Raw genomic sequence first — 55,178 nt, forward strand, 5'->3', positions numbered from 1 at the left:
TGGCTGCTGCCACCGGCCAGCCAGGACGGCGGGGTGAGCAGATGGTCGCGGAACTGTTCCAGCGGGTCATGCGGGGTGATGATGCCGGCGAACAGTGCACAGAACACCACCACCGACATGAAGATCAGGCCGGCAACGGCACCCTTGTTCTGCTTGAAGCTCAGCCAGAACTCCTTCAGCGGCGACGGGTAGCTCAGTGCCGGGTCTTCGTGGGCCGCAACGGTTTGCGGCGAAGTATTCACATTAGCCATGTTTGTGTTCCTGCAGCTTACTTGGCGTGACGGATGCGCGGGTTGGCGATGCCGTACAGGATGTCGACGACGAAGTTGGTCATGATCACCAGCGTCGCCACGATCAGAATGCCGTTCTGTACCACCGGGTAGTCACGGCGGCCGATGGCCTCGATCAGCCACTTGCCAATGCCCGGCCAGGAGAAGATGGTTTCGGTCAGCACTGCACCGCCCATCAGCGTGCCCACCTGCAGGCCGATCACGGTCAGCACCGGAATCAGCGCGTTGCGCAGGGTGTGGATGAAGATCACGCGCGCCGGCGACAGGCCTTTGGCCCGCGCGGTGCGCACGTAGTCCTCGCGCAGCACTTCCAGCATCGAGGAGCGGGTCATCCGCGCGATCACCGCCATCGGGATGGTGCCCAGCACGATGGCCGGCAGGATCAGGTGCATCACCGCATCCTTGAACGCACCGGCGTTCAGCGAGGGGTCGGCAGCCTGGGCGCGCCAGGCATCGATCAGCATGAAGCCGGTAACCGACTGGATGTCGAATTGCGGATCGATGCGGCCGGATACCGGGGTCCAGCCCAGGAATACCGAGAAGAACATCACCGCCAGCAGGCCCCACACGAAGATGGGCATGGAGAAACCGGTGAGCGAAATCCCCATCACGCCGTGATCGAAGATCGAACCGCGCTTGATGGCGGCGATGACGCCGGCCAAGAGGCCCACCACGGTGGCGAACACCAGCGCGCACAGCGCCAGTTCCAGCGTGGCCGGGAACAGGGTCTTGAATTCGGTCCAGACGCCGGCGCGGGTCACCAGCGACTCGCCCAGATCGCCGTGCACCAGCTTACCCACATAGTCCAGATACTGGGCATACACGGGTTGGTCCAGGCCCAGGCGGTGCAGCGCCTCGGCGTGCAGCTTGGGGTCGAGCGTACGCTCGCCCACCATCACTTCCACCGGGTCGCCTGGAATCATGCGGATCAGGCCGAAAGACAGCAGCGTGATGCCAAAGAAGGTGGGCATCAGCAGGCCCAGCCTGCGCAGGATGAATGAAAACATGGATACCTCTCCAGGGCGCATACACCGTCAACGGCGATGTGCGCCATCAGTCCTTGGGACATGGCGTGCAGAACGTCAGCATGGGAGAGGCAAGACAGATATGCGCGAAAAGCGCATAAATTTTGAAGAGGTGCCGGACAGTGAATGGCAACCAAACCACCCACCAATATCAGTTGCATCCACCGTCGCGGCAGGAGAGACAATAGCAGTCCTGCCACCTGAGCAAATTGATGCAAATCAAGCCAGTGCGATCACATCACTGCACTTGCCCGCGCTTCTCCAGACTTGTTTTTCCCGTGCTGCCACTGCCATGCCTCGCCGCCGTTTTCTCTAACAGGAAAACTGGTCACCGCGGCACTTAACACAAGGCGGGGGCGCTTTCGCGCCCGCCGCCTTCTTAGCCTAGTTCAATTCAAACCAGACTTACTTAACACTGACACCGTAGAAGGAGTTCAGGCCGAACGGGCTCACCTTGAAGCCCTGTACCGACTTCAGCATCGGTTGATTGACAGTGGAGTGAGCGATGGTGGTCATCGGCACTTGCTGCTTCACAACTTCCTGCGCCTTCATGTACAGCTTGGTACGTTCAGCCACATTGGCGGTGCTCTTGCCCTTCTGGATCAGATCTTCGAACGGCTTGTAGCAGAACTTGGAGAAGTTGTTGCCGTTGATGGCATCGCAACCGAACAGCACGCCCAGCCAGTTGTCCGGATCGCCGTTGTCGCCAGTCCAGCCGATCAGCATGGAGTCGTGCTCACCTGCCTTGGCGCGCTTCAGGTACTCACCCCACTCGTAGGTGGTGATCTTGGCCTTCACGCCGATCTTGGCCCAGTCGGACTGGATCATTTCAGCCATCAGCTTGGCGTTCGGGTTGTACGGACGCTGTACCGGCATCGCCCACAGGGTCAGCTCGAAGCCGTTCGGGTAGCCCGCTTTGGCCAGCAGGGCCTTGGCCTTGGCCAGATCGTACGGCGCGTCCTTCAGGTTCTTGTTGTACGACCACTGGGTCGGCGGCATCGGGTTGGTCGCGGCCATGCCGAAACCTTGGTACACCGCCTGCAGGATGGCCTTCTTGTTGATGGCCATATCCAGCGCCTGGCGCACCTCCAGCTTGTCCATCGGCTTGTGCTTGACGTTGTAGGCGAGGTAGCCCAGGTTGAAGCCGGCTTGCGAGATCACGTTCATTTTCGGGTCAGCCTTCATCGACGGGATGTCGGCAGGACGCGGGTAGGTGGTGATCTGGCACTCGCCAGCTTTCAGCTTCTGGAAGCGAACCGAGGCGTCGGTGGTAATGGCGAACACCAGGTTATCCACCTTGGGGCCATCCACTTTGTCCCAGTACTGCTTGTTGGCGGCGTAACGGATCTGCGCATCTTTCTGGTAGCGCTTGAAGATGAACGGGCCAGTGCCTACCGGCTGCTGGTTGATCATCTGCGGCTTGCCATCCTTCAGCAGCTTGTCGGCGTACTCGGCAGACTGGATCGAGGCAAAGCTCATCGCCAGGTTCTGCACGAAGGCGGCATCAATCTTCTTCAGAGTGAACTTGACGGTGTTCTGGTCAAGCTTTTCCACCTTGGCAATGTTCTCGTCCATACCCATGTCCGAGAAGTACGGGAATTCGGTCGGGTAAGCCTTGCGGAACGGATTGTCTTTATTGAGCATCCGGTCAAAGGTGAATACCACGTCATCCGCGTTGAAATCGCGGCTCGGGGTGAAGTATTCGGTCGTGTGGAATTTCACGCCCTTGCGCAGATGGAAAGTGTAGGACAGGCCATCTGCGGATACGTCCCACTTTTCGGCCAGGCCGGGAACAACCTTGGTGCCGCCGCGCTGGAATTGCGCCAGACGGTTGAACACGGTTTCCGCGGAAGCGTCGAAATCGGTGCCCGCAGTATATTGGCCCGGATCAAAACCGGCCGGGCTGCCTTCCGAGCAGTAAATCAGGGTGCCGGCGGCGTGGGCGGCGGTAGCTGCGACGGTCAGACCGGCAGCAATCAGCAGATGCTTGGCTACTCGCATGTTTCTCGTTTCCCTATTTCTATTTTGAAGAAGTGATGCCTAGCATTGCCTGTAGGCAATGCAAACGGCTTACCGGATATTGTTAGCCCCGGACAAATGCATTATGGAACGTCGCTGGCCAAGCTCAAGCTTGGTATGGCCATTTCTTGCCGCCACAATGACTTATCGCAGTGCATGATGTGGTTTTACTTGCCGATTCCGGCGCATTTTTCGCAGAACCCGCAAGCACATGCCCTATTTACACTCCGGCAATGCCTTTCCCGACCCCGTCCTGGGCCGATGGCGGCTGAGTATTTCACAAGCGACGCTATCACATCCACTGAGTAAAATTGATGTTCTATGTGATTTTGTTATAGTCTCGACAGATCTTCACTTAGCGGTGACATCGCGGTCACTGGCCAAATAAAAATGATTCGTTTTCGACAGATCGAAGCATTTCGCTGCCTGATGAGCTGCGGCACCACCGTCGCCGCGGCCCGGCGCATGCACATCACCCAGCCGGCGATCAGCCGCTTGATCGCCGATCTGGAGGAAGACCTGGGCTTCCGGCTGTTCAACCGCACCAAGGGGCGCATGGAGCCGACTACCGCCGCCATCCGTTTCCAGCGCGCGGTGGAGGAGAACTTTCTGGGGTTGGAGCGTCTGCGCCAGGCCGCCGAAACCATCCGTACCGATGAGAACGAAGGGCTGGCCATCGCCTGCATGCCTGTCCTTTCTACCAGCCTGCTGCCGCACATCCTCAAGGAGTTTTTCAAGCTGCGGCCGGATGTGCCGGTGAAAATCGATACCGTCGGCAATGCCGAGGTAATGGTGAAGCTGCAGGACTTGAAGGTGGACGTGGCGATCAGCCTGACCATTCCGGCCATTGCCGGCATCGAGGTGGAACCGCTGCTGGAGGCGCCGGCCCTGTGTGCGATGCGCGCCGACCACCCGTTGGCCGCACGCGAAGTGATCACTCCGCAGGACCTGGCGGAAGAAACCGTCATCGGCTGGATGCCCAACTACCCGCTGAGCCAGAACCAGGAAGACAAGTATTTCGGCCATGCCGGCGTCTACCCGCACTACACCATCCGCACCCACACCTCGCACACGCGCTACGCCATGGTGGCGCACGGCTTCGGCGTCTCCATCGTGGAGCCGTTCGCCTCGGAGCTATGGCAGTACCAGGGGGTGATCACCCGCCCCTTCGTCACCGAGTCGCGCCACAGCTATGTGCTGGCCTACCCGTCCAGCGGCAGCCGCTCCGCCATCCTGCAGGACTTCCGCCGCGCCACGCTGCGGGTGGTGAATGACAAGACCTTGCTGCCGTGGGCGATTCCGTTGACCCAGGAATAAGCGCAGCACAAACATCAAGGGCGCCCCGAGGGGCGCCCTTGATGTTGGCCGCAAGCCGCTCAGCGCTTGCGCAGGATCACGCTGCCCACCGAATAGCCGGCGCCGAACGACGACAGCACGCCGATATCGCCACTGGCCATGTCGGCATGGTGCAGGTGGAAGGCAATCACCGAACCGGCGGAGCTGGTATTGGCGTAGCGGTCCAGAATCACCGGCGCCTCCACCGAATCGGCATCGCGGCCCAGCACGCGGCGCGCAATCAGCTGGTTCATGCTCAGGTTGGCCTGATGCAGCCAGAAGCGCTTCACGCCGGCCGGTGCAATGGCGTGGCCGTCCAGGTGCGCCACGATATGCTCGCCCACCATCGGGCACACCTCTTTGAATACCTTGCGCCCCTGCTGCACGAACAGCTTGTCGCTGTTGTCGCTGCCGTTGGCGTCGCAACGGTTGAGGAAGCCGAAGTTGTTGCGGATGTTGTTGGAGAACACCGTGGCCAGCTTGCAGCCCAGCACCTCGAACACGTTGGCCGCAGCAGCGCTGTCGGCACGCTCCAGCACCACGGCGGTGCAGGCATCACCAAAGATGAAGTGGCTGTCGCGGTCGCGGAAGTTGAGGTGCGCCGAGCAGATCTCCGGGTTCACCATCAGCACCGCGCGCGCCTGGCCGCTGGCAATGGCATTCACTGCGGTCTGGATGCCGAAGGTGGCCGACGAGCAGGCCACGTTCATGTCGAAGGCAAAGCCATTGATGCCCAGCGCCTGCTGCAGCTCGATGGACAGCGCCGGGTACGGGCGCGGCATATTGGAACAGGCGGCGATCACCATATCGATGTCGGCGGCGGTCTTGCCGGCAGCGGCCAGCGCATCTCGTGCCGCGGCCAGCGCCATCTCGGCCGGCACCGACAGTGCGTCATTGTCGCGCGCCGGCAGCAGTGGCGCCATGCGCTGCGGGTCCAGCACGCCGCTGGCATCCATCAGGTAGCGCTGCTTGATGCCGGAGGCCTTTTCGATGAACTCGGCACTGGATGCCTGCAGCGGCTCGACAGTGCCGCTGGCAATGGCGCTGGCGTGCTGCTGGTTATAGTCATTTACATAGGCATTGAACGCCGTCACCAGCGCCTCGTTGCTGACGGCGTTGGGCGGGGTAAACAGGCCGCTGCCGCTAATCACCACATCATGCATGGTTGTTTCCTTCATCCTGTAACGGGCAGCAAGGCCCACAATCAATCAAACAATTGTTTGTATGATGATACACCAAGCCACCGCCCTGCCGGCAGTCGCCGCCGGGACAGGGCAAAAAACTCTGCCAAGGCTGCGAAAAGAAAGGTAAAATCCCCGCTTTCCCGCTGCAGCGCACCAAAGCCGCTGCGCACCGGCTACGTCGCAAGCACTAGGCCGGTTGCAGGATTCCCCCGCCGCAGCACAGCCTCTATCCTTGGCGACCATCCAGTCGCGAACTCCCGGCCAATAATAGTTGACTAAATTACTCGGAATTAGGGTATAATCGCGTCAACCACCCTGGGAGCCTAACTACCATGCGCCTCACCACCAAAGGACGTTTTGCCGTCACAGCCATGCTGGATCTCGCACTGCGCGAATCCGGCGGCCCGGTCACGCTGGCCGGCATCAGCGAGCGTCAGGGCATTTCCCTGTCCTACCTGGAGCAGCTGTTCGGCAAACTGCGCCGCGCGCAGCTGGTTGAAAGCGTGCGCGGCCCCGGCGGCGGCTACACCCTGGCGCGCACCGTGGCAGATATCTCCGTGGCAGACATCATTGTCGCCGTGGACGAACCGGTGGACGCCACACAGTGTGGCGGCCGCGAAAACTGCCACGATAATCACCGCTGCATGACCCACGACCTGTGGACCAGCCTTAACGCCACCATCTTCGACTACCTGTCCAAGATCACGCTGGCCAGCCTGGTGGACAACCAGAAGGCGAAAGACACCAGCGTCGTACAAGATCAACGCACCCTGCGCCGCACAGCCGCCTGTAGCGACGCCATCGCCGGCAGCAACGCTGCCTGACGCGACTACGTGGAGACCCGCAATGAGCGAGCTTAAGCACCCGATCTACCTTGACTACTCCGCCACCACCCCGATCGACCCGCGCGTGGCCGAGGTGATGATTCCGTACCTGACCGAAAAATTCGGCAACCCGGCATCGCGTAGCCACAGCTACGGCTGGGAGGCGGAAGAGGCAGTGGAAAACGCCCGTGCCGAAGTGGCGCGCCTGGTGAACTGCGACGCGAAGGAAATCGTGTGGACTTCCGGTGCCACCGAATCCAACAACCTGGCACTGAAGGGCGCCGCCCAGTTCTACAAGAGCAAGGGCAAGCACCTGATCACCCAGAAGACCGAACACAAGGCCGTGCTGGACACCATGCGCGAGCTGGAGCGCCAGGGCTTCGAGGTGACTTACCTCGACGTGCAGGAAAACGGCCTGGTGAGCATGGCCGATTTCGAAGCCGCGCTGCGCCCGGACACCATCCTCGCCTCCATCATGCTGGTGAACAACGAGATCGGCGTGATCCAGCCGGTAGCCCAGCTGGGTGAACTCTGCCGTGCCCGCGGTGTGCTGTTCCACGTGGACGCCGCCCAGGCCACCGGCAAGGTAGCCATCGACCTGGAACAGCTCAAGGTTGACCTGATGAGCTTCTCGGCGCACAAGACCTACGGCCCGAAAGGCATCGGCGCGCTGTACATCCGCCGCAAGCCGCGCGTGCGCCTGGAAGCACAGATGCACGGCGGCGGCCACGAGCGTGGTTTCCGCTCCGGCACCCTGGCCACCCACCAGATCGTGGGCATGGGCGAAGCCTTCCGCCTGGCGCGTGAAGAGATGCAGGCCGAAAACGCCCGCATCCTAGCGCTGCGCAACCGCCTGTGGGCCGGCCTGCAGAACATCGAAGAGGTGTACCTGAACGGCGACATGGACCATCGCGTTCCGCACAACCTGAACGTAAGCTTCAACTTCGTCGAGGGCGAAAGCCTGATCATGGCGATCAAGGATCTGGCCGTTTCCTCCGGTTCGGCCTGTACCTCCGCCTCGCTGGAGCCCTCCTACGTACTGCGCGCCCTGGGCCGCAACGACGAACTGGCGCACAGCTCGATCCGCTTCTCCATCGGCCGTTTCACCACCGAGCAGGACATCGACTACACCGTGAAACTGCTGCAGCAGAAGATCGGCAAGCTGCGCGAGCTGTCCCCACTGTGGGAAATGTTCAAGGACGGCATCGACCTCAACACCATCGAGTGGGCCGCCCACTAAACTGTTTTGATGATGCGGCCAACGTTACAGGGTTGGCCGCACGCAGGAGAAGACCATGGCATACAGCGACAAGGTAATGGACCACTACGAAAACCCCCGCAACGTGGGCGCTTTCGAAAAGGGTGACGAATCGGTTGGTACCGGCATGGTGGGTGCACCGGCCTGTGGCGACGTGATGAAACTGCAGATCAAGGTGAGCGAAGACGGCATCATCGAGGACGCCAAGTTCAAGACGTACGGCTGTGGCTCCGCCATCGCCTCCAGCTCGCTGGTAACCGAATGGGTTAAAGGCAAATCGCTGGACGAGGCAATGGCGATCAAGAACACCGAAATCGCCGAAGAACTGGCGCTGCCGCCGGTGAAGATCCACTGCTCGATCCTGGCCGAGGACGCCATCAAGGCGGCCGTAGCCGACTACAAGCAGAAGCACGCGAAATGATTCCACGGCGGGCCGCTGGCCCGCCGGCAGTACAACGCATAAGGCACAAGCAAATGGCAATCACGCTTACCGAACGCGCAGCAACTCACGTCAGCAACTTCCTCGCCAAGCGCGGCAAGGGCCTGGGCATCCGCCTGGGGGTGAAGACCTCCGGCTGTTCCGGCATGGCTTACAAGCTGGAGTTCGTCGACATCGCCAGCGATGAAGACGTTACCTTCCAGAGCCACGGCGTCACCGTATTCACCGACGCCAAGAGCCTGGCCTACCTGGATGGCACCGAGCTGGACTACGCCAAGGAAGGCCTGAACGAAGGCTTCCAGTTCAACAACCCGAACGTGAAGAACGAGTGCGGTTGCGGCGAAAGCTTCAACGTATAAGTCCGGTTTCCGTTACCGGCTGTGCCGCTTGTCTGTGGCAGAGCCGGTTTTGACGTTTTTCACCCCGGTTTTTGCAGAAAGCCCGCATGTCCGCCGACTTCTCGCAGGATCACTTCGCCCTGTTCCAGCTGCCGCGCCAGTTCCGCATCGACGCCACCCGGCTGGATAGCGCCTGGCGCACCGCCGCCGCCGCCGCGCATCCCGACCGCTTTGCCGCCGCCGGCGATGCCGAAAAGCGCGTAGCACTGATGCAGGCCACCCGCATCAACGAGGCGTACCAGACGCTGAAATCGCCGCTGGCGCGCGCGCGCTACCTGCTGCAGCTCGCCGGTGTGGATACCGCCGAAGAAACCAACACCAGCATGCCGCCGGCCTTCCTGATGGCCCAGATGGAATGGCGCGAGAACATCGAGGATGCCCGCCACGGCAAGGACGTGGCCGCGCTGGAAGCACTGTCGCAGCAGTTGCGCGGCGAAGTGAAGGCGCTGGAGAGCGAGCTGGCCGCCCAGCTGGACGACGCCGCCGACCACGCTGGCGCCGCACTGTCGGTACGCAAGCTGCGCTTTCTGGAAAAACTGGACCAGGAAATCGGCGACGCCGTCGAGGCCTTGCTGTACTGACCCCGAACCAACCCCGGGCTGGCCTGAGCCAGCCCCCGCACCGTTAGCAGACCCGACATGGCCCTACTGCAAATCGCCGAACCCGGCCTCTCCGCCGCCCCGCACCAGCACCGCCTGGCCGTGGGCATCGACCTGGGTACCACCAACTCGCTGGTTGCCACCGTGCGCAGCGGCAGTGCCGTGGTGCTGCCGGACGACCAGGGCCGCAACCTGCTGCCCTCCGTGGTGCGCTACGCGCCGGACGGCAGCGTGGTGGTGGGCCACGACGCACAGGCCGAGCAGAGCCGCGATGCGGCCAACACCGTGGTATCGGTGAAGCGCTTCATGGGCCGCGGCCTGGCCGACATCCAGGACGTTGGCCGCAGCCCCTACCGCTTCGTCGACGCGCCGGGCATGGTGCAGCTGGTCACCCGCGCCGGCCACAAGAGCCCGGTGGAAGTGTCCGCCGACATCCTGCGCACGCTGAACGGCCGCGCCGAAGCCAGCCTGGGCGGCGAACTGGTGGGCGCGGTGATCACCGTGCCGGCCTACTTCGACGACGCCCAGCGCCAGGCCACCAAGGATGCCGCGCGCTTGGCCGGCCTCAACGTGCTGCGCCTGCTGAACGAACCCACCGCCGCCGCCATCGCCTACGGCCTGGACAACGGCGCCGAAGGCACCTACGTGGTGTACGACCTGGGCGGCGGCACCTTCGACGTGTCGGTACTGGCGCTGTCGCGCGGCGTATTCGAAGTGCTGGCCACCAGCGGCGATTCCTCGCTGGGCGGCGACGACTTCGACCACCGCATCTACTGCTGGATTCTGGAACAGGCCGGCCTGCACGGCCTCACCGCGCAGGACACCCGCCTGCTGCTGACCCGCGCCCGCGAAGCCAAGGAGGCGCTGAGCGAGCACGCCAGCACCCGCGTCACCGCCCTGCTCTCCGACGGCCAGACCATAGACCTGGAACTGGCGCAGGCCACCTTCCACGACATCAGCAAGACCCTGCTGGACAAGACCCTGCTGCCGGTGCGCAAGGCGCTGCGCGATGCCAAGATCACCATCGACGACGTCAAGGGCGTGGTGATGGTGGGTGGCGCCACCCGCATGCCGCAGGTACAGAAAGCCGTGGGCGACTTCTTCGGCCGCCCGCCGCTGACCAACCTGGACCCGGATAAGGTAGTGGCGCTGGGCGCCGCCATCCAGGCCGATGTGCTGGCCGGCAACAAGGGCGGCGACGACTGGCTGCTGCTGGACGTGATTCCGCTGTCGCTGGGCATCGAAACCATGGGCGGGCTGGCGGAAAAGATCATCCCGCGCAACAGCACCATTCCGGTGGCGCGCGCGCAGGAATTCACCACCTTCAAGGACGGCCAGACCGCCATGTCCATCCACGTGGTGCAGGGCGAGCGCGAGCTGATTGCCGACTGCCGCAGCCTGGCCAAGTTCGTGCTGCGCGGCATTCCGCCGATGGTGGCCGGCGCGGCACGCATCCGCGTCACCTTCCAGGTGGATGCCGACGGCCTGCTGTCGGTCACCGCGCGCGAACTGACCTCCGGCGTGGAAGCGCACATCGAGGTGAAACCGTCCTACGGCCTGTCCGACGATGAAGTCAGCCGCATGCTCACCGAATCGATGAGCCACGTGCAGGAAGACATCAACGCCCGCAAGCTGCGTGAAGCCATCGTGGATGCCGAAAGCCTGGTAGCTGCCATCCAGGCCGCGCTGGATGTGGATGGCGACCTGCTGGAAGCCGAGGAACGCGCCGAGCTGGATGGCGCCATGGCCGGCCTACATACCGCCATCGCCACCCAGGTGACCCGCGAAGTCAACGCCGCCACCCAGCGCCTGAACCAGATCAGCGAGCCGTTCGCCTCGCGCCGCATGGATCGCAACATCCAGCGCGCGCTGAAGGGCAAGAACATCGGCGCGCTGTAAGCAATTGAGATAAACGGCCGTATCTGCGGCCAACAAAGGATTTCACCATGCCCCGCATCATCGTGCTGCCCAATACCGACCTGTGCCCGGACGGCGCCGTACTCGACGACGTAGCCACCGGCACCAGCGTCTGCGAGGCCCTGCTGGCCCACGACATCGAAATCGAGCATGCCTGCGAGATGTCCTGTGCCTGCACCACCTGCCACGTCATCGTGCGCGAAGGCTTCAACTCGCTGCCGCCGTCCGACGACCTGGAAGATGACATGCTGGACAAGGCCTGGGGCCTGGAAGCGCAATCGCGCCTGTCCTGCCAGGCCATCGTTGCCGACCAGGATCTGGTGGTGGAGATTCCGCGCTACACCATCAACCACGCCCGCGAACATCACTGAGGAGCCCGGCCATGAAGTGGAGCGACATCAACGACATCGCCATCGAACTGTGTGAAGCACACCCGGACATCGACCCGAAGAACGTGCGCTTCATCGACCTGCACAACTGGGTAGTGGATCTGCCCGGCTTCGACGACGACCACAAGCGTGGCGGCGAGAAGGTGCTGGAAGCCATCCAGCAGGCCTGGATCGACGAAGCGGAATAAGCCGCAAGGTTGGCCGCAAGCCGTAGCAAATGCCCTGCCCCGTGCAGGGCGTTTGCGTTTGGGCACACAGGCCGCCGGCAGGCTTTGCTATGCTGGATCATCCCCGCCATCACCATCTCATCCGGAGGCTGTCATGCTGACCCTGGTCATCGGCAACAAGAACTTCTCCTCGTGGTCGCTGCGCCCGTGGCTGGTGCTCAAGCACATCAGCGAACCGTTCCGCGAGCAGCACATCCGCCTGTTCATGCCGGACAGCCGCCAACACCTGCTGGCAGCCAACCCGGCCGGCAAGGTGCCGGTGCTGTACCACGACAATCTGCACGTGCACGACTCGCTGGCGATCTGCGAATACCTGAACGAGCTGTTCCCCGCCTCGCAGCTGTGGCCGGACGATGCTGCCGAGCGTGCCGAGGCGCGTGCCATCTCCGCCGAGATGCACAGCGGCTTTGGCGCCCTGCGCAGCGAGATGCCGTTCAACCTCACCCTGCGCACCCGCCATGAGCCGACGCCTGAGGCCGCCGCCGACATCCAGCGCATCAGCGACATCTGGCAACAGCTGCGCCAGCGCCACCAGGATGGCGGGCCGTGGCTGTTCGGCGGTTTCACCATCGCCGATGCCATGTTCGCCCCGGTGGCCTGCCGCTTCGTCAGCTACGGCATCGAGCTGCCGCCGCTGGCCGCCGCCTACGTCGACCACCTGCTGGAGCACCCGGCGATGCTGGAGTGGTATGACGCCGCCGAGGCGGAACAGGCCGCCACCGTGGCCTGACGTCCGCCGCACGGACAGGTAGTCGAACACGCGCTAACTCTTTAGAATGGCGCGTTTTTTTCTGGCTGGGCGAGACATATGACAACACCGTTCATCATCGGCATTGCCGGCGGCAGTGGCAGCGGCAAGAGCACCGTCACCCGCAAGGTGCTGGAAGCCATCGGCTCGGAAATGGCGGCGGTGATCGTGCAGGACTACTACTACCGCGACCAGAGCCACCTGAGCTTCGAACAACGCCTCGGCACCAACTACGATCATCCGCACGCCTTCGACTGGCCGCTGCTGATCGAGCACATCGACGACCTGCGCAACGGCCTGGGCATCGACATGCCGGTGTACGACTTTGCGCGCCACAACCGCGCCGAGGAAACCGTGCGCGTGGAGCCAGCGCCGGTAATCGTGATCGAAGGGTTGTTCCCGCTGTACGATGCGGCGCTGCGCGACATGATGTCGCTGAAGATCTTCGTGGACACCGACGCCGACGTGCGTTTCATCCGCCGCCTCAAGCGCGACATCGCCGAGCGCGGCCGCACCACCGACAATGTGATCGAGCAGTACCTGGCCACCGTGCGCCCGATGCACAACCAGTTCATCGAGCCCACCAAGCGTTTTGCCGACGTGATCCTGCCGCACGGCGCCAACGAGCCGGCGGTGGATATCATTACCACCAAGGTGGCGAGCCTGATCGCCTGACACCCGATCTGCCGCGCTTCGGCGATACGGCGTTAAAAACGTCGTCGGAATGCTCATTTACTACTTGTAAATTCCGCTTCCTCAGCCGTTTTTGCCTTGTCTCGCTCTAGCTCGCGAGATCGGGAGTAGTCCCTGTTGCAACTTTCTAGCTGCAGCCATATCGAAGCCGACATGCTGCGGCCAACCCCAGGGTTGGCCGCAAGCCTTATCCACAGGGGAGAACCCATGCAGACACTGAAACCGCGCAACCCGTTTGCGCACGCACCGCAGATGAAAAAGGGCGGCGCCCACCAACGCGGCGCCTCCGGCCTGCGCTTTGGCCACAAGCAGGCACTGCTGGCCGAGCTGGACGACTGGTACCAGGAAACACACTGGCACACCGCCGCCGACGGCACACAGGAGGCGGACAGCAACGAACAACCGGGCTGCGGCCCGGTTTTTTCATGCCTGTCGCGCTGTGTGACACACTTGCCCGCCCCCTGCTGAGCCGTTCCCACATCCGTCGTGACAGTGCCACTTTGAACATGTATAGTTTGCACATCTTTATTTGCACCGCAGCCAGCAGCCCATGCCGAACCATCACGGCCGGGTAGCGGGCGGCCCTGAACGGGCGCTGGCGACTTAAAAAATGTATTAAACACACATCTTAAAAGGAAGCACACATGCTGGATGCAGCCACCCGCCAACTGGTCAAAGCCACCGCCCCGGTACTGAAAGAGCACGGCGTTACCCTCACCCGCCACTTCTACGCCCGCATGTTCCAGCACAACCCGGAACTGAAGCAGATCTTCAACCAGGGCCACCAGCAGGCCGGCAGTCAACAGCAGGCGCTGGCCATGGCGGTAGCCGCCTACGCCGAGCACATCGACGACCCGTCGGTACTGGCACCAGTACTGGCGCTGGTAGCCAACAAGCACGCCAGCCTGGGCATTCGCGCCGAGCACTACCCGATTGTTGGTGGCCACCTGCTGGCGTCCATCCGTGAAGTGCTGGGCGATGCCGCCAGCGACGAACTGATCGCCGCCTGGGCCGCCGCCTACGGCCAGCTGGCCGACATCCTGATCGCCGAAGAAGGCAAGCTGTACCAGCAGTCCGCCAACCAGCCAGGCGGCTGGAGCGGCTGGCGCGGTTTCAAGGTTGGCCGCAAGGTGGTGGAAAGCGAAGAGATCACCTCCTTCTACCTGCAGCCGGCCGATGGCGGCCCGCTGCCGCAGTACCGCCCGGGCCAGTACCTGTCGGTACGCCTGCCGGTGCCGCAACTGGGCATGATGCAGCCACGCCAGTACAGCCTGTCGGCCGCACCCGGCGGCAGCGCGCTGCGTATCTCGGTGAAGCGCGAAGCCGGCAACGACACCCCGGCCGGCATGGTATCCAACCAGCTGCATGATGCGGTGAACGTGGGCGACCTGCTGGACGTGGCACCGCCGCTGGGCGACTTCTTCCTTCATGAAGAGCGCAGCGGCCCGGTGGTACTGATCAGCGCCGGCGTCGGCATCACCCCGATGCTGTCCATGCTGGAACAGCTGCTGCAACAGGACAGCCCGCGCAGCATCCGCTTCCTGCATGCCTGTCGCCATGGCGGCGTGCACGCCTTCCGCCAGCAGCTGGACAACTGGAGCCGCGAATACCCGCAGCTGCAGGCGCACACCTGGTACGAGTTCCCGCGTGCCGGGGACGTATCCGGCCGCGACTACCAGCAAGTTGGCCGCATGGCACTGAACACCGTTGCCGCCGATGCCGTGCTGCCCGATGCCGACTACTACCTGTGCGGCCCGCTGCCCTTCATGCAGCAGCAGAAGCAGGCGCTGCTGGCCCTGGGCGTGGACGCTGCGCGCATCCATGCCGAGGCCTTCGGCACCGGCGGCGCCGGCCTGTAATTGAGCGGACGGCGCAGGCGGCGTATGCTCCTACCTTTGCCCTAGACCACAGCAGCCATGCAACTTACGCATTTCACCGACCTCGGCCTGCGGGTACTGATGTACCTGAGCGAGCCGCGCGATACCCCGGTAACCATCGGCGAAATCGCCGAGCAGTTTTCCGCCTCGCGCAATCACCTGGTGAAGGTGGTGCACTTCATGGCGCAACAGGGCTGGCTGGCCACCAGCCGGGGCAAGGGTGGCGGCCTGGCGCTGGCACGCGCGGCCAGTCAGTACCGGCTGGGCGAGGTGATCCGCACGCTGGAAGACATCGGCGACCTGATCGACTGCGCCGAGCCGCCGTGCTTCCTGCGCGGGCGCTGCCGCCTCAAGGGCGTACTGGACGAAGCGCTGCGGGCATTCTTTGCCGTGCTGGACCGCTACACCCTGGCCGACGTGGTGGCCAGCCCCACCGCCGAGGCGCTGGTGGTGCTGCATCGCATGGGGCTACAGGCACGCGTCTGAGCCCTGCGGCCAATCCCAGAAACACAAAAAGCCCGGCAACTGCCGGGCTTTTTTACTGGCGCAAGGCGCTCAGATGGTCTTGGAGTAGCGCGCCTTGGTCTCGCGCTCGCGCAGGTGGCGGTCGAACACCATGGCGATGTTGCGGATCAGGAAGCGGCCCTTGGGCGCCACCATCAGGAAATCACCGTCGAAGGTCAGCAGGCCCATGTGCTGGAACTCGCGGATCAGCGGCAGCTCGTCGGCAAAGTAATTGGCGAAATTGATGCCGAAGGTTTCCTCGATCGCCTCCACCGACAGCGAGAAGCGGCACATCAGCGACTGGATCACGCTGCGACGCAGGATATCGTCCTGGGTCAGCGTCATGCCGCGCAGCACCGGCAGGTGGCCGGCATCCAGCGCCGCGTAGTAGGCATCAATGTCCTTCTCGTTCTGCGAATAGCACGGGCCGACCTTGCCGATGGACGACACGCCCAGGCCGATCATGTCGCAGTCGGCGTGGGTGGAGTAGCCCTGGAAGTTGCGCTGCAAACGGCCCTGCTGCAGCGCGCGGGTCAGCTCGTCATCCGGCTTGGCAAAGTGGTCCATACCGATGAACACGTAGCCGGCATCGGTAAGCTGCTGCACCGAGTGCTGCAGGATATCCAGCTTGTGCGCGGCGCTGGGCAGATCGGCCTCGTTGATGCGACGCTGCGGCATGAACACGCTGGGCAGGTGCGCGTAGTTGTACAGCGCGATGCGGTCCGGGTTCATCGCCACCACCTTGTCCACGGTGCGGCGCACCGACTCGGCGTTCTGCAGCGGCAGGCCGTAGATCAGGTCCACGCTCACCGACTTGAAGCCGGCCTCGCGCGCGGCGTCGATCACGGTGAGGGTTTCTTCCTCGCTCTGGATGCGGTTCACCGCCTGTTGCACCGCCGGGTCGAAATCCTGGATGCCCACGCTCATGCGGTTGAAGCCCAGCCGGCCCAGGTGCAGCACGGTGTCGCGGCCAACCTTGCGCGGGTCTATCTCGATGGAAAACTCGCCGTCAGGCAGCAGCTCGAAATACTTGTTGATCACCGCCATCACCCGGCTGAGCTGCTCGTCGGACAGGAAGGTGGGCGTGCCGCCGCCAAAATGCAGCTGGATCACCTTCTCGCGGTAGCCCAGGCGCCCCGCCACCAGCGCAATTTCCTTTTCCAGGTAATCCAGGTACTGGTCGGCGCGGCTCTTGTCCTTGGTGATGATCTTGTTGCAGCCGCAGTAGTAGCAGATGGTGTTGCAGAACGGCACGTGCACGTACAGCGAGATCGGCCGGTGGCTGGCGCCGATGGCGTGCTGCTGCAACCAGTGTTCGTAATCCTTCACGCCGAAACCGCCATGAAAACGGTCTGCAGTCGGGTAGGAAGTGTAGCGCGGGCCGGAACCTTCAAGCTTTTCGATAAGCTCCCGATCGAAAATACACTGGGTCGGCATAAACGGTGTGGTGGGTGTCATAGCTGTTCTTGCTTGGAAAACTGGTGGTGGGCTGGTAAATTTGCGCTAATTGACACTTGCCGCGCTTTGACACGCGTCAAGTCAAGCCTCCAGCCTTGCGAATCCGGAAACCATGACCGAGCAATCCCCCACCCTGCACACGCTGAAAGTGTCGTGCTCCAATTGCAGTCTGCGTGAACTCTGCCTGCCGGTTGGCCTCAACCGCGAAGAAATGGCCCAGCTTGATGCGGTGATCCGCCAGAGCCGCCGCCTGAAGCGTGGCGAGTACCTGTTTCACTCCGGCGAGGGCTTCCGTTCGCTATATGCCGTGCGTACCGGCTTCTTCAAAACCTGCGTCTCCAGCCAGGACGGCCGCGAGCAGGTAACCGGCTTCCAGATGTCCGGCGAGCTGATGGGCCTGGACGGCATCTCCACCAGCCAGCACGGCTGCGACGCCATTGCGCTGGAAGACAGCGAGGTGTGCGAGCTGCCGTTCAACCGCATGGAGACCCTGGGCCGCGACATTCCCAGCCTGCAGCACCATTTCTTCCGCCTGATGAGCCGCGAGATCGTGCGCGACCAGTCGGTAATGCTGCTGCTGGGCAATATGAAAGCCGAAGAGCGCCTGGCCGCCTTCCTGCTCAACCTGTCGCAGCGTCTGTCGGCACGCGGCTTTGCCGCTTTCGACTTCATCCTGCGCATGAGCCGCGAGGAAATCGGCAGCTTCCTGGGCCTGAAACTGGAAACCGTCAGCCGCACGCTGTCCAAGTTCCAGCAGCAGGGCTGGCTGAAAGTGGACCACAAGCACATCCAGGTACTGCAGCCGGAAGAACTGAAGGCACTGGTGGCCGGCTGCGCGCAGGCCAACACCCTGCGCTGAGCGCCAGCCGTGCAGATCCAACGCCCCGCCGATGCGGGGCGTTTTGTTTTGGGCGGACTTGCGGGGGAGGAGAAAACGTAATCCGGCCTATGCAATGGAATTGTCGGGTGAAACCTGCCGTAGGGCGGGTTGGCCGCAGGCCATACCCGCGCGATGGGAACGCTGCACGCGGGTATGAAGCGTTGCTTCTACCCGCCCTACAAGCTTGCGGCCAACGTTGTGGCACGCCCAAAACCCATGGCAGCACCGGCAAAACAGCTCCGCACAAGGTTGGCCGCATGGCGGTGGAACACCTCGTGAGGCTGCCGCCCTACAGCATGCCTATCGACAACGCCGCCGCCAGCGTGGCGCCCAGTTCGGCGGCCTCCGCCAGCACCTGCGGCGTCACCTCCCCCTTCACCAGCAAGGGTGGCAATGCCTCGTGCAGCGGGTAGCCGCTGGCGATGCGGCGAATGGCGGTGAGTGCACCCTGGCCGTCGTTGCCGGCACTGATGATCACCGCGTACGGCAGTCCCTCCACCTTGCCCTGCGCCGGGTAGAAGGTGCGGTCGAGAAAATCCTTCAGCGCACCGGCCATGTAGCCGAAGTTCTCCGGCGTGGCCAGCACCAGCGCCTGGCAGGCCAGCAGGTCGTCGATACCGGCCTGCAGTGCCGGCAGCACCCGCACCGCCACATTGTCCTCGCCACCGGCCGCCGCGGCGGCAGCCGTCACCAGCGCGTGGGTGTGGCCGCTCTGGCTGGCGTAGACGAACAGCAGGGTTTTCATGCCGCGCTCACGAGGCGGCCAGCGTGCGCTGCAGTTCGACCAGCATGCCGGGCAGCGGCCAGTCATCGCGCACCACGAAGCCGCGGGCGATTTCGTGCCAGTCGCCATCCGCGCCCGGCACCAGTTCGGCCACCAGCCGCGCACCGTCGGCCTCGGCCAGTACCGCGCGCAGCTGCGGCAGGGTCAGCACCGCCTCGGCGGCGGCGCGCGCCGGCGCCAGCCAGCTCAGCCGCGGCAGCAGCAGCCAGCGGCTGTCGGCACTGTGCTGCGGCCAGGCCGCGGACAAATGCCGCCACCAGCCGCAGCAGGCGTCGCTATTGCACGGGAATTGCGGCCGCGGTGCCCCCGGGTAGAACAGCCAGCCGGTAAGGCGGCTGTAGGCCGGGCAGCCGGCAAAACCGGCGGGCAGCTGCGCCGCCGGGTGACAGCTCAGCGCCAGCTGGCTGGCGAGCTTGCGGTATTTCAGCGGCCAGGCATCGCGCAGACTGGGGCCGACCAGCTCGCCACCGGCATCATCCAGTTGCAGGTAGAACTTGCTGGCGGCCTCCAGGTGCAGCGGCTGGCCATCGACACGCAGCAGGAAGTCGAATTCGCCGACGCTGCGGCCGTGCTCGGCCAGCGGCAGGTTGGCCGCCACGCAATCGATGTGGCTCGCATGGGTGAACCAGAACGCCAGCAGCTGCTCGGCATACACGCCCAGCCGCCGCGTGGGCCGCGCCGCCAGCCAGTCCAGCAGCGGCTGCGGTGCGGCATCCAGCGCCGTGAGCTGCGGCCAACCTTGCGGCCCCAGCAGGCGCGCGCAGTCGATTTCGGCGCCGCTATGCCACGGCGCCGCGGCGGTGAGCAGGAAAGCAAGATCGCGCACCGGCTGGCAGCGCAGTGCCGTGTAAGGTTCGGCCAGCCGGTGGCGATAGTCGGGCACCTCGGAAAACGCCAGCTTTCGTCGCGATCCTGCGTTGCTCATAAAAAATTCCTCCTTACATATCAAGCATATGCTGCGTCGGAATTGTTCATTCGCGCCTTGTCTCGCTTAGAAATCCGGGTTTCTCGAGGTACCCTGTTCATGATGCGCTGTCGCCCCCGTCGCCGCCCTGCTCCTTGCCGGCCAGACGCTGCGCCTGCTTGTAGAAGCCGCGCAGGATGTCGATCTCCTCGCGCAGCAGGCCGGCGCGATGGAACATGGTGCGCAGGCGGCGGATCATGCGTTCGCTGTTGCGGCGGCGGTAGTAGCCGATGTCTTCCAGCGTGGCGTCCAGGTGGTCCACCATGCCGTCCACCTCGCCCTGGGTGGCGCTGTTGCCGTCCGGCTTCAGGTAGTCGACGGTGAAGCCGGTGTGGCTGAACAGCTCGTAGGTCATCACCTGCACCGCCATGGCGAGGTTGAGCGAGAAGTAGTCCGGGTTGCCGGGAATGGTCACCAGCCGGTTGCACTGCTCCACTTCCTCGATGGACAGGCCGAAGGTCTCGTTGCCGAACACCAGCGCCACCTGCTCGCCTTCACGCGCGCGGGCGATCAGCTCCGGCGTGGTTTCGCGCGGGGTGGACAGCGGCGTGGTGAGTTCGCGGCGGCGGCTGGTCAGCGCGCAGGCCACGGTCACGTCGGCCAGCGCCGCGGCCAGCGTGGGCACCACGATGGCAGTCTGCAGCACGTCCACCGCACCGGAAGCCAGGGTGTCGGCCTCCTCGGACGGGAACACCTTGGGCTCCACCAGGTACAGCCGGGTGAGGCCCATGGTTTTCATCGCCCGCGCCGCCGAACCGATATTGCCCGGGTGGTTGGGACGCGCCAGCACGACGCGAATGTTCTTCAAAAAATCAGGTACTTGGGGTTTATTCATTGGGTGTTTTTGCGTAGAATCGCGGGTCTTTCCGAAACGCCCGCCACCGCGGCGGGGTTTTGTCGCTCCTTAACCCAGACAGTTTACGGCAGGCGTTGGCCGCAAGGCGGACAACGATTGCCTATTTCCTATTGTGAGGCCGTCAATGCATCCTATGCTCAATGTCGCGGTAAAAGCCGCTCGCCGTGCCGCCAATGTGATCCAGCGCGCATCGCTGAACCTGGACACCATTCGCGTCGAAAACAAAAAGCACAACGACTTCGTTTCCGAAGTGGACCGTGCTGCCGAACAGGCGATCATTGAGGTCATTCTGGATGCGTATCCGAAGCACGGGATTCTAGCAGAAGAGTCCGGCGCTTCCGGCCTTGGCGCCGCCGAATACGAGTGGATCATCGATCCGCTGGACGGCACCACCAACTTCATTCACGGCCACCCGCAGTACTGCATCTCCATCGCGCTGGCACACAAGGGCCAGATCCAGCAGGGCGTGGTGTATGACCCGAACCGCAACGATCTGTTCACCGCCAGCCGTGGCGTGGGCTCGTTCCTGAACGACCGCCGCATCCGCGTATCCAAGCGCATCAACATGAACGAATGCCTGATCTCCACCGGCTTCCCGGTAGTAGACCAGAGCATGCTGGACACCCACCTCGACATTCTCAAGGACGTGCTGAAGAAAACCGCCGGCGCCCGCCGCGAAGGCTCCGCCGCGCTGGACCTGTGCAACGTGGCCTGCGGCCGCGTGGATGGTTTCTTCGAATTCAACCTCAAGCCGTGGGATATCGCTGCGGGCAGCCTGATCGTGCAGGAAGCCGGTGGCATGGTTACCGACTTCCAGGGTGAACAGACCTGGTTCGAAAGCGGCGACATCGTGGCCGCGCCGCCGAAAGTACTGGGCCAGCTGCTGCCCATCATCGCGCAACACGTGAAGTAAGCACGCCGCAACGCGGCAAAGCAAAGCCCCCGTGCGCTAATACCGCCGGGGGCTTTGTGCATTCGGGAACTGCCGGCCGTGCCGGCGCCTCCAAGCGCCATGCCGATCGACCCTCACACGCTGCACGGCAGTAAATGGACCGCCGTTACTCCGCAGCAGCCGGAAAAACACTTCATGGTAGTCAAGGTGGAGCATGACGCCTTCGACACCCGGAAGGTGCTGCGCATCACGCTGGAAGCAGTGTGGACGCATCGCCGCTGCACCCTGCCCTGGCGCGAGCTGATGGATGAGGCGTGCTGGCGGCACGGCTGGCTGTAGCCGCGCAAAAAAAAAAAAGGGGTACGGCCCACCACCGTACCCCCAAACACACACACATCAAGAGGATCTTTGCCGGCTTAGGCCGCCGGCGGCCTTACTGCTCGTCGTCGTGCGACTTGGCTTTCTTGATGAAGTAACTCACCACGACGCTGACGATGACGGTTGTAACGCTGATGACGATGATGCTCAGTCGACCTACATCATCTGAAAGCAGTTGTTTCCACAGTTCCATGATGCTCTCCCTCCGGCTACCCGGCATTCAATCCGAATGAGGCGATCATACCCCCGTTCACACTAGGGGCTTTGATGCAAATCAAGCCGTCAGCATAGCGGTAACCGTTTGTATCGCCGCAGCGCAACAAGGCGCACAGTCGTGCGTAAGCCCATGAAAAAAAGGGCAGAATTTCTTCTGCCCTTTTGCGTTGGCGCAATGTTTGCCACTCAGGAATAGCTTAATCCGCGCGCCTTGCCCCAGAACACGCGGTAGGCAAATACGGTGTAGGCAATGATGGCCGGCAGCACCACCGCGGCGCCAGCCAGGATCACCCACAGCGCCTCCGGGTCGCTGGCTGCCTGCCAGATGTCCAGCCGGCCGATGACGATCTGCGGGAACACGCTGTAGGCCAGCCCCCAGAACGCCAGCAGCACGATGCCCACCGTGGCGGCAAACGGCAGCCAGCAGAAGTTGTCGCGCCCGGCGGCCTGGCGGGCTGCCAGCCTGGGCAGGCTCATCGCCAGCAGCACGAACAGCGCCAGGCTCACCAGCGGCAGCGGCAACAGCAGCAGGAAGTCCGGCAGCACGAACCACTTGGCAGCGATGCGCGGGTTGGCCAGCGGCGTGGCAATCGACACCAGCAGCACCGCGAGGCCGGTACCCAGCAGCGCACGCTGCGCCCAGCGCGTGGCACGCTGCTGCAACTCGCCCTCGGTTTTCATGATCAGCCAGCTCGCCCCCAGCAACACGTAGCCGGCAGCCAGCCCGGCACCGGCCAGCAGCGCAAAGCCCCAGGCGGCGGCGCCGGGTGCAAAGCCGGTAAGGTAGCGCCCCAGCATCACGCCCTGGCTCAATGCGGCCAACAGCGAGCCGGCGGCGAAGGCGGTGTTCCACGCCGGCTGGTGATGCGCCTGCGCCTTGACGCGGAAGTCGAACGCCACCCCGCGCAGAATCAGCCCCAGCAGCATCAGCGCCACCGGCAGGTACAGCTCGCCCAGGATGATGCCGTGCGCCAGCGGGAAGGCCACCAGCAGCAGGCCCACACCCAGCACCAGCCAGGTCTCGTTGGCATCCCAGAACGGGCCGATGCTGGCGATCATGGTGTCGCGCTGGCCGTCGCTGCCCAGCGGCAGCAGTATGCCCACCCCCAGGTCGTAGCCGTCCAGGATCACATAGGCCAGCAGCGAGATGGCCATCAGGCCGGCGAAGATCACCGGCAATACCAGTTCCGCAGTCATGCCGTCACTCCTTCAAGGTTGGCCGCAAGCGGCTTGCCGGCCTTGCGCGCCAGGTAGAACACCACCGACACATAGCTCGCCAGCAGCACCACATACAGCGTCAGATACATCAGCAGCGTGGACAAAATCATGCCGCCACCCACCGTGGAGGCGGCATCGGCGGTACGCAGGATGCCGGTGACCAGCCACGGCTGGCGGCCGATCTCGGTAACGAACCAGCCCGCCACCGTGGCCAGCCAGCCGGAAAACGTCATCGCCACCAGCACCCGCGCCAGCCAGGGCGCCGGCGCCCCGCGGCGGCGCAGCTGCCACAGTGCCAGCCAGCTGGACAGCAGCATCAGCCCGCCCATCGCCACCATCACGCGAAAGCTCCAGAACACCTTGGCCACCGGCGGATGCGCGTCGGCAAACTGCTCCAGGCCGCGGATCTCGCCATCGGCGTGGTGGGTGATGATCACGCTGGCCAGCTTCGGCACGCCCACCGCATAGCGGTTGCTGTGGCTGGCCTCGTCCGGCAGCGCGAACAGCAGCAGCGGCGCGCCGCGTTCGGTGTGCCACACGCCTTCGATGGCGGCCAGCTTGGCCGGCTGGTGCTCGAAGGTGTTCAGGCCGTGCGCATCGCCAGCCAGTATCTGCAGCGGAATCAGCACTGCGGCCAACGTTACGCCGGTGCTCAGCGCGGCACGCACGCTGGCGGCACGGTCGCCGCGCAGCCAGCGGTAGGCGGACACCCCGGCCACCAGGAAGGCCACCGTCAGGCCGGAGGCCAGCAGCATGTGGGTGAGGCGGTAAGGCATGGACGGGTTGAAGATCACCGCCAGCCAGCTCTGCACATGCACCTTGCCGCCCACCACGCTGACGCCGGCCGGCGTCTGCATCCAGGAGTTCAGCGCGATGATCCAGAACGCCGACACCGTGGTGCCGAACGCCACCAGGAAGGTAGCCAGCGTGTGCACGCGGTTGCTCACCCGCGAGCGGCCGAACAGCATCACCCCCAGGAAGGTGGCCTCCAGGAAGAACGCCGTCAGCACCTCGTAGGCCAGCAGCGGCCCGGCCACGTTGCCGACATGCTGCATATAGCCCGGCCAGTTGGTGCCGAACTGGAAGCTCATGGTGATGCCGGACACCACGCCCAGCGCGAAGGTGAGTGCGAAGATCTTCACCCAGAAGCCGTAGGCGTCCATCCACGCCTCATCGCCGCTGCGGTCGTAACGGCGCTTGAAGAACAGCAGCACCCAGCCCATGGCGATGCTGATGGTGGGAAACAGGATGTGAAAGCTGATGTTGGCCGCAAACTGGATGCGCGCCAGCGTGACGGGGTCGAGCGACGTCATGATTACTCCTCCTTGCCGCCGTCGCGGCCAGCCAGCCGCGACAGGCTCTGGGTGAACTGCAAAACCTTCTGCACCTGGCTGCCCAGCTTCATCAGCTTCTGCAGCGTCTCCACGTCCATATCGCGGATGTCGGCAAACCAGCGCGTCACCAGCTCGATCAGCTGGTACATCTCGTTCATGCGCGCCTGCGCGTGGCGCTCGGCCTCGCTGTCCGGCGATTGCAGCATGGCGCCGCGCAGCATGGTCAGCGTCGGCTCCACCTCGCGCTTCTGCCGCTCCTCGGCCAGCGTCTTGAATATGGCCCACACGTCTTCCGGCGTGGAGAAATACTCGCGGCGATCGCCCGGCAGGTGCTGCAATTTCACCAGGCGCCAGGCCTGCAGCTCCTTCAGCGCCATGCTGGTATTGGAGCGCGAACAGCCGATGGCTTCCACGATGTCGTCGGCGTTCAGCGGCTTGTCGGAGACATACAGCAACGCGTAGATCTGGCCCACGGTGCGGTTGATGCCCCAGTGGCTGCCCATCTCGCCGAAATGCAGCACGAAGGACTGGATCAGGGGTGGCAGATTCATTGCTTTTCCAATTTTCAGTAATTTCTGAAAGTTTGACATACATCAAAGACCAGGTACAAGCAGATTCGCCTGTTCGCCACGGCAAACGCTCAATTACGTCGTTTAAAGATTGTTGACCTTCACGGGAGTCGCCATACTCGAAAGGTCGCCACCCGCCGAGCCCTCCATGCCCGACCCTTCCCGGTTCAGCCTCGATTTGCTGCACGCCACCGCCGACGCCACCGGCGGCGACTACCTGCATGCGCTGACCAGCAAGCTGGCCTCCGTGCAGCCGGGCTGCATCGCCATCGTGGCGCAGCCAAGCTACCAGCCGCGCCTGGCCGCCCACGTGCTGTACAGCAGCCAGCCGCTGCCACAGGCCCACTACCCCGCGGCCGGCAGCAGCTGCCAGCAGGTCATGCACAGCGGCCAGCCACTGCTGCGGCAGCAGGCGCCGCAGGGCGGCATCGCCGCGCCCGCCGGCAGCCCGTGGCAGGCCTATGCCGGCTGGCCGCTGCAGGACGAACATGGCGATAGCCTGGGCGTGCTGGCGCTGTTCAGCCCGCAGCCGCTGCCCGGCGGGCTGCTGGCGGCAGTGGCGCCGTTTGCCCGCCGCGCCAGCGCCGAGCTGCAACGCCTGCGCCATGACGATGAACAGCAGCAGCGCATGCGCTGGCACGCCCTGCACAGCAGCGTGCTGCGCCAGTACCTGGATGGCCGGGTAACCTTGCCGGCACTGCTGGAGCTGGTGGTACAGCAGATCGAGCGCCAGCAGCCGGACTGGCTGTGCACCATCGTGCTGCTGGACGACGAACAGCGCATGCGCCCGCTGGCCACGCCGTCGCTGCCGGCGGCCTACAGCGCCCTGCTGCAGGGCATGGCCATCGGCCCGGCGGTAGGCAGCTGCGGCGCCGCCGCCTGGCATGGCCAGCGCGTGGTGGCGGAAAACCTGCAGCAGCACCCCAACTGGCAGCCCTACCGCGACATCGCCGCCCGCTTCGGCCTGGGCAGCTGCTGGTCCGAGCCCATCATCGACAGCCACGGCAAGGTGCACGGCACCTTTGCCGTCTATCAGCAGCGGCCGGCCACACCCACGCCGCAGGCCATCACCATCCTGGAAGACTGCGCCCGCCTGCTGGCGGTGATGATGGAAAACAGCGAGATGCGCCGCTCGCTGGACAGCCGCACCGGCTGGTACCAGGCGGTGCTGCAGAACTCGGCCGATGCGCTGTCGGTCATCGACCTCGACGGCCGCTTTCTGGAAGTGAGCGACTCGCTATGCCAGATGCTGGGCTACAGCTCGCAGGAGCTGCTGGCCATGCACCTGTGGCAGGTCGTGCCCGAGGTGACGCCGGAACTCATCCGCCAGCGCCTGGCCACCACCGACGAAGACGGCGAAACCTTCGACAGCGTCAACCGCCATCGCGACGGCCACCTCATCGACGTGGAAGTCAGCGCCCGCCGCATCACCCTGGATGGCCGCCAGGTAATCTGGGGCTCGGCGCGCGACATCGGCGAGCGCAAGGCGCTGGAGCGGCTGCTGCGCGAGCAGGCCTGTACCGACATGCTCACCGGCCTCGCCAGCCGCCGCCATTTCCTGCAGCAGCTCGACAAGGCGCTGACCCACCCCGCCGGCAGCGCCGTGCTATGGATGCTGGACCTGGATTTCTTCAAGCAGATCAACGACCGGCACGGCCACGACTGCGGCGACCACGCGCTGGCGCACTTCGCCGGCCTGTTGCGCCAGCAGCTGCCGCCCGGCACGCCGGCGGGCCGCCTGGGCGGCGAGGAATTCGCCGTCCTGCTGTGTGCCGGCACGCCGCAGCAGGCGCAGCAGCTGGCCGAGGCTTTCCTGGCCGCGCTGCGCCGCCAGCCGCTGAGCTACCAGCAGCACACGGTGGCGCTCACCGTGTCCATAGGCCAGGTCTGCGTGGCGGCGGGCGAGGACAGCCGCAGCCTGCTGGCCCGCGCCGACCAGGCGCTGTACCTGGCCAAGCACGCCGGCAGGGATTGCTGTGTTTCGCTGCCGTGACGTACCGATTGGCATCCCGTAAAATGTCGCGCCGCGCCCCGCCAGTCGGGGCGCCAGCATTTTTGCGGCCAACCTTTTGCCCAGGATTCACCCGATGAGCACGCCCCAGCACACCCCGATGATGCAGCAGTACCTCGCCCTGAAACGCGAACACGCCGACAAGCTGCTGTTCTACCGCATGGGCGACTTCTACGAGCTGTTCTACGAGGACGCGGAGAAAGCCTCGCGCCTGCTGGACATCACCCTCACTGCGCGCGGCGCCAGCGGCGGTGCGCCGATCAAGATGGCCGGCATCCCCTACCACGCGGCGGAAGGCTATCTGGCGCGGCTGGTGAAGATGGGCGAATCGGTGGCCATTGCCGAGCAGATCGGCGACCCGGCGCTGGCCAAGGGCCCGGTGGAGCGCAAGGTGGTGCGCATCGTCACCCCCGGCACGCTGACCGACGCCGCGCTGCTGGACGACAAGCGCGACAACCTGGTGCTGGCCATCAATATGCACAAGGGCGTGCTGGGCCTGGCCTGGCTGTCACTGGCCAGCGGCGAATTCCGCATCATGCAAACCGGCGTGGAAGAGCTGCACAGCGAGCTGGAGCGGTTGAAGCCGGCCGAGCTGGTGATACCGGACGACACCGGCCTGGCGGCGTTCGAGGCCATCACCATGCCGCGCAAGAAGCTGCCGCCGTGGCAGTTCGACGTGGAATCGTCGCAGCTGGCGCTGACCCGCCACTTCGGCACCCGCGACCTGGCCGGCTTCGGTGCCGACACCCTGCCGGTGGCAGTGGGCGCCGCCGGCGCCTTGCTGGAGTACGTCAAATCGACGCAGGGGGTGAACCCGGCGCACATCGCCCAGCTGGCGGTGGAAGACGCCGGCGAGCTGATCCGCATGGACGCCGCCACCCGCCGCAACCTGGAACTCACCGAAACCATCCGCGGCGAGTCCTCCCCTACGCTGGCATCCTTGCTGGACACCTGCGCCACCAGCATGGGCAGCCGTCTGCTGCGCCACTGGCTGCATCACCCCATCCGCCTGCACGACAAGCTGGCCCGCCGCCAGCAGGCGGTGCGCGCGCTACTGGCCGCGCACGGCGAGGTGCACAGCCAGCTGCGCGAGGTGGCCGACATCGAGCGCATCACCGCGCGCGTGGCACTGCGCTCGGCGCGCCCGCGTGACCTGGCGGCACTGCGCGATTCGCTGGCGGCACTGGCCGGAGTGAAAACGTTGGCCGCAAGCCTGCCGGCGCCACTGCTGGGCGAGCTGGCGGCACTGCTGCCGGACAACTCGCCGGTGCAGAGCATGCTGACCGAAGCGATCCTGCCGGAGCCGTCCACCTTCCTGCGCGACGGCGGCGTGATCAACCACGGCTTCCATGCCGACCTGGACGAGCTGCGCGCCATCCAGACCGACTGCGGCGACTTCCTCCTGGCGCTGGAAGCGCGCGAGAAGGAACGCAGCGGCATCAGCACACTGAAGGTGGAATTCAACAAGGTGCACGGCTTCTATATCGAGGTCAGCAAGGCGCAGTCCGACAAGGTGCCGGACGACTACCGCCGCCGCCAGACGCTGAAGAACGCCGAACGCTACATCACCCCGGAGCTGAAGGCCTTCGAGGACAAGGCGCTGTCGGCGCAGGACAAGTCGCTGGCGCTGGAAAAGCAGCTGTACGAAGCACTGCTGGACCGGCTGGCGCCGTTCATCAGCGAGCTGAAGCTGATCGCCCAGGCGGTGGCCGGTCTTGACGTGCTGTCCGCCTTTGCCGAGCGCGCACAGACCCACAACTACGTGGAGCCGGAATTCGTGGCCGACACCCGGCTGGACATCATCGCCGGCCGCCACCCGGTGGTGGAGGCGGAGGTGGAGCGCTTCATCGCCAACGACACCCGCCTGGCCGCCGAGCGCAAGCTGCTGCTGATCACCGGCCCGAACATGGGCGGTAAATCCACCTATATGCGCCAGAACGCGCTGATCACCCTGATGGCGCACATCGGCAGCTTCGTGCCGGCGCAGAGCGCCACCATCGGCCAGATCGACCGCATCTTCACCCGCATCGGCGCCAGCGACGACCTGGCCGGCGGGCGCTCCACCTTCATGGTGGAGATGACCGAGACCGCCAACATCCTCAACAACGCCAGCGACAAATCACTGGTGCTGATGGACGAGGTTGGCCGCGGCACTTCCACTTTCGATGGCCTGGCACTGGCCTGGGCCATCGCCCGCGCGCTGATCGAAAAGAGCCGCGCCTACACCCTGTTCGCCACCCACTACTTCGAGCTGACCAGCCTGGCCGGCGAGTACGACTCGGTGGCCAACGTGCACCTGTCGGCAGTGGAGCACAAGGACCGCATCGTGTTCCTGCACCACGTGGAGGACGGCCCGGCCAGCCAGAGCTACGGCCTGGCGGTGGCGCAGCTGGCCGGCGTGCCGCCCAGGGTGATCCGCGAAGCGCGCCGCTACCTCACCGAGCTGGAAAACGAATCCGCCGCCCGCGCCCAGCCGGACCTGTTCAGCAGCCCGGTGGTAATCCAGCACGAGCCGGAGCCGCACCCGGCGCTGGAGGCGCTGCTGGAACTGGACGTGGACAATCTTTCGCCCCGCCAGGCGCTGGACAAGCTGTACGAGTTGCAAAAGATGACAAAATAAAGGCGTGTTATTTGATAGCCATTTCCTACAATGGATTTATTGCCATCGACCCCAAGGAAAGGAGACAGACAGATATGCATGCAGAAGGTAACGCCGTAGTTTCCGCGTTGGCGCGCCTGTTTGGCGCCGCCAACGGTGGCGAAGCCCTCCCGCTGTCAGGCATCCGTGAACGGGCCAGCAAGGAGTTGTCGCAACTGGCCAGTTTGGTAAAGGAAGGACTGGACGCTCGTGGTATCACCATCCCGCCTGCCATCAGCCTGATCAGTTGTCCGGGCTGTCAGTTGATCGTGCAAGGCGACCATCCACAACGCGAGGCCATTCAGGCCCTGCTGGCAGACGATCAACGTATTGCCAAGTACTTCAAGGAGGTAGAGGTACTGTTTGAAGTGGTTCGCGCGGCAGAAAATGCCGGCGAGGTGTTTCCGGAAGACAGCTGTTTCCATGTCGGCCTGACCAGTGCCGGCGCCGTGGCGTATTTTGACGACCACCGCTGCACGCCTACACCGGCGTAGTCAGCACCAGCAAGTAACAACGGGAGGCATGCCTCCCGTTTTTCATGCCTGCGGCCAACCCTTGCTCAGCCAGCCGGCGCCTCGGGCGCGTAGCGCTGGCTGAAGCGCATCTCCACCGGGTAGGGGTAGAAATCCTCGATGAAGCCTGCGCGGATGCGCTGCTGCTTGTGCTGCCAGAATGCCGCATCCAGCAGCTCGCGGTGGTACTTGAGGAACACGCGCCGCACCAGCGGGTCGCCCAGCAGGAAGGTGCCGAACTCCTCCGGGAACACGTCGCCGCGCGCCACCGGGTACCACACCTCGCCGGACATCTCCATTTCCGGGTTCGGCGCCGGCGGAATGCGGCGGAAGTGACAATCGGTCATGTACTCGATTTCGTCGTAGTCGTAGAAAATCACCCGCCCGTAGCGCGTCACGCCGAAGTTCTTGAACAGCATGTCGCCGGGGAAGATGTTGGCCGCAGCCAGATCCTTGATGGCATCGCCGTACTCGCGCACCACCCGCTCCTTCTCCGCCTCGTCGCAGCTCATCAGGTACAGGTTCAGGGGCTTCATGCGCCGCTCGATATACAGGTGGCGGATGACGATGCTGTCCTCGCCCTCCTCGATGCTGCTGGTGGCCAGGCGGCGCAATTCGTCCAGCAGCTCGTCGGTGAAGCGCGCCTTGGGAAAGGCCACGTTGGAGAACTCCAGCGTGTCGGCCATGCGGCCAACCCTGTCGTGGCGCTTCACCAGCTGGTACTTGGCCTTCACCGTGGCGCGGTCCACTTCCTTGGGGCCGCCGAACACGTCCTTGATCAGCTTGAACACATAGGGGTAGGACGGCAGGGTGAACACCAGCATCACCAGGCCGCGTATGCCCGGCGCCACCATGAACTGGTCGCCGGAATGCTGCAGATGCTGCATGAAGTCGCGGTAGAAGGTGTTCTTGCCCTGCTTCTGCAGCCCCAGCATGGTGTACAGCTCGGCCTTGGTCTTGGTGGGCAGCATGGAGCGCAGGAACTGCACATAACCGGACGGCACTTCCATATCGGCCATGAAGTAGGCGCGGCTGAAGGAAAACAGCACGCCGATGCGCCACGGCTCCAGCAGGATGGTGTCCAGGTACAGCCGGCCGTCGGCATCGTGCAGCACCGGCAGCGCGAACGGGTACAGCTGCCCGCCGTTCACCACCTTGCCGAAGATGTAGGCGGTCTTGTTACGGTAGAAGGCACTGGACAGCAGCTGGATCTGGAAGTTGGCCTCGGCTTGCGGCCAACGTTTGGCAAAGTGCTCGTCCACTGCGCGGATCACCCGCGCCAGGTCGCGCGACAGGTTGGCGAACGGCAGCCGCCAGCCGAAGTCGCCCACGATGCGGCGCAGCGCTCGGCGCAGGCCGCCCTGTGCCGGGTAGTAGCTGCGGTAGGACGGCGGGTCGGATTCGATGTACTCGGTGGAGATCGCCGGGCGGATGAAGATGAAATCGTTGTTGAAGTAGTCGCGGTGCAGGATGCGGGTGAACACCGAGTTGAAGAAGGTCTCGGCCAGCTCCGGCTGCTTGTGGTTGGTCAGCAGGCCGATGAAGTACAGTTTGGCCTGCTGCCAGATTTCGTCGTCCAGCAGGTCGGCGTGGAACTCGGTCTGCAGCCGCTGCACCGTCTCGTGCACCCGCTCGTCGTAGAACTGGATGCGGTCGCGCACCAGCTTCTGCACGCCCTGCCAGTCGGCCTCCTCGAACAGCTGCTTGGCCTGCTGGCTGACGGCGCGGAACAGCCGGTAGTGGCGGTCGAAGCCGTCCACCAGTGCCTGGGCGATCTCGCGTGCAACGGGGTTGTAGTACTCGGGGATCTGCATCGTAGCACCTCGCTAGCGCCCGCAGCAGCGGTGGGGAGGGATAACGGCTGTAACCTTATTTTTTCTTGGCAAAACGGAAGCGCGGCGCCGGGGTGGACGCGGCTTTCGGCGCGGCCTGCGGTTTGTGCTCTTTCCGTGCCGGCGCCTGCGCGGCGGGCTTGGCAAAGCGTGGGCGCGGCAGGTCGGCCAGCGACACCTCGATGCTGCGCATCATGCCCGGCTGCAGGTCGTCCAGCCGCCACGGGCCTATCGCCACGCGCACCAGGCGCAGCGTGGGCAGGCCCACCTTGGCGGTCATGCGCCGCACCTGGCGGTTCTTGCCTTCGCTGATGATGATCTCCAGCCAGCCGTCCGGCACCGTCTTGCGAAAGCGCACCGGCGGCTTGCGCTCCCACAGTGCCGGCGGTTCCGGCAGCAGGCGCACCTCTGCCGGCTGGGTAACGAAATCCCCCAGGTCCACGCCGTTGCGCAACGCCTGCAGCTGCTCCTCGCGCGGCGTGCCCTCCACCTGCACCCAGTAGGTCTTGGGCTGCTTCCAGCGCGGGTCGCTGATGCGGTGCTGCAGCTCGCCATCGCCGGTAAGCAGCAGCAGGCCCTCGCTGTCGGTATCCAGCCGGCCGGCCGGGTAGACACCAGCCAGCGGCACGCAGGATTTCAGCGTGGGGTGCAGCGGGTGCTCGGAAAACTGGCAGATCACGCCATAGGGTTTGTTGAGCAGAATCAGTTCAGACATGGCAGCGCACGGCGAAAATCTCGATGCTGCGCATGATAGCAAGCCGGGCCGGCCAAGGTCACACCATGCGGCCAACCCTTGTGCCGCGGCGCTGCCACGCATGACGCCAGCAGGCGCAAAAACAATTCAAACGATCGTTTGCGAACATCAAAACTAGCAAGCAGCCGCTTTGCTTCGGATGTGTGGCATGAAACGTCGCTTCAGCGCGACATAATTCATATTCGAACAAGCGTCTATCTTGAAAACGACAGGAAAGTTCGAAACTGCTGCAAACAGCCAGCCCCTGACGGGGTATAATTCGCTTCTGAAAAGTCGCCCGAGAGTCACCGGGCTGCCAGCCCCCTGGCGCCGCCACCAACGGCAGCAGCAAGCCCGCCTTTCCAAAGTCTTTCCCCGCGTCGACACGGGTTGTCGTCCAGTACAGCATGCCCCCCGTGCCATCGTTATGTCGTCACAAGATAATCATGGAGATAGCGTAATGCCTTCGGAACAGCCGACCATCATCTACACCCTCACCGACGAAGCCCCCGCGCTGGCAACCAGTGCCTTCCTGCCGGTAATCCGCACCTTTACCAACGCCGCCGGCATCCAGATCGACACTGCCGATATCTCCGTGGCCGCCCGCGTACTGGCTGAATTCCCGGAAAACCTGACCGACGCACAGAAAGTACCGGACACCCTGGGTGAACTGGGCCGCCTGACCCAGAACCCGGACACCAACATCATCAAGCTGCCGAACATCAGCGCCTCCGTATCCCAGCTGATGGCCTGCATCAAGGAACTGCAGTCCAAGGGTTTCGACATCCCCGACTACCCGGAAAACCCGAGCAGCGACGAAGAAAAAGCCATCAAGACCCGCTACGCCAAGTGCCTGGGCTCTGCCGTAAACCCGGTGCTGCGCGAGGGCAACTCCGACCGCCGCGCACCGCTGGCGGTAAAGAACTACGCCAAGAAGCACCCGCACTCCATGGGTGAATGGAAGCAGTGGTCGCAGACTCATGTCTCCCACATGCACCACGGCGACTTCTACCACGGCGAAAAGTCCATGACCCTGGACCGCGCCCGTGACGTGAAGATGGAGCTGACCACCAACGGTGGCGAGAAGATCGTGCTGAAGTCGAAGGTAGCGCTGCTGGACGGCGAGATCATCGACTCCATGTTCATGAGCAAGAAGGCGCTGTGCGACTTCTACGAGCGCGAAATGGAAGACTGCCGCCAGTCCGGCATCCTGTTCTCGCTGCACGTGAAGGCCACCATGATGAAGGTGTCGCACCCCATCGTGTTCGGCCACTGCGTGAAGATCTACTACAAGGAAGCCTTCGAGAAGCACGGCAAGCTGTTCGAGGAACTGGGTGTCAACGTCAACAACGGCATGGCCACCCTGTACGAGAAGATCGAAACCCTGCCGGCCTCCAAGCGCGAAGAGATCATCCGCGACCTGCACGCCTGCCAGGAACACCGCCCGCGCCTGGCGATGGTGGACTCCGCCAAGGGCATCACCAACTTCCACTCGCCGAACGACGTGATCGTGGATGCCTCCATGCCGGCAATGATCCGCAACGGCGGCAAGATGTGGGGCGCCGACGGCAAGCCGTACGACAGCAAGGCGGTCATGCCGGAATCCACCTTTGCCCGCATTTACCAGGAGATGATCAACTTCTGCAAATGGCACGGCAACTTCGACCCGCGCACCATGGGCACCGTGCCGAACGTCGGCCTGATGGCGCAGAAGGCCGAAGAATACGGCTCCCACGACAAGACCTTCGAGATCCCGGCAGACGGCGTGGCCAACATCGTTGACCTGGCCACCGGCGAAGTGCTGCTGTCGCAGAACGTGGAAGCCGGCGACATCTGGCGCATGTGCCAGGTGAAGGACGCGCCGATCCGCGACTGGGTGAAGCTGGCCGTGACCCGCGCCCGCAACTCCGGCATGCCGGCAGTGTTCTGGCTGGACCCGTACCGCCCGCACGAAAACGAGCTGATCAAGAAGGTGCAGAAGTACCTGAAGGATTACGACACCAGCGGTCTGGAAATCCACATCATGTCGCAGGTTCGCGCCATGCGTTACACCCTGGAGCGCGTAGCCCGCGGCCTGGACACCATCTCGGTAACCGGTAACATCCTGCGCGACTACCTGACCGACCTGTTCCCGATCATGGAACTGGGCACCTCGGCCAAGATGTTGTCCATCGTGCCGCTGATGGCCGGTGGCGGCATGTACGAAACCGGTGCCGGCGGTTCTGCACCGAAGCACGTGCAGCAGCTGCTGGAAGAGAACCACCTGCGCTGGGATTCGCTGGGCGAATTCCTGGCCCTGGCGGTGAGCCTGGAAGAGCTGGGCATCAAGACCGGCAACGGCAAGGCCAAACTGCTGGCCAAGACCCTGGACGAAGCCACCGGCAAACTGCTGGACAACGACAAGTCCCCGTCGCGCCGCACCGGCGAGCTGGATAACCGTGGCAGCCAGTTCTACCTGTCCATGTACTGGGCACAGGCTCTGGCCGCACAGACTGAAGATGCCGCCCTGGCAGCCCAGTTCGCCCCGCTGGCCAAGACCCTTACCGACAACGAGCAGCAGATCATCGCCGAGCTCAAGGCAGTACAGGGCCAGCCGGCCGACATCGGCGGCTACTACCTGGCCGATGCCGACAAGTGCAATGCGGTAATGCGCCCGAGCGCCACCTTCAACGCTGCACTGGCCGCCGCACTGGCCTAAGCAGCACCCGCTTCATCACACCAAACGCCAGGGTTCGCCCTGGCGTTTTTTTATTGCCTGTCACCCAGGCTTGCTGCCGGTCATGTTTTGCCCGCCAGCTGCCCGGCTAGAATGAAGCGGCGTGGTGCGAAACAGGCAACAAACATTCCGGTGCGGCCAACCTTGAGCTAACAATAACAAGCAGGGAGCCCGCGAGACGGGCCGGGAGCGGCGCCGGACAGTGCCACGCCCATGGTCAACACAGAAGGAGCAATTGATGAGCGCATCCCAAATCAAGGTACCGGCGGGCGGACAGAAAATCATTCCGGGCCAGCCGATTCCGAACAACCCGATCATTCCGTTCATCGAAGGGGACGGCATCGGCATCGACATCACCCCGGTGATGATCAAGGTCATCGACGCCGCGGTGCAGAAAGCCTACGGCGGCGAGAAGAAAATCCACTGGATGGAAGTGTACGCCGGCGAGAAATCCACCCGCCTGTACGGCCCGGACGAATGGCTGCCGCGAGAAACCTTCGATGCGCTGAAGGAATACTCGGTATCCATCAAGGGCCCGATGACCACGCCGGTGGGCGGCGGCATCCGCTCGCTGAACGTGGCGCTGCGCCAGGAGCTGGACCTGTACCAGTGCGTGCGCCCGGTGCAGTACTTCCAGGGCGTGCCCTCACCGCTCAAGCAGCCGGAACTGGTGAACATGGTGATCTTCCGCGAGAACACCGAGGACATCTACGCCGGCATCGAATGGGCGGCGCAGTCCGAAGCCGCGAAGAAGGTGATCAAGTTCCTGCAGGACGAGATGGGCGTGAAGAAGATGCGCTTCCCTGACACCTCCGGCATCGGCATCAAGCCGGTGTCCATCGAGGGCACCCAGCGCCTGGTGCGCGCCGCCATCCGCTACGCGGTGGACAACGATCGCCGCTCGGTGACCATCGTGCACAAGGGCAACATCATGAAGTTCACCGAGGGCCTGTTCCGCGATGTGGCGTACAAGCTGGCGCAAGAAGAGTTCGGCGCCCAGCCCATCGACGGCGGCCCGTGGTGCAAGTTTGCAAACCCGAAAACCGGCCGCGAGATCATCGTCAAGGACGCCATTGCCGACGCCTTCCTGCAGCAGATCCTGCTGCGCCCGGCCGAGTACGACGTGGTGGCCACGCTGAACCTGAACGGCGACTACATCTCCGACGCGCTGGCAGCGCAGGTGGGCGGCATCGGCATCGCCCCGGGGGCCAATATCTCCGACCAGTACGCCTGCTTCGAAGCCACCCACGGCACCGCGCCCAAGTACGCCGGCCAGGACAAGGTGAACCCGGGCTCGCTGATCCTCTCCGCCGAGATGATGCTGCGCCACCTGGGCTGGAAGGAAGCCGCCGACCTGGTGATCCACTCGATGGAAGCCGCCATTGCCGACAAGCAGGTGACCTATGACTTTGCCCGCCTGATGGACGGCGCCACCGAGATCAGCTGCTCCGCCTTTGGCGATGCCATGATCGCGCGGATGTAAACCGCCCCGCTGCAAACGACAAGGCCCGCGCTGCGGGCCTTGTGCTTTTCCGCCATGCGGCCAACGTTGGCCGCAAGCTAGGCCCAGTCCGGCGCCATCGCCCGCACCGTGTCCAGCACCTGCTGCTTGGGCGCATCCGGCCGCTTGCCGGCGCGCCAGGCCATCATCACCTCCCACTGCCACAAGGGCAGATCGCTGAGCTGCAACTTCACCAGCCGCCCCTCGCGCAGATCGCGCTTTACCGCCACCTCCGGCGAGAAAGTCAGGAAGCCGTGCTCCATCGCCAGCTCGCGCGCCGCGCTGGCCGGCTGGATGGCGTGCAGCGGCCAGCTGACAGTGCGGTACGGCCGCAACAGCGCCAGCAGCTCGTCGCAGCCATCACCCCAGAATTGCGGCGCCAGCCGCTGATTGGCCACCTCGGCCAGCGTCAGCGTACCGGCGCGCGCCAGCGGGTGGCGCTTGCTCACCACCGGCACGATGGGCGAGCGCCAGATGCGCTCCATCTGGATGCCGGCCATCGGCGGGCACTTCAACACGAAGCCCACCTCAGCGGCACCGGTGAGCAGGCGCTCCATGATGGCCGGCGAGTGGTCGGTACTGCAGCGGATCTCGAACGGCGCCTCGGCCAGCGCCAGCAGCACCGGGCCGAAGATTACCGACGCCAGCGATGGCAGACAGGCCAGCGTCACCCGCGGCAGCGCCGGCGCACCCTGCACCGCCTTGCGGCCCTCGTCCAGTGCCGCCAGCGCGGCACGCGCGGCCGGCAGGAAGGCCTGGCAGGCGGCCGTGGCCACCGCACCGCGGCGGTGACGCAGGAACAGCTGGGTGCCCACCTCCGTCTCCAGCGCGGCGATGCGCTGGCTCACCTGCGGCTGCGACCAGCCACGGCGGGCGGCCGCCTGGCTGAAACTGCCGCAGGCCACGATATCCAGCAGCAGCGCTAGATCATCTATCGAAATAGCCATAAGCGAAACCAATAGGAAATATTCACGGTTAGCGGCTTCAATGATAGCTGCAGCGCCGTGACAATAGGGCACCAACTCAGGGCATGGAACCATCATGGCACGCATGGCACAGGCTCGGCGCCTGGGGCGCTACTTCATTTTCTTCGACACCGCGCTGGTGGTATTCGGCTTTTTCACGGTGTTTCCGCTGATCAGCCTGCACTTCGTCGACCAGCTGGGCTGGGCCGCCACCGCAGTGGGGCTGGCGCTGGCCATCCGCCAGCTGATGCAGCAGGGGCTGGGGCTGCTGGGCGGCTCGCTGGCCGACCGCTACGGCGCGCGGCCGCTGATCGTCGGCGGCATGCTGTTGCGCGCCGCCGGCTTCGCCACCATGGCGGAAGCCGACAGCGCCGCCATGCTGGTATTTTCCTGCGTGCTGTCCGGCCTGGGCGGCACGCTGTTCGATCCGCCGCGCGCGGCGCTGGTGATCAAGCTGACCCGCCCGGCCGAGCGCAGCCGCTTCTACACCCTGCTGATGATGATAGAAAGCGCCGCCGGCGTGGCCGGCGCCATGATCGGCTCCTGGCTGCTGCACTTCGATTTCCACTGGGTAGGCATGGGCGGCTGCGCGATCTTCGTACTGGCCGCTGCGGCCAACCTGTGGCTGCTGCCGCCCTACCGCGTGGCTACCCGCCGCGCCTCGCCACTGGCCTCGATACGTACCGTGCTGGCCGACAAGCGCTATATGCGGCTGGTGCTGACGCTCAGCGGCTACTACGCGCTGGGGGTGCAGATCATGCTGCTGGTGCCGGTGGTGCTCAAGCAGCTCAGCGGCAGCAACCAGGCAGTGGGCTGGATGTACGCGCTGGAGACCACGCTGTCGCTTACCCTGCTCTACCCGCTGGCACGCCTCGGCGAGCGCCACGCCAGCAGCGCCACCCGCATCCTGTGCGGCATCGGCCTGATGTGCGCCAGCCTGCTGCTGATGAGCCAGGTACGCAGCGCGCTGCCGGCCTTCGTGATCCTGGCGCTGTTCTACATCGGCTCGCTGATCACCGAGCCGGCGCGCGAAACACTGCTGGCCAGCATGGCGGTGGCGGAGGCCCGTGCCGGCTACACCGGCACCAGCCGCCTGGGGCTGGCGGTGGGCGGCGCCGCAGGCTATCTGGGCGGCGGCTGGCTGCTGGACATCTCGCGCGCCAACAATGCGCCAGCGCTGCCATGGCTAGTGCTCACCGCCGTCGGTGTCGTCACCCTGCTGGCGCTGCAGCGCCAGCTATACCCGCGGCGCCAGCGCGGCTGGCAGCCGGCCTGAGGCCGGGAAACGCCGGGCGCAAAAAAACCCCGCATCCTGTGGATGCGGGGTTTTTCATTCCGATCGCGTAAATTACGCTTTCTGGATGTTGGATGCCTGCTTGCCTTTCGGGCCTTGCACCACATCGAAGCTTACGCGCTGGCCTTCGGCCAGGGATTTGAAGCCTTGCACATTGATCGCGGAGAAATGTGCAAACAGATCTTCACCACCTTCGTCCGGGGTGATGAAACCAAAACCTTTAGCGTCGTTGAACCACTTAACGATACCAGTTGCCATGAGCCTATGAACCTCAATGTAGACAAAGCAGGCTGGTGAGGCCTGCAAGTTGTTTAGGAGCTTGCGCGTTGCTGCATATACAGTAATGTTTGCATCACAACGGCACACCGCTTGCATTTCTACGCTTTGCGTGTGACATCGTCAAGACGGCACTATACAAAGCGGCGGCCCTTGAAAAAGCTACCGCCCGAACCAAAATTGAATTGAGCGCGAATTCGCAGAAGGTTCCCATGTCTACGCAGTACAAGGAAGATGTCGTTACAGAGGCCGCCAAGACCAAGGCGAATCCGCCGCCTCTGTATAAGGTCTTGTTGTTAAACGATGATTTTACACCGATGGACTTTGTGGTCGAAGTGCTGCAACACTTCTTCCATATGAACGCGGAAAAGGCCACCCGCGTCATGTTGCAGGTCCACAATGAAGGCCGAGGTCTTTGTGGCGTTTACACCAAAGACATTGCTGCCACCAAAGTTGCACAAGTTTTGCAGCACGCACAGACGCACCAGCACCCCTTGCAGTGTGTCATGGAGGAAAACTGATGATTGCCCAGGAACTGGAAGTAAGCCTGCACATGGCGTTCATGGATGCACGGCGCAAGCGGCATGAATTCATCAGCGTGGAGCACCTGCTCTTGGCGATGACCGACAACCCGTCTGCGGCCGAAGTCCTGCGTGCCTGCGGTGCCAATATCGACCAGCTGAAGAAACAGCTGACCGATTTCATCGACGAACATACCCCGACCGTACCGGGCGACACGGATGTGGAAACCCAACCCACGCTGGGCTTCCAGCGCGTGATCCAGCGCGCCATCCTGCACGTACAGTCGTCGGGCAAGAAGGAAGTCACCGGTGCCAACATCCTGGTCGCCATCTTCGGCGAAAAGGATTCGCATGCGGTGTACTACCTGCATCAGCAAGGCATCTCCCGCCTGGACGTGGTGAACTTCATTTCCCACGGCATCACCAAGCAAAGCTCCAAGCCGTCGCCCAACAGCGGCAGCCAGGATCACCACGACAGTGGCGAAGGTGAAGGGGAAGACGGTGGCAGCTCGCCAGGCGGCGCGCTGGAAAACTACACCCTGAACCTGAACCAGCAGGCGCGTGACGGCAAGATCGACCCGCTGATCGGCCGCGAGCACGAGGTGGAGCGCGTGATCCAGATCCTGTGTCGCCGCCGCAAGAACAACCCGCTGCTGGTGGGTGAGGCCGGCGTGGGCAAGACCGCCATCGCCGAAGGCCTGGCACGCCGCATCGTGGCCGGCGAAGTGCCGGAGGTGCTGACCCGCGCCACCGTGTACTCGCTGGACATGGGCGCGCTGCTGGCCGGCACCAAGTACCGCGGCGATTTCGAGCAGCGCCTGAAACAGGTGATCAAGCAGCTGGCGGAAGACAGCCACGCCATCCTGTTCATCGACGAGATTCACACCCTGATCGGGGCCGGCGCGGCTTCCGGCGGCACACTGGATGCGTCCAACCTGCTGAAGCCGGCGCTGTCCAACGGCGGCCTGCGCTGCATCGGTGCCACCACCTACGGCGAGTACCGCGGCATCTTCGAAAAAGACAGCGCGCTGTCGCGCCGCTTCCAGAAGATCGACGTGCCCGAACCGTCGGTGGAGCAGACCATCGAAATCCTGAAGGGACTGAAGAGCCGTTTCGAAGCGCACCACGGCGTGAAATACACGCTGGCGGCACTGTCCACCGCGGCAGAACTGTCGGCACGCTACATCAACGACCGTCACCTGCCGGACAAGGCCATCGACGTGATCGACGAAGCCGGCGCGGCGCAGAAGATCCTGCCCAAGTCGCGGCAGAAGAAGGTGATCAGCAAGGGCGAGATCGAAGACATCATCGCCAAGATCGCGCGCATTCCGGCCAAGACCATTTCCAGCGATGACCGCAACGTGCTGAAGAATCTGGATCGCGACCTGAAGAGCGTGGTGTTCGGCCAGGACAAGGCCATCGAGGCGTTGGCCGCAGCCATCAAGATGTCACGCTCCGGCCTTGGCAACCCGCAGAAGCCGATCGGCTCCTTCCTGTTCTCCGGCCCGACCGGAGTGGGCAAGACCGAGGTGGCCAAGCAGCTGGCCTACTTCCTGGGCGTGGAGCTGATCCGCTTTGATATGTCCGAGTACATGGAACGCCATGCGGTATCGCGGCTGATCGGCGCCCCGCCGGGCTACGTGGGCTTCGAGCAGGGCGGCCTGCTCACCGAGCAGATCAACAAGCACCCGTACGCAGTGTTGCTGCTGGACGAGATCGAGAAGGCGCATCCGGACATCTTCAACGTGCTGCTGCAGGTGATGGATCACGGTACGCTGACCGACAACAACGGCCGCAAGGCGGACTTCCGCAACGTGGTGATCATCATGACCACCAACGCCGGCGCCGAGTCGCTGTCCAAGGCCGCCATCGGCTTTACCAGCAGCAAGCAGACCGGCGACGAGATGGCCGACATCAAGCGCCTGTTCAGCCCGGAATTCCGCAACCGGCTGGATGCCACCATCCCGTTCCGCATGCTGGACGAGGTGATCATCCTGCAGGTGGTGGACAAGTTCCTGATGCAGCTGGAGCAGCAGCTGTCGGACAAGAAGGTGGAAATCCACTTCAGCGACAAGCTGCGCGAGCACCTGGCGAAGAAGGGCTTCGACCCGCTGATGGGCGCCCGCCCGATGGCGCGCCTGATCCAGGACACCATCCGCAAGGCGCTGGCCGACGAACTGCTGTTCGGCAAGCTGGCACATGGCGGCGAGGTGAGCGTGGATCTGGACGACGAGGGCAAGGTGGCTCTGAGCTTTGGCGAACTGGCCGAGGCTGCGGTGTAAGCCTGCAGCTCCTCATGCACAACGCCCCGCACTGCGGGGCGTTTTTCATTCCCGATCCACAACATCAGCCACACTCCCCTTTATAGATTGGCGACCTTGCACTGCTCGCCAACGACATCCATGCAAAATGAAGGTGACAGGACACTTGCACTCCACATAATGGGTTGGTGCTTTTTGCACCCTGTCTAATAAGAGGAGAACCTGATGAAGAAACATGTCCAGCTGCTCGCCCTGCTACTCGGGCTCGCCTGTGCTACGGCCCAGGCCGAAGAGCCCCGCAAGATCGCGTTTGTCGATACCGGCAACACCGGCCGCAGTCTGACAGCCGAGTCCATCGCCAACGCGCTGATCGCACAGAAAAACCTGAAGATCGCGGTGATCTCCCGCGCCGTGGACATGGACCCGTTCGATGCGCGCCCGGAGGCGAATGCCGCCGCCCTGCTGCAACAGCGCGGCATCGATGTCCGCAGCCACGTTGCCACCCAGCTCAGCAGCAACGACGTGCGCCATGCGGACCTCATCCTGACCATGACCGCCAAGCACAAAGCCAAGGTGCTGGAGCAATTCCCGGAAGCGAAAGCGAAAACCTACACGCTGGCGGAATATGCCAGCAGTGAAAACCGCGATATCGCTGATGCCTGGGGCAAACCGATGGCGGTGTACGAAGACATGTTCAAGCAGATGGACCAACTGGTGCCTGCTGCCCTGGATAAATCCATCGCGAAATAAGCATTACCCACCACCCGGGCGGGCACGCCATCAACCCCTTGGGTGGTGGGCGGCGTGCAGCGCCTGCAGCCGCTCGCGGGCAACATGGGTGTAGATCTGGGTGGTGGACAGGCTGGCGTGGCCCAGCAGCAGCTGCACCACGCGCAGGTCGGCACCGTGGTTCACCAGGTGGGTGGCGAAGGCATGGCGCAGCGTGTGCGGCGACAGCGGCGGGATGCCGGCCTCGCGCCCGTACTTGACGATGAGATGCCAGGCCATCTGCCGCGTCATCGCCTGCTTGCGGTTGCTGACGAACAGGTCCTCGCTGCGCGCCGCGCCCATGATCAGCGGCCGGCTTTCCGCCAGGTAGCGCCGCAGCCAGTCCTCGGCTACTTCGCCCAGCGGCACCAGCCGCTCCTTGTTACCCTTGCCGACAATGCGCACATAGCCCTCGCCCAGATGCAGCTGCGGCAGGGTCAGCCCCACCAGCTCGCTGACACGCAGCCCGGTGGCGTACAGCGTCTCCATCAACGCCCGGTCGCGCAGCCCCAGCGTGCTGTCCACATCCGGTGCCGCCAGTAGCGCCTCGACATGATTTTCCGACAGCGCGCCGGGCAGGCGCAGGCCCAGCCGCGGCGCCTGCAGGTGCACGGTAGGGTCGTCGTCGCGCAGCTTCTGCTGGCACAGGTAGTGGTAGAAGCGGCGCGCGGCGGACAGCCGGCGGGCACGGGTGCTGGGCTGGTCGGTATCGATCAGCTGCAGCATCACCTGCTCCAGCGCCGGCATGTCGGCACTGTCCAGGTTATGGCCATACGGCGCCAGCAGTTGCTCCAGCCGCGTCAGGTCGCGGCGGTAGGCTGCCAGGGTATTGGCCGACAGGTTGTCGGCCAGCCATAACGTGTCGAGAAAATTGTCCAGGTGCAGCGATGCGGCAAGCGTCATGGGATGCGGCCAACCCAGGCAAAATTAGATGGGCAAGAAAAAAGCGCCGGCAAATGCCAGCGCTCTCAGGGTACGACAAGTCAAACCGTAACGGCTTACTTGCGAACCAGTTTTTCCTTGATACGTGCGGACTTGCCGGTACGACCACGCAGGTAGTACAGCTTGGCACGACGTACGTCACCACGACGCTTAACTTCGATGGAAGCCAGCATCGGGGAGTAAGTCTGGAAAGTACGCTCAACGCCTTCGCCGGAAGACAGCTTGCGCACGATGAAGGAGCTGTTCAGACCGCGGCTACGCTTGGCGATTACCACGCCTTCGTAAGCCTGCAGACGCTCGCGGTTACCTTCCTTTACTTTTACCTGAACGATAACGGTATCGCCCGGTGCGAATTCAGGGATGGTTTTACCCAGACGGGCGATTTCTTCCTGTTCCAGTTGCTGGATCAGATCCATGTTAATGCTCCTTGTTTTTGCCGGAATCTTGTTCCTGCTGGTACTCCGCCAGCAGCCGAGATTCCTGTTTGGTCAATGTGCGCGACGCCAGCAGCTCGGGACGGCGCTCGAAAGTGCGCCCCAGGGACTGCTTCAGCCGCCACTTGGCGATCATGGCGTGGTTGCCGGACATCAGTACATCCGGTACCCGCACGCCACGATATTCTTCCGGCCGGGTGTAGTGCGGGCAATCCAGAAGCCCGTCCACGAACGAGTCTTCATACGCGGACTGCGCGTCGTTCAACACCCCCGGCAGCAGGCGCAGCACGGCATCCATCAACACCATGGCCGGCAATTCGCCGCCGGAGAGGACATAGTCCCCTACCGAGATTTCTTCATCGACTTCGCTGTCGATCAGACGCTCGTCGATACCTTCGTAACGGCCGCACAGCAGGATCAGGCCCGGCCGTTGCGACAGTTCCACCGCCTTGGCGTGGCTGAGCCTGCTGCCCTGCGGCGACAGGTAGACCACGTGGCTGCGGCCAACCCCTTGCGCCGCCTGGCGGGCACGCGCAGCAGCGATGGCCTTTTCAAGCGGTTCCACCAGCATCACCATGCCGGGGCCGCCGCCATAGGGGCGATCGTCCACGGTACGGTAATTGTCGGTGGCGAAGTCGCGCGGATTCCATGCGCCAAACTGCCAGATCGACTGCTCCAGCGCGCGGCGGGTGACACCAAAGCGGGTCAGCGCCTCGAACATCTCCGGAAACAGCGTAATGGCGTCAAGCTGCATCAATAATCCAGACCCCAGTCCACGGTGATGCGTTTTGCGGCCAGATCGACATCGACAATGTAATCCGACACAAAAGGAATCAGCCGCTCTTCGGCGTCACCACGGACAACCAGCACGTCGTTGGCGCCGGTTTCCAGCAGGTTGTGCACCTTGCCCAGCACCACGTTGTCGCGGTTGACCACTTCGAGGCCAAGCAGGTCTACCCAGTAGAACTCGTCGTCCGGCGGGGTCGGCAGGTCGGCACGCGGAATGCCGATCTGCATGCCGCGCATGGCTTCCGCCACGTCGCGGTCAGCGACTCCCTCGAACTTGACCACCAGCGCCTTGGGCTGGACGGCACCGTCTTCGAAGGTGAAGGATTTCCACTCGCCGCTCGGCTGTTTCAACCACCACACCGGGTAGTCGAACAGGCTGTCGGCGTGTTCGGTGTCCGCCTGGATTTTCACCCAGCCACGAACACCAAAGGCGCCGCGGACGAACCCCATTACCACCAGATCTGCGTCACGCATGCGCCTTGCTTCCGTACTGTCCGAACAAAAAATCAGGCAGCTTTGGACTGCTCTTTCAGCAGCTTGGCAACAGCGTCGGACACCTGGGCGCCAACACCGATCCAGTGGTTTACGCGGTCCATGGCCAGACGAACGCGTTCCTGCTTGTCGTTGGCTACGGCGTTGTAGAAGCCCAGACGCTCGATGAAGCGGCCGTCACGACGGTTGCGGGAGTCGGTTACAACTACGTTGTAGAACGGACGGTTCTTGGAACCGCCGCGAGACAGGCGAATAACTACCATTGTCGATTATCCCTAAAAATTCGGATTCGTAGAAAAGCCCCCGATTCTATGGCATTTTTCCCTTACGCTGCAAGTGCTTATTGGGGTGCCTGCGCAGCGGGCTGCTGCCATAGTTGCTTGGTGACGATAGTGAGCGCGCGATCCTCGGGGTGAACCTGCACCACAAAGCCCAGCCGGGTCATCAGTTTGAGCATGCCCTTGTTGCCGGCCAGCACCTCGCCCACCATCACTTTCAGCCCCTGTTCGCGTGCGGCGTCGAACAGCGCGTTCATCAGGATCACGCCGATGCCCTTGCCCTGCCAGTGGTCGGCCACTTCCAGCGCGAACTCGCAGCTTTCGTTGTCCGGGTCGGTGACGTAGCGCGCCACCGCCAGCTGCTCTTCCACACCGTCGGCCTCGCGTATCATCGCCAGCGCCATCTCGCGGTCGTAGTCGAGCTGGGTGAAGCGCACCAGCATGGATTGCGACAGCTGCTTGATGCTGGACATGTAGCGGTTGTAGCGGCTTTCCTCCGACAGGTTGCGCACGAACTCCTGCTGCATGTGCGCGTCCTCCGGCCGCACCGGGCGGATGATCACCGGCGTGCCGTCCTTCAGCATCGAGCAATGCACCATGTGCATCGGGTACGGCATGATGGCCATGTGGCCGTACGGTTTGCCGCGCGCCGCGGCCTCCAGCTGCACGATGATGCGCGCGTCCAGCGCCAGCACGCCCTGCTCGTCCGCCATCAGCGGATTGATATCCATCTCGCGCACTTCCGGCAGCTCGCACACCAGCTCGGACACATGCAGCAGCACGCTCTTGAGCGCTTCCATGTCCACCGCCGGCATGTTCTTGAACGGCCCCAGCACCTTGCCGATGCGCGTCTTGTCTATCATGCGCTCCACCAGGTAATGGTTGACCGGCGGCAGGCTCAGCGCGCGGTCCTGCATCACTTCCACCGCAATGCCGCCGGCGCCGAAGGTGATTACCGGCCCGAACGAGGCATCGTGGGTCACCCCCACCATCAGCTCGCGGGCATTGCGCCGCTTGCGCATCGACTGCACCGAGATGCCCTCGATGCGTGCATCCGGCCGTGCGGCCTGCGCCCGCGCCAGTATCGCGGCGTGCGCCTCGCGCAGGCTGGCTTCATTGGCGATGTTCAGCTCCACCCCGCCCACGTCGGACTTGTAGATGATGTCGGGCGAATCGATCTTCAGCACTACCGGGTAGCCGATGTCTGCGGCCAACCTTGCCGCCTCGTCGGCGTCGCGCGCCAGGCGGGTGGCGTTGACCGGGATATTGAACGCCGCCAGTACCTGCTTGCTTTCGCGCTCGGATAGCACCGCCCGCCCCTGCTGCTGCGCGGCGGCAATCACCGCGCGTGCGCCGGATACGTCCGGCAACACCTGGGCGCCTTCCAGCGGCGCCGGCGTCTGCAGCAGCATCTGCTGGTTGTGGTGGTAGGAGGCCAGGTTGCGGAATACCTCGATGGCGAACTCCGGCGCACGGAAGTGCGCGCACTTGGCCTTGGAAAACAGCTCGCGGCTTTCCGACACCTTGGCGTCGCCCAGCCAGGACAGGAACATCGGCTTGGTGGTTTCGCGCTGCAGGCCCACCATCAGCTGCGCAGTGGTGAGGTGGTCGGTACCGGCCTGCGGGGTGAAGATCACCAGCACGCCGTCGACATTGGGGTCGTCCAGGCAGACTTTCACCGCGGTACGGAAGCGCACCGGGCTGGCATCGCCGATGATGTCCACCGGGTTGCCGTGCGACCAGTTGGCCGGCAGCGCGTCATTCAGCAGCGTCATGGTGGCGTCGGACAGTTTGGCCAGTTCCACGCCATACATATAGGCACTGTCCGCCGCCAGCACGCCGGGGCCGATACCGTTGGTAACAATGGCCAGCCGCCGCCCCTGCACCCGATAGTTGGCCGCAAGCACCTTGGCGGCGGTGAACAGCTGCGCAATGGTGGATACGCGCAGCACACCGGCACGCGACAGCGCGGCGTCGAACACGTCGCCGCTTTCCACCAGGTTGGAGGAATGCGTCAGGCCGGTAACGTCGTCCTCGTAGCGGCCCGACTTCACCACCACCACCGGCTTGGTACGCGCCGCAGCGCGCAGCGCGCTCATGAAACGGCGGGCATCATGCACATGGTGCACATGCAACAGGATGCCCTGGGTGAAGTTGTCGGCCACCAGGTAATCCAGAATCTCGCCGAACTCCACGTCCAGCGCCTCGCCCACCGACACCACGCTGGAAAAACCGATGCCCTTGCTGTCGGCCCAGTCCAGCATCGCCGTGCACAGCGCCGACGACTGCGACACCAGCGCCAGATTGCCGGCGCGCACGCGGCTGTTGTAGTTGCTGGCATTGAAACCGGCCACCGGGCGCATCAGGCCCAGCACATTGGGGCCGAGAATGCGGATGCCGTAGTGTTTGGCAATGGACAGCGCATCGGCCAGCGCGGCGCGCTCCTGCTCTTCGGAATCGGCAAAATCCTTGGCCAGCAGAATGCCCTTCACCCCCTTCTTGCCACAGTCCTTGACGATGGCCGGCAGGCTGCGCAGCGCGGTGGTCACCACCGCCATGTCCACCGGGCCCTCGATCAGCTTCACCGACGGCTGCGCCGGAATGCCGCCCACCACCTTGTGGTTCAGGTTCACCGGGTACAGCTTGCCCTGGAAGTTGCCGGCCAGCAGATTGGCAAACACCGCCTGCCCCACCGAACCCGGCGTGTCGCTGGCGCCGATCACGGCGACATTGCGAGGGGAGAACAGCGGGGAAAGATAATGCGGTTTCATGGTGTAGGTTCCAAGAATTGAAGTGCGGCGGCAGCCTTGCGGCCAACGTGGCAGGCCGTGCGCCAGGCAAGCCTGCCAGCCTGGCCGGACAGCCGCTTGCCAACGGCATCAAGCGAAACTAGCCAGTAGCGCCAGCTGTCTATTATTGCTAATCTTCCCGGTTTGGCGGCACAAGAATGTTGCGCCGCATCAAACGATAACCCCGATTGTAGAGGCCCGTCCTCACGGGAGCAGCACACATGAGCAAACGCGTCGTTACCCTCGCCCACTACTACACCCAGCCGGAAATCCAGCAAATGGCCGACAAGGTCGGCGATAGTCTGGAACTGTCCCTGTTCGCCCGTGAATCCAACGCCGACATCATCGTGTTCGCCGGCGTGCGCTTCATGGCGGAAACCGCCAAGATCCTCAACCCGCAGGCGGAAGTGATCCTGCCGGACGCCGGTTCCACCTGTTCGCTGGTCACCCAGACCGACGTTGCGGCACTGCAACAGTGGCGGGAAAGCTACCCGGACCACGTGCATGTGTCTTATATCAACTCCTCCGCCGCGCACAAGGCCATCTCCGACTGGATCGTCACCAGCCGCAACGTGGACGACATCATTGCCGACCTGTACCAGCAGGGCAAACAGGTGATCTTCTCGCCGGACCGCAATATGGGCGCCTACCTCAACTACCAGTACGGCTACGACATGCCGCTGTGGTCGGCGGTGTGCGAGGTGCACGACAAGTTCAACGAAGCGGCGCTGGACGAAGCCCTGGGCGCCACGGCCACCCCGGCGCACCTGATCGCCCACCCGGAAAGCCCGCTGCCGGTACTCAAGCGCGCCGAATACGTCGGCTCCACCTCCGGCATGCTCAACTGGGTGAAAGCCTACAGCGGCGATGTGGCAGACGTGATCTTCGTCGCTACCGAAGACGGCATCCTGTACAACATGCGCCTGGCGCGCCCGGACCTGGACATCCGCCAGGCGCCGATCTACGCCGGCTGCCAGTGTAACTCCTGTCCGTACATGAAGATGAACACCATCGAGGCGGTGAAGCGCGCGCAACAGGGCATCGGTACCCGTATCGACTACCTGAGCGAAGCGGAAATGGATGCCGCCCGCCTGCCGATCGAACGCATGCTGGAGTTCAGCCAGCGCTACTACCGCTAAGCGCGGCAGCCGCAATCGCCAGCACCGTAAACCGCCAGAAAGCGGCTTGCGGCCAACAGCCCGCCACCCGGCGGGCTGTTTTGCATTCGGCGCAAGGTTTTCGATACAGCCGGAGATGGATACAATCAGGCCATCTGAATGGAACGGCGCGACAATGAGAATCCTGATCAGCAACGACGACGGTTATTTCGCCCCCGGTCTGGCCGCCCTGGCCAGCAGCTTGAGCCAATTTGCCGATGTCGTGGTTGTCGCGCCCGAGCGTGACCGCAGCGGGGCCAGCAACTCGCTGACCCTGGACCGCCCGCTATCGGTGAAAAAGGCCGCCAACGGCTTCTACTACGTCAACGGCACGCCAACCGACTGCGTGCACGTGGCGGTTACCGGCTTCCTGGAGCAACGCCCCGACCTGGTGGTTTCCGGCATCAACCACGGCCCCAATATGGGCGAGGACACGCTGTACTCCGGCACCGTGGCCGCCGCCACCGAAGGCTTCCTGCTGGGCATACCGGCCATCGCCTTCTCGCTGGCCGGCCGCAACAATCACTTCGACAGCGCCGCCAGGGTGGCCAGCGAACTGGTGCAGCGCTATATCGCCAGGCCATTTGCCAGCCCGATGCTGCTGAACGTCAACATACCGGACGTACCCTCCGCCGAGCTTGGCGCTTGCGAAGTCACCCGCTTGGGCCGCCGCCACATGGCCGAGCCGGTGATACGCGCGCAGAACCCGCGCGGCGATACCGTGTACTGGGTAGGGCCGGTGGGGCCGGAGCAGGATGCCGGCGCAGGTACCGACTTCAATGCCATCCGTCGCAAGCAGGTATCGATCACGCCGCTGATGATCGACCTGACCGCCCGCGATCAACAGGATGTAATCAAGACATGGCTCAATCCCTAGTCGCCGGCAACAACTACGGCATGCTGTCGGATCGCACCCGCATGCGCATGGTGGAACGCCTGCGCCAGCAGGGCATCAAGGACGAGCGCGTGCTGACCGCCATGTTCGAGGTACCGCGCCACCTGTTCATCGACCAGGCGCTGGCCACCCGCGCCTACGACGACGTATCGCTGCCAATCGGCCAGGGGCAGACCATCTCGCAGCCGCTGACCGTGGCGCGCATGACGGAAAAACTGCTGGAAGGACGCGCCAGCGCCGGCAAGGTGCTGGAGGTCGGTACCGGCTGCGGCTATCAGACAGCTGTTCTATTGAAAGCCGGCGCGCAGGTATTCTCCATTGAACGTCTGGCCGGCATTCTGGACAAAGCCAGACAGAACCTGCGCAATGCCAAGCTGGTACATGCCCGGCTGGTGCATGGCGACGGCCATCTGGGATTGCCCGATATTGCCCCTTTTGATGGCATTATCATTACCGCTGCCGCGCGCCAGGTTCCCCAGGCGCTGCTGGACCAGCTGGCCGATGGCGGCAGGTTGATCCTGCCGGTAGGCGATCAGCAGGAACAGCATCTGTGGCTGTACGAAAAATCAGCCGAAGGCATCCGCAAAACCAAGCTGGAAGCGGCCAAGTTCGTTCCCCTGCTGCCCGGCAAGCAGTGATGCAAGGCAAAAACGCAACAAATCTTTCTTATCGCCATGGGTAGACAATTTACTTTGTGTCCGCTACTGGCATATAAAACGTAAACCAATGCAAAACTATTCGCGACGTAACCCGGTCTATCGCTTTAGTCCGTTGCTTGGCGTCCTGCTGCTAAGCGCCTGCGCCCAGTTCCAGCAGGACACCCCGGCACAAATCGTGCGTGGCACCCCTTCGGTACTGGGTGGCTACGGCAACAGCAGCCAGAACGCTGGCACACCGGCCAAAACCGGCACTGCGGCCCCGGCCGGCAACAACAAGGTAACGACGCAAGCGATTGCCATTGGCAACGGCCCGCAAGCCAGACCGGTTGCAGGCGGAAACACCAGCCACACGGTTCAGCCGGGTGAAACCCTGTACCGCGTCGCCGTCAACAACGGCCTGCGCTACCAGGACCTGGCAGAGTGGAATCATTTGGACGGCTACACCATCAAGGTGGGGCAGGTATTGCGCCTGACTCCGCCTGGTACTGCCAGCGCTCCCTTGAGCGGGCAGAGCGTGAAGCCAGTCGAAAGCAAACCGGCCAACGGGCAAGCGCCGGTTGATGCCCAGGCACCGTCCGGTGCCGAGGCAGCGGTAAACAGGGCAGACAGCAAGCGCTATCCCAAAGCCTTGAAACTGCCCTACTCGGAAGAGGCCAGCAAGAGTCTCCCGGCCCTGAGTGAAGGTAATGGCAAGACTGCAAGCCCGCCCCAGGCGAGCGCGCCGGCAACTGCCAAGGCAACACCGAAGGCAGAAGCATCCGCCCCAGTCACCCCCGCGCCCGGCGCGGCGGACGACAAGGCGAAAACGGCGGGCCCGGTATGGGGATGGCCAACCCAAGGCAGCGTGATCAGGGGTTTCTCTGATCAGAACAAAGGCATCGACATCGGCGGCAGGACGGGGCAACCCGTAGTGGCAGCGGCCGATGGCAAAGTGGTGTACAGCGGCAACGGTCTGCGTGGTTACGGCAAGCTCATCATCCTGCGCCATGACAAGACCTACCTCTCCGCCTATGCCCACAACAGCCAGTTGCTGGTGAAGGAAGGCCAGTCCGTAAAGAAAGGGCAGAAGATTGCCGAAATGGGTAATACCGACACGGATCAGGTAAAGCTGCATTTCGAGATCCGTCAACTCGGCAAACCCGTGGACCCGAGCAAATTCCTGGAACAGCGCCCATGACGGCCTAAGCCCCGTCTTGGGCCCTAACGCAAGCGGGGGGAATATCATGAGTGACGAACTGGACCTGCTGGAAGAAGTACTGGACGAAGAAGCCGAAGCCGAGACCGAACTGCAGGCGGAGGCCGAAGAGGCTGAAGAAAGCGCCAGCAGCAAGGAATACGAGGAGATCGCCGACGTTACCCAGATCTACCTCAACGACATCGGCAGCAATGCGCTGCTGACGCCCAGCCAGGAAGTGGAACTGGCCCGTCGCGTGGTACAGGGCGACTTCACCGCCCGCCAGAAGATGATCGAACACAACCTGCGCCTGGTTGTGAACATCGCCAAGCACTACATCAACCGCGGCCTGGCCCTGCTCGACCTGATCGAGGAAGGCAATATCGGCCTGATGCACGCCCTGGAGAAGTTCGATCCGGAGCGCGGCTTCCGCTTTTCCACCTACGCCACCTGGTGGATCCGCCAAAGCATCGAGCGCGCCATCATGAACCAGTCGCGCACCATCCGCCTGCCGGTGCACGTCATCAAGGAGCTCAACGTCTACCTGCGCGCCTCGCGCCACCTGGAAAGCCAGATGGGCCGCGAACCCACGGTGGAAGACATCGCCCACCTCACCGGCAAGCCGGTGGAGGAAGTGCGCAGGGTGCTGAACCTGAACGAGCGCATGGCCTCGCTGGATGCGCCACTGGACATCGACCCGATGCTGTCCATCGGCGAATCGATCCCGGACGAGCAGCACGAAGAGCCGGACATCCAGCTGCACAATGCGCAGATCGAGCACTTTGTGCACGAATGGCTGGCACAACTCACCGACAAACAGCGCATGGTGATCGAGCGCCGATACGGCCTAAACGGCCACGAGGTGTGCACGCTGGAAGAACTGGCCTCGGCGCTGAGCCTGACCCGCGAGCGGGTACGCCAGATCCAGATCGAAGGCCTGGAGCACCTGCGCCGCATCCTGCGCCGCCGCGGGGTGACCAAGGACTTCCTGATCTGAGTCTCCGATAACACCCACCAACCGCCGGCCCTGCCGGCGGTTTTGTTTTCAGGGCTGCCGCCGCGGATGAAAACGCCGCAATAGCAGCCGCCATTGCCGCGCCGCCTCATCCTGCCCTGCCGGCGCATACTGCCAGCGCTGCCACTGTGCCAGCAGCAGCTGCAGCTGCCGGTAATCCGCTGCGGCCAACCCTTGCGCCTTCTGCAGCAGCTGGCTGGCGGTATCGCTGTCCGCCGCCCTTACCCCGGCCCGGCGCAAGCGCCGCAGCAGCTGCTGCCAGCCGGCCTGCCCCGGCGATGATGCCCGCCGCGGGCGCCACAGCAGCCAGCCGGCCAGCGGCAACAGCACCAGCAGCATGCCGCCGGCAAACACCAGCATCACCGAGCCCACCGATACATCCGCCAACCCCAGCTGCTGGAACAGGCTGCGCTGGCGTTCGGCGTCGTAACCCACCACCCAGCGCTGCCAGCCAAAGTTGGCCGCCTGCCACTGCTGCCCCAGCCAGCGCGCCCAGCCCGGCGGCCGGCCACCCAGCACCGGCATGGCGGCGGCCGCCGCCGGCAGCGCCTGCTCAATGCCCAGCGCGCTGCGCTGCGGCGCCACCAGCGCGGTGGGGTCCACCCGCTGCCAACGTCCGGCCAGCCATACCTCGCTCCAGGCATGCGCATCGGAGGAACGCACCAGCCAGAAATTGCTGCCGGCGTTGTACTCGCCGCCCTGGAAACCCACCACCACCCGCGCCGGCAGGCCGGCGGCACGCGCCAGCACGGTAAAGGCGGAAGAAAAGTGCTCGCAGAAACCCTGATGGCTGCCGAACAGGAAACCATCCACGCTGTCGTCCTGCAGCACCGGCGGAGTCAGCGTGTAGCGCAGCCCCTGCGCCTGCAGCCAGCGCTGCAGCGCCAGCAAGCGCCTCTCCTGCTCAGGGTACAGCTGGGCCAGCTGTCGCCCTGCGGCCAACGTTTGCGGGTTGCCGGCCGGCAAACGGGTATAGAACTGCTGCAAGCGCGGCGACAGCGCCTCCAGGTAGTAATCGCTGGCATAGCTGCTGGCGCGGTAGCGCAGCCGGCTGTTGTTGTTCTCGTCGTTGCGACGCAGCCGCTGCTGCGACACCAGCCGCACGCCCTCGCCCACTTCGCTTACCTGCTCCAGCTGCGGCAGCAGGCCGCGGTACGGCTCGGCCACCACGTCGTAACGCAGCGGCGGCTGCGCCGCCGGCAACTGGCTGCTGCCGCTATAGGGCAGGAAGCCGGCACTCCAGGTGCCGCC

The 55,178-nt window shown here is 63.9% G+C and carries 54 protein-coding genes (2 of these 54 cut by a window edge); 31 read left to right on the top strand and 23 right to left on the bottom strand.

The window, feature by feature from the left end:
* The 3 genes from PSELUDRAFT_RS01875 to PSELUDRAFT_RS01885 all read right to left on the bottom strand — a co-directional run.
* Positions 1-251: the beginning of an ABC transporter permease subunit gene (locus tag PSELUDRAFT_RS01875; protein ID WP_088965241.1), read on the bottom strand. It extends 676 nt beyond the left edge of the window; only the first 251 of its 927 coding nucleotides appear in the window; its start codon is at positions 249-251; its stop codon lies beyond the left edge, outside the window.
* Positions 252-268: 17 nt separating this feature from the next.
* A complete protein-coding gene (locus tag PSELUDRAFT_RS01880; RefSeq protein WP_088965242.1) occupies positions 269-1,297 on the bottom strand; it encodes an ABC transporter permease subunit in 1,029 nt (342 codons plus the stop codon).
* Positions 1,298-1,720: 423 nt separating this feature from the next.
* Positions 1,721-3,316, bottom strand: coding sequence for an ABC transporter substrate-binding protein (locus tag PSELUDRAFT_RS01885; protein WP_088965243.1), 1,596 nt, complete (start codon positions 3,314-3,316; stop codon positions 1,721-1,723).
* Between the two features lie 408 nt (positions 3,317-3,724).
* Between PSELUDRAFT_RS01885 and PSELUDRAFT_RS01890 the strand changes: the two genes are divergently transcribed.
* A complete protein-coding gene (locus tag PSELUDRAFT_RS01890; protein WP_088965244.1) occupies positions 3,725-4,651 on the top strand; it encodes a LysR substrate-binding domain-containing protein in 927 nt (308 codons plus the stop codon).
* Positions 4,652-4,710: 59 nt separating this feature from the next.
* Here PSELUDRAFT_RS01890 and PSELUDRAFT_RS01895 read toward each other — a convergent pair whose 3' ends face one another.
* A complete protein-coding gene (locus PSELUDRAFT_RS01895) occupies positions 4,711-5,832 on the bottom strand; it encodes a beta-ketoacyl-ACP synthase III (protein WP_088965245.1) in 1,122 nt (373 codons plus the stop codon).
* Positions 5,833-6,185: 353 nt separating this feature from the next.
* Here PSELUDRAFT_RS01895 and iscR point away from each other — a divergent pair, with 353 nt between their 5' ends.
* From iscR to PSELUDRAFT_RS01960, 13 genes are all read left to right on the top strand, one after another.
* Entirely contained in the window at positions 6,186-6,677 is a 492-nt protein-coding gene (iscR, locus tag PSELUDRAFT_RS01900) for a Fe-S cluster assembly transcriptional regulator IscR (protein ID WP_088965246.1), read from the top strand.
* A 22-nt stretch (positions 6,678-6,699) separates the two neighbouring features.
* A complete protein-coding gene (locus PSELUDRAFT_RS01905) occupies positions 6,700-7,917 on the top strand; it encodes an IscS subfamily cysteine desulfurase (RefSeq protein ID WP_088965247.1) in 1,218 nt (405 codons plus the stop codon).
* 55 nt (positions 7,918-7,972) lie between these two features.
* Positions 7,973-8,356, top strand: a complete 384-nt coding sequence (gene iscU, locus PSELUDRAFT_RS01910) for a Fe-S cluster assembly scaffold IscU (protein ID WP_088965248.1) — start codon at positions 7,973-7,975, stop codon at positions 8,354-8,356.
* 53 nt (positions 8,357-8,409) lie between these two features.
* Positions 8,410-8,733: an iron-sulfur cluster assembly protein IscA gene (gene iscA, locus PSELUDRAFT_RS01915; protein WP_088965249.1), complete on the top strand. Its 324-nt coding sequence runs from the start codon at positions 8,410-8,412 to the stop codon at positions 8,731-8,733.
* Between the two features lie 86 nt (positions 8,734-8,819).
* Entirely contained in the window at positions 8,820-9,353 is a 534-nt protein-coding gene (gene hscB, locus PSELUDRAFT_RS01920) for a Fe-S protein assembly co-chaperone HscB (protein ID WP_088965250.1), read from the top strand.
* A gap of 57 nt (positions 9,354-9,410) precedes the next feature.
* Entirely contained in the window at positions 9,411-11,270 is a 1,860-nt protein-coding gene (gene hscA / locus PSELUDRAFT_RS01925; protein WP_088965251.1) for a Fe-S protein assembly chaperone HscA, read from the top strand.
* Positions 11,271-11,317: 47 nt separating this feature from the next.
* Positions 11,318-11,659, top strand: a complete 342-nt coding sequence (gene fdx, locus PSELUDRAFT_RS01930; RefSeq protein WP_088965252.1) for an ISC system 2Fe-2S type ferredoxin — start codon at positions 11,318-11,320, stop codon at positions 11,657-11,659.
* Between the two features lie 11 nt (positions 11,660-11,670).
* On the top strand, positions 11,671-11,865 hold the full coding sequence (iscX, locus tag PSELUDRAFT_RS01935; protein WP_088965253.1) for a Fe-S cluster assembly protein IscX: 195 nt from the start codon (positions 11,671-11,673) through the stop codon (positions 11,863-11,865).
* A 133-nt stretch (positions 11,866-11,998) separates the two neighbouring features.
* Entirely contained in the window at positions 11,999-12,634 is a 636-nt protein-coding gene (locus PSELUDRAFT_RS01940) for a glutathione S-transferase family protein (protein WP_088965254.1), read from the top strand.
* Between the two features lie 78 nt (positions 12,635-12,712).
* Positions 12,713-13,327: a uridine kinase gene (udk, locus tag PSELUDRAFT_RS01945; RefSeq protein ID WP_088965255.1), complete on the top strand. Its 615-nt coding sequence runs from the start codon at positions 12,713-12,715 to the stop codon at positions 13,325-13,327.
* 225 nt (positions 13,328-13,552) lie between these two features.
* Positions 13,553-13,813, top strand: coding sequence for a hypothetical protein (locus PSELUDRAFT_RS01950; protein ID WP_088965256.1), 261 nt, complete (start codon positions 13,553-13,555; stop codon positions 13,811-13,813).
* A 176-nt stretch (positions 13,814-13,989) separates the two neighbouring features.
* A complete protein-coding gene (hmpA, locus tag PSELUDRAFT_RS01955) occupies positions 13,990-15,204 on the top strand; it encodes an NO-inducible flavohemoprotein (protein ID WP_088965257.1) in 1,215 nt (404 codons plus the stop codon).
* 57 nt (positions 15,205-15,261) lie between these two features.
* The gene (locus PSELUDRAFT_RS01960; RefSeq protein WP_088965258.1) at positions 15,262-15,708 is read left to right on the top strand and encodes an Rrf2 family transcriptional regulator; all 447 of its coding nucleotides are present in this window, start codon (positions 15,262-15,264) and stop codon (positions 15,706-15,708) included.
* Positions 15,709-15,777: 69 nt separating this feature from the next.
* On the opposite strand, the gene hemN is transcribed toward PSELUDRAFT_RS01960, so the two are convergent.
* Positions 15,778-17,184, bottom strand: coding sequence for an oxygen-independent coproporphyrinogen III oxidase (hemN, locus tag PSELUDRAFT_RS01965; RefSeq protein ID WP_088965259.1), 1,407 nt, complete (start codon positions 17,182-17,184; stop codon positions 15,778-15,780).
* A 112-nt stretch (positions 17,185-17,296) separates the two neighbouring features.
* Between hemN and fnr the strand changes: the two genes are divergently transcribed.
* Positions 17,297-18,043: a fumarate/nitrate reduction transcriptional regulator Fnr gene (gene fnr, locus PSELUDRAFT_RS01970; protein WP_088965260.1), complete on the top strand. Its 747-nt coding sequence runs from the start codon at positions 17,297-17,299 to the stop codon at positions 18,041-18,043.
* Positions 18,044-18,353: 310 nt separating this feature from the next.
* Here fnr and PSELUDRAFT_RS01975 read toward each other — a convergent pair whose 3' ends face one another.
* From PSELUDRAFT_RS01975 to PSELUDRAFT_RS01985, 3 genes are all read right to left on the bottom strand, one after another.
* The gene (locus tag PSELUDRAFT_RS01975) at positions 18,354-18,809 is read right to left on the bottom strand and encodes a flavodoxin family protein (RefSeq protein ID WP_088965261.1); all 456 of its coding nucleotides are present in this window, start codon (positions 18,807-18,809) and stop codon (positions 18,354-18,356) included.
* A gap of 7 nt (positions 18,810-18,816) precedes the next feature.
* A complete protein-coding gene (locus tag PSELUDRAFT_RS01980; protein WP_088965262.1) occupies positions 18,817-19,773 on the bottom strand; it encodes a DUF1853 family protein in 957 nt (318 codons plus the stop codon).
* Positions 19,774-19,870: 97 nt separating this feature from the next.
* A complete protein-coding gene (locus PSELUDRAFT_RS01985; protein WP_088965263.1) occupies positions 19,871-20,647 on the bottom strand; it encodes an RNA methyltransferase in 777 nt (258 codons plus the stop codon).
* Between the two features lie 145 nt (positions 20,648-20,792).
* Here PSELUDRAFT_RS01985 and PSELUDRAFT_RS01990 point away from each other — a divergent pair, with 145 nt between their 5' ends.
* On the top strand, positions 20,793-21,581 hold the full coding sequence (locus PSELUDRAFT_RS01990; RefSeq protein ID WP_088965264.1) for an inositol monophosphatase family protein: 789 nt from the start codon (positions 20,793-20,795) through the stop codon (positions 21,579-21,581).
* Positions 21,582-21,680: 99 nt separating this feature from the next.
* Positions 21,681-21,899, top strand: coding sequence for a TIGR02450 family Trp-rich protein (locus PSELUDRAFT_RS01995; protein ID WP_088965265.1), 219 nt, complete (start codon positions 21,681-21,683; stop codon positions 21,897-21,899).
* Between the two features lie 94 nt (positions 21,900-21,993).
* Here PSELUDRAFT_RS01995 and PSELUDRAFT_RS02000 read toward each other — a convergent pair whose 3' ends face one another.
* From PSELUDRAFT_RS02000 to PSELUDRAFT_RS02015, 4 genes are all read right to left on the bottom strand, one after another.
* Positions 21,994-22,131: a DUF3149 domain-containing protein gene (locus PSELUDRAFT_RS02000; RefSeq protein WP_088965266.1), complete on the bottom strand. Its 138-nt coding sequence runs from the start codon at positions 22,129-22,131 to the stop codon at positions 21,994-21,996.
* A gap of 209 nt (positions 22,132-22,340) precedes the next feature.
* Positions 22,341-23,351: a cytochrome d ubiquinol oxidase subunit II gene (locus PSELUDRAFT_RS02005; protein WP_088965267.1), complete on the bottom strand. Its 1,011-nt coding sequence runs from the start codon at positions 23,349-23,351 to the stop codon at positions 22,341-22,343.
* A complete protein-coding gene (locus PSELUDRAFT_RS02010) occupies positions 23,348-24,685 on the bottom strand; it encodes a cytochrome ubiquinol oxidase subunit I (protein WP_088965268.1) in 1,338 nt (445 codons plus the stop codon). Before PSELUDRAFT_RS02010 ends, PSELUDRAFT_RS02005 begins: the two co-directional genes overlap by 4 nt.
* Positions 24,686-24,687: 2 nt before the next feature.
* Positions 24,688-25,257 (bottom strand): GbsR/MarR family transcriptional regulator, encoded by a 570-nt coding sequence (locus tag PSELUDRAFT_RS02015; RefSeq protein WP_088965269.1) that lies wholly within the window; start codon positions 25,255-25,257, stop codon positions 24,688-24,690.
* A gap of 166 nt (positions 25,258-25,423) precedes the next feature.
* Here PSELUDRAFT_RS02015 and PSELUDRAFT_RS02020 point away from each other — a divergent pair, with 166 nt between their 5' ends.
* From PSELUDRAFT_RS02020 to PSELUDRAFT_RS02030, 3 genes are all read left to right on the top strand, one after another.
* Positions 25,424-27,268, top strand: coding sequence for a diguanylate cyclase domain-containing protein (locus tag PSELUDRAFT_RS02020; protein WP_088965270.1), 1,845 nt, complete (start codon positions 25,424-25,426; stop codon positions 27,266-27,268).
* Positions 27,269-27,362: 94 nt separating this feature from the next.
* Entirely contained in the window at positions 27,363-29,906 is a 2,544-nt protein-coding gene (mutS, locus tag PSELUDRAFT_RS02025; RefSeq protein WP_088965271.1) for a DNA mismatch repair protein MutS, read from the top strand.
* Between the two features lie 11 nt (positions 29,907-29,917).
* Entirely contained in the window at positions 29,918-30,418 is a 501-nt protein-coding gene (locus tag PSELUDRAFT_RS02030; RefSeq protein ID WP_231895283.1) for a hypothetical protein, read from the top strand.
* Positions 30,419-30,483: 65 nt separating this feature from the next.
* Here PSELUDRAFT_RS02030 and aceK read toward each other — a convergent pair whose 3' ends face one another.
* Together aceK and PSELUDRAFT_RS02040 are read right to left on the bottom strand one after the other, a co-directional pair.
* Positions 30,484-32,250: a bifunctional isocitrate dehydrogenase kinase/phosphatase gene (gene aceK / locus PSELUDRAFT_RS02035; RefSeq protein WP_088965273.1), complete on the bottom strand. Its 1,767-nt coding sequence runs from the start codon at positions 32,248-32,250 to the stop codon at positions 30,484-30,486.
* Positions 32,251-32,305: 55 nt separating this feature from the next.
* Positions 32,306-32,983, bottom strand: coding sequence for a pseudouridine synthase (locus tag PSELUDRAFT_RS02040; protein WP_088965274.1), 678 nt, complete (start codon positions 32,981-32,983; stop codon positions 32,306-32,308).
* A gap of 478 nt (positions 32,984-33,461) precedes the next feature.
* Between PSELUDRAFT_RS02040 and PSELUDRAFT_RS02045 the strand changes: the two genes are divergently transcribed.
* Together PSELUDRAFT_RS02045 and icd are read left to right on the top strand one after the other, a co-directional pair.
* The gene (locus PSELUDRAFT_RS02045) at positions 33,462-35,699 is read left to right on the top strand and encodes an NADP-dependent isocitrate dehydrogenase (protein WP_088965275.1); all 2,238 of its coding nucleotides are present in this window, start codon (positions 33,462-33,464) and stop codon (positions 35,697-35,699) included.
* A gap of 256 nt (positions 35,700-35,955) precedes the next feature.
* Complete coding sequence (icd, locus tag PSELUDRAFT_RS02050; RefSeq protein ID WP_088965276.1) at positions 35,956-37,200, top strand: NADP-dependent isocitrate dehydrogenase; 1,245 nt, start codon at positions 35,956-35,958, stop codon at positions 37,198-37,200.
* A 77-nt stretch (positions 37,201-37,277) separates the two neighbouring features.
* On the opposite strand, the gene PSELUDRAFT_RS02055 is transcribed toward icd, so the two are convergent.
* Positions 37,278-38,165, bottom strand: coding sequence for a LysR family transcriptional regulator (locus PSELUDRAFT_RS02055; RefSeq protein WP_088965277.1), 888 nt, complete (start codon positions 38,163-38,165; stop codon positions 37,278-37,280).
* Positions 38,166-38,259: 94 nt separating this feature from the next.
* On the opposite strand from PSELUDRAFT_RS02055, the gene mdtH reads away from it, so the two are divergent.
* Positions 38,260-39,459 carry a multidrug efflux MFS transporter MdtH gene (mdtH, locus tag PSELUDRAFT_RS02060; RefSeq protein WP_088965278.1) on the top strand — a complete coding sequence of 400 codons (1,200 nt, stop codon included), beginning with the start codon at positions 38,260-38,262 and terminating at the stop codon, positions 39,457-39,459.
* Between the two features lie 72 nt (positions 39,460-39,531).
* Here mdtH and PSELUDRAFT_RS02065 read toward each other — a convergent pair whose 3' ends face one another.
* Positions 39,532-39,735 (bottom strand): cold-shock protein, encoded by a 204-nt coding sequence (locus PSELUDRAFT_RS02065; RefSeq protein WP_088965279.1) that lies wholly within the window; start codon positions 39,733-39,735, stop codon positions 39,532-39,534.
* Between the two features lie 230 nt (positions 39,736-39,965).
* Between PSELUDRAFT_RS02065 and clpS the strand changes: the two genes are divergently transcribed.
* The 3 genes from clpS (at position 39,966) to PSELUDRAFT_RS02080 (ending at position 43,285) form a co-directional block, all read left to right on the top strand.
* Entirely contained in the window at positions 39,966-40,274 is a 309-nt protein-coding gene (clpS, locus tag PSELUDRAFT_RS02070; protein ID WP_157724984.1) for an ATP-dependent Clp protease adapter ClpS, read from the top strand.
* Complete coding sequence (clpA, locus tag PSELUDRAFT_RS02075) at positions 40,274-42,556, top strand: ATP-dependent Clp protease ATP-binding subunit ClpA (RefSeq protein WP_088965280.1); 2,283 nt, start codon at positions 40,274-40,276, stop codon at positions 42,554-42,556. Before clpS ends, clpA begins: the two co-directional genes overlap by 1 nt.
* 204 nt (positions 42,557-42,760) lie before the next feature.
* Positions 42,761-43,285, top strand: a complete 525-nt coding sequence (locus PSELUDRAFT_RS02080; protein ID WP_197693923.1) for a hypothetical protein — start codon at positions 42,761-42,763, stop codon at positions 43,283-43,285.
* A gap of 30 nt (positions 43,286-43,315) precedes the next feature.
* On the opposite strand, the gene xerD is transcribed toward PSELUDRAFT_RS02080, so the two are convergent.
* The 6 genes from xerD to PSELUDRAFT_RS02110 all read right to left on the bottom strand — a co-directional run bounded on the left by xerD (position 43,316) and on the right by PSELUDRAFT_RS02110 (position 49,009).
* A complete protein-coding gene (gene xerD, locus PSELUDRAFT_RS02085) occupies positions 43,316-44,206 on the bottom strand; it encodes a site-specific tyrosine recombinase XerD (RefSeq protein WP_088965282.1) in 891 nt (296 codons plus the stop codon).
* Positions 44,207-44,301: 95 nt separating this feature from the next.
* Positions 44,302-44,661 carry a 50S ribosomal protein L19 gene (rplS, locus tag PSELUDRAFT_RS02090; RefSeq protein ID WP_088965283.1) on the bottom strand — a complete coding sequence of 120 codons (360 nt, stop codon included), beginning with the start codon at positions 44,659-44,661 and terminating at the stop codon, positions 44,302-44,304.
* Between the two features lies 1 nt (position 44,662).
* Complete coding sequence (gene trmD, locus PSELUDRAFT_RS02095; RefSeq protein ID WP_088965284.1) at positions 44,663-45,433, bottom strand: tRNA (guanosine(37)-N1)-methyltransferase TrmD; 771 nt, start codon at positions 45,431-45,433, stop codon at positions 44,663-44,665.
* On the bottom strand, positions 45,433-45,942 hold the full coding sequence (gene rimM, locus PSELUDRAFT_RS02100) for a ribosome maturation factor RimM (protein ID WP_088965285.1): 510 nt from the start codon (positions 45,940-45,942) through the stop codon (positions 45,433-45,435). Before rimM ends, trmD begins: the two co-directional genes overlap by 1 nt.
* A gap of 32 nt (positions 45,943-45,974) precedes the next feature.
* On the bottom strand, positions 45,975-46,223 hold the full coding sequence (gene rpsP / locus PSELUDRAFT_RS02105) for a 30S ribosomal protein S16 (protein ID WP_088965286.1): 249 nt from the start codon (positions 46,221-46,223) through the stop codon (positions 45,975-45,977).
* 77 nt (positions 46,224-46,300) lie between these two features.
* On the bottom strand, positions 46,301-49,009 hold the full coding sequence (locus tag PSELUDRAFT_RS02110; protein ID WP_088965287.1) for a bifunctional acetate--CoA ligase family protein/GNAT family N-acetyltransferase: 2,709 nt from the start codon (positions 49,007-49,009) through the stop codon (positions 46,301-46,303).
* 239 nt (positions 49,010-49,248) lie between these two features.
* On the opposite strand from PSELUDRAFT_RS02110, the gene nadA reads away from it, so the two are divergent.
* The 5 genes from nadA to rpoS all read left to right on the top strand — a co-directional run bounded on the left by nadA (position 49,249) and on the right by rpoS (position 53,909).
* Positions 49,249-50,166: a quinolinate synthase NadA gene (gene nadA / locus PSELUDRAFT_RS02115; RefSeq protein WP_088965288.1), complete on the top strand. Its 918-nt coding sequence runs from the start codon at positions 49,249-49,251 to the stop codon at positions 50,164-50,166.
* 154 nt (positions 50,167-50,320) lie between these two features.
* Positions 50,321-51,061 (top strand): 5'/3'-nucleotidase SurE, encoded by a 741-nt coding sequence (gene surE, locus PSELUDRAFT_RS02120; protein ID WP_088965289.1) that lies wholly within the window; start codon positions 50,321-50,323, stop codon positions 51,059-51,061.
* A complete protein-coding gene (locus PSELUDRAFT_RS02125; RefSeq protein WP_088965290.1) occupies positions 51,046-51,717 on the top strand; it encodes a protein-L-isoaspartate(D-aspartate) O-methyltransferase in 672 nt (223 codons plus the stop codon). The genes surE and PSELUDRAFT_RS02125 overlap by 16 nt, the downstream gene beginning before the upstream one ends.
* An 88-nt stretch (positions 51,718-51,805) precedes the next feature.
* Complete coding sequence (locus PSELUDRAFT_RS02130; protein ID WP_088965291.1) at positions 51,806-52,915, top strand: peptidoglycan DD-metalloendopeptidase family protein; 1,110 nt, start codon at positions 51,806-51,808, stop codon at positions 52,913-52,915.
* Between the two features lie 46 nt (positions 52,916-52,961).
* Positions 52,962-53,909, top strand: coding sequence for an RNA polymerase sigma factor RpoS (gene rpoS / locus PSELUDRAFT_RS02135; RefSeq protein ID WP_088965292.1), 948 nt, complete (start codon positions 52,962-52,964; stop codon positions 53,907-53,909).
* 48 nt (positions 53,910-53,957) lie between these two features.
* Here the strand turns inward: rpoS and PSELUDRAFT_RS02140 are convergent, their stop codons facing one another.
* Positions 53,958-55,178 carry the 3' portion of a DUF3488 and transglutaminase-like domain-containing protein gene (locus PSELUDRAFT_RS02140; protein WP_088965293.1) on the bottom strand. The gene runs 723 nt beyond the window's last position, so 1,221 of the gene's 1,944 nt are visible here — the last part of the coding sequence; the start codon falls outside the window, past its right edge; it ends in the stop codon at positions 53,958-53,960.

Origin of the sequence: Vogesella sp. LIG4, from assembly GCF_900090205.1 — a bacterium.
Classification (GTDB): domain Bacteria; phylum Pseudomonadota; class Gammaproteobacteria; order Burkholderiales; family Chromobacteriaceae; genus Vogesella.

Excerpts from the sequence above, each read along its gene's own strand:
- xerD (WP_088965282.1), bottom strand. The coding sequence starts at position 44,206 with ATGACGCTTGCCGCATCGCTGCACCTGGACAATTTTCTCGACACGTTA.
- PSELUDRAFT_RS02125 (WP_088965290.1), top strand. The coding sequence starts at position 51,046 with ATGGCTCAATCCCTAGTCGCCGGCAACAACTACGGCATGCTGTCGGAT.
- PSELUDRAFT_RS01905 (WP_088965247.1), top strand. The coding sequence starts at position 6,700 with ATGAGCGAGCTTAAGCACCCGATCTACCTTGACTACTCCGCCACCACC.
- udk (WP_088965255.1), top strand. The coding sequence starts at position 12,713 with ATGACAACACCGTTCATCATCGGCATTGCCGGCGGCAGTGGCAGCGGC.
- hemN (WP_088965259.1), bottom strand. The coding sequence starts at position 17,184 with ATGACACCCACCACACCGTTTATGCCGACCCAGTGTATTTTCGATCGG.
- PSELUDRAFT_RS01940 (WP_088965254.1), top strand. The coding sequence starts at position 11,999 with ATGCTGACCCTGGTCATCGGCAACAAGAACTTCTCCTCGTGGTCGCTG.
- mutS (WP_088965271.1), top strand. The coding sequence starts at position 27,363 with ATGAGCACGCCCCAGCACACCCCGATGATGCAGCAGTACCTCGCCCTG.
- PSELUDRAFT_RS02005 (WP_088965267.1), bottom strand. The coding sequence starts at position 23,351 with ATGACTGCGGAACTGGTATTGCCGGTGATCTTCGCCGGCCTGATGGCC.
- clpA (WP_088965280.1), top strand. The coding sequence starts at position 40,274 with ATGATTGCCCAGGAACTGGAAGTAAGCCTGCACATGGCGTTCATGGAT.
- PSELUDRAFT_RS01890 (WP_088965244.1), top strand. The coding sequence starts at position 3,725 with ATGATTCGTTTTCGACAGATCGAAGCATTTCGCTGCCTGATGAGCTGC.
- rpoS (WP_088965292.1), top strand. The coding sequence starts at position 52,962 with ATGAGTGACGAACTGGACCTGCTGGAAGAAGTACTGGACGAAGAAGCC.
- hscA (WP_088965251.1), top strand. The coding sequence starts at position 9,411 with ATGGCCCTACTGCAAATCGCCGAACCCGGCCTCTCCGCCGCCCCGCAC.
- PSELUDRAFT_RS02015 (WP_088965269.1), bottom strand. The coding sequence starts at position 25,257 with ATGAATCTGCCACCCCTGATCCAGTCCTTCGTGCTGCATTTCGGCGAG.
- aceK (WP_088965273.1), bottom strand. The coding sequence starts at position 32,250 with ATGCAGATCCCCGAGTACTACAACCCCGTTGCACGCGAGATCGCCCAG.
- PSELUDRAFT_RS02000 (WP_088965266.1), bottom strand. The coding sequence starts at position 22,131 with ATGGAACTGTGGAAACAACTGCTTTCAGATGATGTAGGTCGACTGAGC.
- PSELUDRAFT_RS02065 (WP_088965279.1), bottom strand. The coding sequence starts at position 39,735 with ATGGCAACTGGTATCGTTAAGTGGTTCAACGACGCTAAAGGTTTTGGT.
- PSELUDRAFT_RS02080 (WP_197693923.1), top strand. The coding sequence starts at position 42,761 with ATGAAGAAACATGTCCAGCTGCTCGCCCTGCTACTCGGGCTCGCCTGT.
- rpsP (WP_088965286.1), bottom strand. The coding sequence starts at position 46,223 with ATGGTAGTTATTCGCCTGTCTCGCGGCGGTTCCAAGAACCGTCCGTTC.
- iscR (WP_088965246.1), top strand. The coding sequence starts at position 6,186 with ATGCGCCTCACCACCAAAGGACGTTTTGCCGTCACAGCCATGCTGGAT.
- PSELUDRAFT_RS02055 (WP_088965277.1), bottom strand. The coding sequence starts at position 38,165 with ATGGCTATTTCGATAGATGATCTAGCGCTGCTGCTGGATATCGTGGCC.
- PSELUDRAFT_RS02045 (WP_088965275.1), top strand. The coding sequence starts at position 33,462 with ATGCCTTCGGAACAGCCGACCATCATCTACACCCTCACCGACGAAGCC.
- fnr (WP_088965260.1), top strand. The coding sequence starts at position 17,297 with ATGACCGAGCAATCCCCCACCCTGCACACGCTGAAAGTGTCGTGCTCC.
- hmpA (WP_088965257.1), top strand. The coding sequence starts at position 13,990 with ATGCTGGATGCAGCCACCCGCCAACTGGTCAAAGCCACCGCCCCGGTA.
- mdtH (WP_088965278.1), top strand. The coding sequence starts at position 38,260 with ATGGCACGCATGGCACAGGCTCGGCGCCTGGGGCGCTACTTCATTTTC.
- PSELUDRAFT_RS01895 (WP_088965245.1), bottom strand. The coding sequence starts at position 5,832 with ATGCATGATGTGGTGATTAGCGGCAGCGGCCTGTTTACCCCGCCCAAC.
- iscU (WP_088965248.1), top strand. The coding sequence starts at position 7,973 with ATGGCATACAGCGACAAGGTAATGGACCACTACGAAAACCCCCGCAAC.
- PSELUDRAFT_RS02040 (WP_088965274.1), bottom strand. The coding sequence starts at position 32,983 with ATGTCTGAACTGATTCTGCTCAACAAACCCTATGGCGTGATCTGCCAG.
- PSELUDRAFT_RS01980 (WP_088965262.1), bottom strand. The coding sequence starts at position 19,773 with ATGAGCAACGCAGGATCGCGACGAAAGCTGGCGTTTTCCGAGGTGCCC.
- icd (WP_088965276.1), top strand. The coding sequence starts at position 35,956 with ATGAGCGCATCCCAAATCAAGGTACCGGCGGGCGGACAGAAAATCATT.
- clpS (WP_157724984.1), top strand. The coding sequence starts at position 39,966 with ATGTCTACGCAGTACAAGGAAGATGTCGTTACAGAGGCCGCCAAGACC.
- rimM (WP_088965285.1), bottom strand. The coding sequence starts at position 45,942 with ATGCGTGACGCAGATCTGGTGGTAATGGGGTTCGTCCGCGGCGCCTTT.
- PSELUDRAFT_RS01885 (WP_088965243.1), bottom strand. The coding sequence starts at position 3,316 with ATGCGAGTAGCCAAGCATCTGCTGATTGCTGCCGGTCTGACCGTCGCA.
- fdx (WP_088965252.1), top strand. The coding sequence starts at position 11,318 with ATGCCCCGCATCATCGTGCTGCCCAATACCGACCTGTGCCCGGACGGC.
- PSELUDRAFT_RS02020 (WP_088965270.1), top strand. The coding sequence starts at position 25,424 with ATGCCCGACCCTTCCCGGTTCAGCCTCGATTTGCTGCACGCCACCGCC.
- rplS (WP_088965283.1), bottom strand. The coding sequence starts at position 44,661 with ATGGATCTGATCCAGCAACTGGAACAGGAAGAAATCGCCCGTCTGGGT.
- PSELUDRAFT_RS01985 (WP_088965263.1), bottom strand. The coding sequence starts at position 20,647 with ATGAATAAACCCCAAGTACCTGATTTTTTGAAGAACATTCGCGTCGTG.
- nadA (WP_088965288.1), top strand. The coding sequence starts at position 49,249 with ATGAGCAAACGCGTCGTTACCCTCGCCCACTACTACACCCAGCCGGAA.
- PSELUDRAFT_RS01995 (WP_088965265.1), top strand. The coding sequence starts at position 21,681 with ATGCCGATCGACCCTCACACGCTGCACGGCAGTAAATGGACCGCCGTT.
- iscX (WP_088965253.1), top strand. The coding sequence starts at position 11,671 with ATGAAGTGGAGCGACATCAACGACATCGCCATCGAACTGTGTGAAGCA.
- PSELUDRAFT_RS02130 (WP_088965291.1), top strand. The coding sequence starts at position 51,806 with ATGCAAAACTATTCGCGACGTAACCCGGTCTATCGCTTTAGTCCGTTG.
- PSELUDRAFT_RS01950 (WP_088965256.1), top strand. The coding sequence starts at position 13,553 with ATGCAGACACTGAAACCGCGCAACCCGTTTGCGCACGCACCGCAGATG.
- PSELUDRAFT_RS01975 (WP_088965261.1), bottom strand. The coding sequence starts at position 18,809 with ATGAAAACCCTGCTGTTCGTCTACGCCAGCCAGAGCGGCCACACCCAC.
- PSELUDRAFT_RS02010 (WP_088965268.1), bottom strand. The coding sequence starts at position 24,685 with ATGACGTCGCTCGACCCCGTCACGCTGGCGCGCATCCAGTTTGCGGCC.
- iscA (WP_088965249.1), top strand. The coding sequence starts at position 8,410 with ATGGCAATCACGCTTACCGAACGCGCAGCAACTCACGTCAGCAACTTC.
- PSELUDRAFT_RS02110 (WP_088965287.1), bottom strand. The coding sequence starts at position 49,009 with ATGAAACCGCATTATCTTTCCCCGCTGTTCTCCCCTCGCAATGTCGCC.
- PSELUDRAFT_RS01880 (WP_088965242.1), bottom strand. The coding sequence starts at position 1,297 with ATGTTTTCATTCATCCTGCGCAGGCTGGGCCTGCTGATGCCCACCTTC.
- trmD (WP_088965284.1), bottom strand. The coding sequence starts at position 45,433 with ATGCAGCTTGACGCCATTACGCTGTTTCCGGAGATGTTCGAGGCGCTG.
- PSELUDRAFT_RS01990 (WP_088965264.1), top strand. The coding sequence starts at position 20,793 with ATGCATCCTATGCTCAATGTCGCGGTAAAAGCCGCTCGCCGTGCCGCC.
- hscB (WP_088965250.1), top strand. The coding sequence starts at position 8,820 with ATGTCCGCCGACTTCTCGCAGGATCACTTCGCCCTGTTCCAGCTGCCG.
- surE (WP_088965289.1), top strand. The coding sequence starts at position 50,321 with ATGAGAATCCTGATCAGCAACGACGACGGTTATTTCGCCCCCGGTCTG.
- PSELUDRAFT_RS01960 (WP_088965258.1), top strand. The coding sequence starts at position 15,262 with ATGCAACTTACGCATTTCACCGACCTCGGCCTGCGGGTACTGATGTAC.